The organism is Hoylesella pleuritidis (assembly GCF_963541955.1).
GTDB lineage: Bacteria > Bacteroidota > Bacteroidia > Bacteroidales > Bacteroidaceae > Prevotella > Prevotella pleuritidis.
This window is the reverse complement of the sequence record NZ_CAUTUT010000001.1, coordinates 115343-173013: the sequence shown is the minus strand read 5'-3', so window position 1 is coordinate 173013 and position 57671 is coordinate 115343. Positions and strand designations below refer to the sequence as shown.

The 57671-nt window shown below is 46.4% G+C and carries 44 protein-coding genes and 1 tRNA gene (2 of these 45 running past the window's edge); 21 read left to right on the top strand and 24 right to left on the bottom strand.

From position 1 onward, the window contains the following. Positions 1-690: the 5' end (the start) of an outer membrane beta-barrel protein gene (locus RWY97_RS00670; protein ID WP_315564975.1), read on the bottom strand. It extends 1812 nt beyond the left edge of the window; 690 of the gene's 2502 nt are visible here — the first part of the coding sequence; the start codon lies at positions 688-690; its stop codon lies beyond the left edge, outside the window. 129 nt (positions 691-819) lie between these two features. Here RWY97_RS00670 and RWY97_RS00665 point away from each other — a divergent pair, with 129 nt between their 5' ends. The 5 genes from RWY97_RS00665 to RWY97_RS00645 all read left to right on the top strand — a co-directional run bounded on the left by RWY97_RS00665 (position 820) and on the right by RWY97_RS00645 (position 14299). Next, the gene (locus RWY97_RS00665; RefSeq protein WP_315564974.1) at positions 820-5445 is read left to right on the top strand and encodes a translocation/assembly module TamB domain-containing protein; all 4626 of its coding nucleotides are present in this window, start codon (positions 820-822) and stop codon (positions 5443-5445) included. Further along, complete coding sequence (gene tamL, locus RWY97_RS00660) at positions 5429-7732, top strand: translocation and assembly module lipoprotein TamL (protein WP_315564973.1); 2304 nt, start codon at positions 5429-5431, stop codon at positions 7730-7732. The genes RWY97_RS00665 and tamL overlap by 17 nt, the downstream gene beginning before the upstream one ends. 449 nt (positions 7733-8181) lie before the next feature. Beyond that, on the top strand, positions 8182-10884 hold the full coding sequence (locus RWY97_RS00655; RefSeq protein ID WP_314077899.1) for a SusC/RagA family TonB-linked outer membrane protein: 2703 nt from the start codon (positions 8182-8184) through the stop codon (positions 10882-10884). A gap of 13 nt (positions 10885-10897) precedes the next feature. Continuing rightward, entirely contained in the window at positions 10898-12508 is a 1611-nt protein-coding gene (locus RWY97_RS00650; RefSeq protein ID WP_315564972.1) for a RagB/SusD family nutrient uptake outer membrane protein, read from the top strand. Positions 12509-13276: 768 nt separating this feature from the next. Continuing rightward, positions 13277-14299, top strand: coding sequence for a branched-chain amino acid aminotransferase (locus RWY97_RS00645; protein ID WP_315564989.1), 1023 nt, complete (start codon positions 13277-13279; stop codon positions 14297-14299). A gap of 92 nt (positions 14300-14391) precedes the next feature. On the opposite strand, the gene RWY97_RS00640 is transcribed toward RWY97_RS00645, so the two are convergent. From RWY97_RS00640 to RWY97_RS00580, 13 genes are all read right to left on the bottom strand, one after another. Next, the gene (locus RWY97_RS00640; protein WP_315564971.1) at positions 14392-15303 is read right to left on the bottom strand and encodes a discoidin domain-containing protein; all 912 of its coding nucleotides are present in this window, start codon (positions 15301-15303) and stop codon (positions 14392-14394) included. 23 nt (positions 15304-15326) lie between these two features. Further along, complete coding sequence (locus RWY97_RS00635; protein WP_315564970.1) at positions 15327-17261, bottom strand: RagB/SusD family nutrient uptake outer membrane protein; 1935 nt, start codon at positions 17259-17261, stop codon at positions 15327-15329. A gap of 19 nt (positions 17262-17280) precedes the next feature. Next, on the bottom strand, positions 17281-20511 hold the full coding sequence (locus tag RWY97_RS00630) for a SusC/RagA family TonB-linked outer membrane protein (RefSeq protein WP_315564969.1): 3231 nt from the start codon (positions 20509-20511) through the stop codon (positions 17281-17283). Positions 20512-21119: 608 nt separating this feature from the next. Continuing rightward, positions 21120-21611, bottom strand: a complete 492-nt coding sequence (locus RWY97_RS00625) for an Lrp/AsnC family transcriptional regulator (protein ID WP_021583236.1) — start codon at positions 21609-21611, stop codon at positions 21120-21122. Positions 21612-21708: 97 nt separating this feature from the next. Next, positions 21709-22170: an ExbD/TolR family protein gene (locus tag RWY97_RS00620; protein ID WP_315564968.1), complete on the bottom strand. Its 462-nt coding sequence runs from the start codon at positions 22168-22170 to the stop codon at positions 21709-21711. Then, positions 22167-22694, bottom strand: a complete 528-nt coding sequence (locus RWY97_RS00615) for an ExbD/TolR family protein (RefSeq protein ID WP_315564967.1) — start codon at positions 22692-22694, stop codon at positions 22167-22169. The genes RWY97_RS00620 and RWY97_RS00615 overlap by 4 nt, the downstream gene beginning before the upstream one ends. 3 nt (positions 22695-22697) lie before the next feature. After that, entirely contained in the window at positions 22698-23207 is a 510-nt protein-coding gene (locus tag RWY97_RS00610) for a hypothetical protein (protein WP_315564966.1), read from the bottom strand. Next, complete coding sequence (locus RWY97_RS00605) at positions 23204-24136, bottom strand: MotA/TolQ/ExbB proton channel family protein (protein ID WP_315564965.1); 933 nt, start codon at positions 24134-24136, stop codon at positions 23204-23206. Before RWY97_RS00605 ends, RWY97_RS00610 begins: the two co-directional genes overlap by 4 nt. 94 nt (positions 24137-24230) lie before the next feature. Next, positions 24231-24318: transfer RNA gene (locus RWY97_RS00600), tRNA-Ser, on the bottom strand. Positions 24319-24422: 104 nt separating this feature from the next. Beyond that, entirely contained in the window at positions 24423-25217 is a 795-nt protein-coding gene (locus RWY97_RS00595; RefSeq protein ID WP_315564964.1) for a TatD family hydrolase, read from the bottom strand. Continuing rightward, positions 25218-25916: a hypothetical protein gene (locus RWY97_RS00590; RefSeq protein WP_024991955.1), complete on the bottom strand. Its 699-nt coding sequence runs from the start codon at positions 25914-25916 to the stop codon at positions 25218-25220. A gap of 4 nt (positions 25917-25920) precedes the next feature. Beyond that, positions 25921-26895, bottom strand: coding sequence for a polyprenyl synthetase family protein (locus RWY97_RS00585; protein WP_315564963.1), 975 nt, complete (start codon positions 26893-26895; stop codon positions 25921-25923). A gap of 144 nt (positions 26896-27039) precedes the next feature. Further along, the gene (locus tag RWY97_RS00580; RefSeq protein WP_390883236.1) at positions 27040-27750 is read right to left on the bottom strand and encodes an energy transducer TonB; all 711 of its coding nucleotides are present in this window, start codon (positions 27748-27750) and stop codon (positions 27040-27042) included. Positions 27751-27921: 171 nt separating this feature from the next. Between RWY97_RS00580 and porQ the strand changes: the two genes are divergently transcribed. Together porQ and cmk are read left to right on the top strand one after the other, a co-directional pair. Next, the gene (porQ, locus tag RWY97_RS00575) at positions 27922-28866 is read left to right on the top strand and encodes a type IX secretion system protein PorQ (protein WP_315564961.1); all 945 of its coding nucleotides are present in this window, start codon (positions 27922-27924) and stop codon (positions 28864-28866) included. Between the two features lie 5 nt (positions 28867-28871). After that, positions 28872-29567 (top strand): (d)CMP kinase, encoded by a 696-nt coding sequence (gene cmk, locus RWY97_RS00570; protein ID WP_315564960.1) that lies wholly within the window; start codon positions 28872-28874, stop codon positions 29565-29567. Between the two features lie 44 nt (positions 29568-29611). Here the strand turns inward: cmk and nadB are convergent, their stop codons facing one another. Continuing rightward, complete coding sequence (gene nadB / locus RWY97_RS00565; RefSeq protein ID WP_314077933.1) at positions 29612-31222, bottom strand: L-aspartate oxidase; 1611 nt, start codon at positions 31220-31222, stop codon at positions 29612-29614. 89 nt (positions 31223-31311) lie between these two features. Here nadB and RWY97_RS00560 point away from each other — a divergent pair, with 89 nt between their 5' ends. From RWY97_RS00560 to mutY, 4 genes are read left to right on the top strand one after another with little or no spacing between them, the layout of a single operon-like run. Beyond that, a complete protein-coding gene (locus RWY97_RS00560; RefSeq protein WP_314739429.1) occupies positions 31312-31713 on the top strand; it encodes a PH domain-containing protein in 402 nt (133 codons plus the stop codon). Further along, positions 31710-32963 (top strand): D-alanyl-D-alanine carboxypeptidase/D-alanyl-D-alanine endopeptidase, encoded by a 1254-nt coding sequence (dacB, locus tag RWY97_RS00555; RefSeq protein WP_315564959.1) that lies wholly within the window; start codon positions 31710-31712, stop codon positions 32961-32963. Before RWY97_RS00560 ends, dacB begins: the two co-directional genes overlap by 4 nt. 48 nt (positions 32964-33011) lie before the next feature. Then, positions 33012-34178, top strand: a complete 1167-nt coding sequence (locus RWY97_RS00550) for a mechanosensitive ion channel family protein (RefSeq protein WP_021583390.1) — start codon at positions 33012-33014, stop codon at positions 34176-34178. A 6-nt stretch (positions 34179-34184) separates the two neighbouring features. After that, positions 34185-35255, top strand: a complete 1071-nt coding sequence (gene mutY / locus RWY97_RS00545; RefSeq protein ID WP_315564958.1) for an A/G-specific adenine glycosylase — start codon at positions 34185-34187, stop codon at positions 35253-35255. Here mutY and RWY97_RS00540 read toward each other — a convergent pair. The 5 genes from RWY97_RS00540 to RWY97_RS00520 form a co-directional block, all read right to left on the bottom strand. After that, positions 35252-35449: a hypothetical protein gene (locus tag RWY97_RS00540; RefSeq protein WP_315564957.1), complete on the bottom strand. Its 198-nt coding sequence runs from the start codon at positions 35447-35449 to the stop codon at positions 35252-35254. The genes mutY and RWY97_RS00540 overlap by 4 nt on opposite strands. Before the next feature lie 407 nt (positions 35450-35856). After that, complete coding sequence (locus RWY97_RS00535) at positions 35857-38307, bottom strand: S9 family peptidase (protein ID WP_315564956.1); 2451 nt, start codon at positions 38305-38307, stop codon at positions 35857-35859. A 9-nt stretch (positions 38308-38316) separates the two neighbouring features. Next, positions 38317-39723 (bottom strand): C1 family peptidase, encoded by a 1407-nt coding sequence (locus RWY97_RS00530; protein ID WP_314739438.1) that lies wholly within the window; start codon positions 39721-39723, stop codon positions 38317-38319. Between the two features lie 286 nt (positions 39724-40009). Continuing rightward, complete coding sequence (locus RWY97_RS00525; protein ID WP_315564955.1) at positions 40010-41638, bottom strand: hypothetical protein; 1629 nt, start codon at positions 41636-41638, stop codon at positions 40010-40012. Between the two features lie 58 nt (positions 41639-41696). Further along, a complete protein-coding gene (locus RWY97_RS00520) occupies positions 41697-41888 on the bottom strand; it encodes a hypothetical protein (RefSeq protein WP_024991941.1) in 192 nt (63 codons plus the stop codon). Between the two features lie 866 nt (positions 41889-42754). Between RWY97_RS00520 and dxs the strand changes: the two genes are divergently transcribed. From dxs to RWY97_RS00500, 4 genes are read left to right on the top strand one after another with little or no spacing between them, the layout of a single operon-like run. Beyond that, positions 42755-44656: a 1-deoxy-D-xylulose-5-phosphate synthase gene (gene dxs, locus RWY97_RS00515; protein ID WP_315564954.1), complete on the top strand. Its 1902-nt coding sequence runs from the start codon at positions 42755-42757 to the stop codon at positions 44654-44656. Further along, positions 44653-45996, top strand: a complete 1344-nt coding sequence (trkA, locus tag RWY97_RS00510) for a Trk system potassium transporter TrkA (RefSeq protein WP_024991939.1) — start codon at positions 44653-44655, stop codon at positions 45994-45996. The genes dxs and trkA overlap by 4 nt, the downstream gene beginning before the upstream one ends. 2 nt (positions 45997-45998) lie before the next feature. Continuing rightward, positions 45999-47456 (top strand): TrkH family potassium uptake protein, encoded by a 1458-nt coding sequence (locus RWY97_RS00505; RefSeq protein ID WP_021583168.1) that lies wholly within the window; start codon positions 45999-46001, stop codon positions 47454-47456. Between the two features lie 37 nt (positions 47457-47493). Further along, positions 47494-48456, top strand: a complete 963-nt coding sequence (locus RWY97_RS00500) for a type I phosphomannose isomerase catalytic subunit (protein ID WP_273175458.1) — start codon at positions 47494-47496, stop codon at positions 48454-48456. A gap of 816 nt (positions 48457-49272) precedes the next feature. On the opposite strand, the gene RWY97_RS00495 is transcribed toward RWY97_RS00500, so the two are convergent. The 3 genes from RWY97_RS00495 to RWY97_RS00485 all read right to left on the bottom strand — a co-directional run bounded on the left by RWY97_RS00495 (position 49273) and on the right by RWY97_RS00485 (position 52016). Beyond that, positions 49273-50271, bottom strand: coding sequence for a DUF4435 domain-containing protein (locus tag RWY97_RS00495; RefSeq protein WP_021583368.1), 999 nt, complete (start codon positions 50269-50271; stop codon positions 49273-49275). Positions 50272-50278: 7 nt separating this feature from the next. After that, on the bottom strand, positions 50279-51100 hold the full coding sequence (locus tag RWY97_RS00490) for an AAA family ATPase (RefSeq protein WP_315564953.1): 822 nt from the start codon (positions 51098-51100) through the stop codon (positions 50279-50281). A gap of 205 nt (positions 51101-51305) precedes the next feature. Next, positions 51306-52016, bottom strand: a complete 711-nt coding sequence (locus RWY97_RS00485; RefSeq protein ID WP_273175455.1) for a transporter — start codon at positions 52014-52016, stop codon at positions 51306-51308. Positions 52017-52180: 164 nt separating this feature from the next. On the opposite strand from RWY97_RS00485, the gene RWY97_RS00480 reads away from it, so the two are divergent. Together RWY97_RS00480 and RWY97_RS00475 are read left to right on the top strand one after the other, a co-directional pair. Then, positions 52181-52978, top strand: coding sequence for a tetratricopeptide repeat protein (locus tag RWY97_RS00480; protein ID WP_315564952.1), 798 nt, complete (start codon positions 52181-52183; stop codon positions 52976-52978). 3 nt (positions 52979-52981) lie between these two features. Further along, positions 52982-54046 carry a bifunctional 3-deoxy-7-phosphoheptulonate synthase/chorismate mutase type II gene (locus RWY97_RS00475; protein WP_273175449.1) on the top strand — a complete coding sequence of 355 codons (1065 nt, stop codon included), beginning with the start codon at positions 52982-52984 and terminating at the stop codon, positions 54044-54046. A gap of 306 nt (positions 54047-54352) precedes the next feature. Here the strand turns inward: RWY97_RS00475 and RWY97_RS00470 are convergent, their stop codons facing one another. Continuing rightward, the gene (locus RWY97_RS00470; RefSeq protein ID WP_315564951.1) at positions 54353-54694 is read right to left on the bottom strand and encodes a winged helix-turn-helix transcriptional regulator; all 342 of its coding nucleotides are present in this window, start codon (positions 54692-54694) and stop codon (positions 54353-54355) included. Positions 54695-54879: 185 nt separating this feature from the next. On the opposite strand from RWY97_RS00470, the gene RWY97_RS00465 reads away from it, so the two are divergent. The 4 genes from RWY97_RS00465 to RWY97_RS00450 form a co-directional block, all read left to right on the top strand. Then, positions 54880-55398: a nitroreductase gene (locus tag RWY97_RS00465; protein WP_315564950.1), complete on the top strand. Its 519-nt coding sequence runs from the start codon at positions 54880-54882 to the stop codon at positions 55396-55398. Positions 55399-55789: 391 nt separating this feature from the next. Next, the gene (locus RWY97_RS00460; protein WP_315564949.1) at positions 55790-56206 is read left to right on the top strand and encodes a hypothetical protein; all 417 of its coding nucleotides are present in this window, start codon (positions 55790-55792) and stop codon (positions 56204-56206) included. Between the two features lie 8 nt (positions 56207-56214). Beyond that, entirely contained in the window at positions 56215-56769 is a 555-nt protein-coding gene (locus tag RWY97_RS00455; RefSeq protein ID WP_315564948.1) for a hypothetical protein, read from the top strand. A gap of 413 nt (positions 56770-57182) precedes the next feature. Further along, on the top strand, positions 57183-57671 hold the 5' portion of the coding sequence (locus RWY97_RS00450; protein ID WP_315564947.1) for an HU family DNA-binding protein. The gene runs 75 nt beyond the window's last position; only the first 489 of its 564 coding nucleotides appear in the window; it begins with the start codon at positions 57183-57185; the stop codon falls past the right edge of the window.

Genomic DNA, 57671 nt, shown 5'->3' with positions numbered 1-57671 from the left:
AGACAGTTTTTGGGATATGTTTTTATTGAAATTGAAAGCTGCAAATGTTGCTATGTTTCCTTTGTAACGTACTGTTTGTTCGGCATTCGAGCGCTGGGCGTAAAGCGAGATATTGTCTCCGTTCTGCCGAAAATAGTTGGATGTGAGTGCCTGTTGCTGTTTGTTGACCGAACCCCAACCCACTTTGGCCGACGAAAAGAGCATTCCGTCGAACTCGTTCTTGGTCTGAATATCGAGCACATAATGTTTGCCGCCCGATCGAACGCGGGTGATTCGCTCCCGTTCGTCGCGTTTATCGTAAATCTTGATTTTACTGATCAGATCAACGGAAAGGTTTTTCAGTGCAATCTCTATATCGTTATTGAAAAACGTCTGACCGTTGACACATACTCCCTCGATGTTTTTTCCGTGATAGACGAGTGTCTTTTTCTGTCGGTCATAGATGAGACCAGGAATGCGACTCATCAATGTTTCGAGGTAAGAACCTGGTGGTGTCTTGAAGTTCTGGGCGTTGATGACGGTGGTGTCTCCTTTTAACAAAACGTCAGGTTGGCGTGCTGTGATGACCACTTCGCCGATCATCACCGTAGAATCCGTGCGGAACGATGATGTAGGAAGCTCCTTTTGCCCTTGCGAACGACTTGCAATGGCAGTCAGCAAAAGAATCGATAATAGAACGGTTCGTAGCATTCGGCGTGTTGATAACTGCCTGCAAAAGTAATAAAAATGTGCGGTATGATAGATAAAATCGGGCCGAAAGTGTCGTTTTCTCGTAAAAAATCGCTTACTTTGCACGGCATATCAACGAATGATATATCAATGAGGAAAATCCTGAAAGGGGTCGGAATAGCAATTGCTGTCCCCCTTCTGTTTTTTATTATACTTGCACTGCTACTCTATTTCCCGCCTTTTCAGCGCTGGACTGTGAACCAAGTGGCGGCTTATGCGGCTGAAAAGACAGGCTCTGAGATAGCTGTCGAGCGTGTGAGACTGGTCTTTCCGCTCGATCTTGGTATCGAAGGGTTACGCGTTATACAGCCCAACGACTCGTTGCCGCAGGTGAAAGATACCGTGGCCGATATCGGCCGATTGGTCGTTAATGTGCAGCTGTGGCCGCTGTTGCATAAAAAAGTGGAGGTAGATGCACTCGAATTTCATCATCTGAAACTCAATACAGCCCATCTGATACACGAAGTTCGCGTCTGCGGAACGGTCAATCGGCTATGCGTGAAGAGCCATGGTATCGACTTGGGAAAGGAGGTTCTGCGGGTGAACAGTGCCGAATTGGCTGGTGCCAAAGTGAATGTGGAGTTGAGCGATACGGTTCCACCCGATACCGCAGAAAGTAGAATATACTGGAAAATTTATGTCGACGACCTTGCCGTGAGTCGTACCGATGTTACCGTTCACTTGCCGGGAGATACGCTTCAAGTGCAAGCCTATTTGGGAAAGACAGTTGCTGGCGGCGGATTCTTCGATCTTGACAAGGGCATTTATCGTGTGCAGCATCTTGATTGGACCGAAGGTAGACTGCGGTATGATAATAATTTTAAGTCCCGCAGTAAAGGGTTGGACTTCAATCACGTCTCGCTCACGGGCGTTACATTGGGTGCTGACTCGTTGTATTATTGCAAACCGCAGCTCAGTTTGCGTCTCCGCGCCTGCTCGTTCAGGGAAAAAAGCGGGATAGAAGTGAGTCGGTTGACGGGCCCGATCGCTTTGGATTCTGCCCGTCTGTACCTTCCCGACATCCGATTCAGTACCCCCGAATCGAGTCTTACGGCAGCTTTCGATATGGATCTCGATGCTTTTGCCGACCGCAATCCGGGTAAAATGAATGCTGTTTTGCACGGATCGTTCGGTAAACAAGATTTAATGCGCTTTCTCGGCGATATGCCGTTGCAGTTTCGACGGCGGTGGCCCAATTATCCTTTGGCCGTCGATGGCGTTGTAAAAGGCAATCTGCGGCGTGTGAATTTTACCGGTCTGTCTGTCGTTTTACCCACAGCCTTCCGACTGAAAGCTACTGGTTATGTTGCTGATCCGTTGAATCTGCAACGGATGAAGGCCGATGCAGACCTCAAAATCAATACATTCGATCTCGGCTTTATTACAGCCCTTTTCGATCAACAGTTAAACGCATCGCTAAATGTGCCTAATCGCATAGCGATTAACGGCAGGTTGCACGTCGATCAACAGTTAATCGCAGCCCGATTAACGGCATCTGAGGGAGGAGGCAGCTTAAAGGCTGATGCTCAGATAGATACAAGGCGGATGGCATACCGTGCCAAACTCTCGGCCAATGCTTTGCCTTTGCAGCATTTTCTGCCCCGAATGGGCTTGCATCCGTTTACGGGCGATGTCTCGGTAACGGGTTCGGGAACCGATATCTTTTCACATCATACCCGCTTGCAAGTGCAGGCCCGTGTGTTGAAATTCCGTTATGGAACTTATGATTTAGACCATATCACGGGTAGTGCGAATATGAGAAACGGTGTCCTTCACGCTGATATTCACAGTGATAATACACTGCTGAAAGGTCTCATCAGCCTCGATGCCCTTACGGACAGTAAGCGTCTGCGAGCCACGGTGGGAATGGATATAGACAAGATTGACCTCTATCGTCTGCGCATTCTGCATCAACCGCTGACCGTCGGTTTGTGCGGACACGTGGATATGGCTACAAATCGGCGCGATTATTATATGATCAAGGGCTCGGTGAGCGACATCACAATTCACGATAATACCCGAATTTATCGTCCTGAAGCCGTGGATATGGATGTCTTTACACGTCGCGATACAACCCACGCCATTGTAGACTGCGGCGATTTCCACCTTAATATGGATGCACGCGGCGGTTATGAGCAGCTGATGAAACAGGGAAACAGACTGCTGGCTGAACTGCAACGACAGTTGAAAGATAAATATATCGATCAGGTGCGACTGCGCGAGCGCCTGCCGAATGCCCGCATTTATCTGGCCAGCGGCAAGCGTAATTTCTTCTGTCGGGTACTGAAGAAGTATGGTTATGAACTGAATAGTATTTCGATGGATATGCATTCGTCGCCCGTTGCAGGCTTAAACGGGCGGATGGAAATCGATTCGATGATTGTAGACAGCATTCAATTGGACACGGTCAGACTCCGTTTGTTGTCCAATGACAATGCAATGACCTATCAGGCACAGGTGCGCAATAATGCTGATAATCCCCATTACACGTTTAATGCGCTGATTGCGGGTGGCATCTACGAACGAGGCACGAAGTTGACAACGAAGATTTACGATGCCAAAAACAAACTCGGGCTAAGCATCGGCGTGTCGGGCTCGATGGAATCGAACGGAATCGCGTTGCATCTGATGGGTGATAACCCGATTTTGGGCTACAAACGGTTCAGTGTCAACGATAGTAATTATGTATTTTTAGGCGACGATAGGCGTGTGTCTGCCAACTTGCGGCTCTCTGCTTCAGATGGAACGGGTATTCAGGTTTATACGGACGACGGCAATCGTGAAGCCTTACAAGATGTCACTGTCAGCCTAAACAGGTTCGTGTTGGATAAAGTTCTGTCGGTGCTTCCTTATACACCGAGCATCTCGGGGACGATGGACGGCGACTTTCACGTCATTCAAACGAAAGATAAACTGTCTGTTTCGTCAGACATTTCGGTTGAAAAGTTAGTCTATGAAGGTACTCGAATGGGGGATATCAGCACCGAATTCGTTTATATGCCGAAGTCTGACGGTAGTCACTATGTCAACGGAACGCTAATGAGCAGTGGCAACAAGGTGGCTACTTTGGAAGGAAGTTACCAGTCGAAAGGTGAGGGTTATCTCGATGCCGACCTCCATCTCAATCGTCTTCCGCTCTCTTATATCAACGGATTCATTCCCCGTCAGCTCATCGGATTCAAAGGAGCAGGCGAAGGAAAGCTTACTGTGAAAGGTGCGCTGAGCAAACCGCAGGTGAACGGTGAGGTCTATTTAGACTCTGCTTATCTTGTGAGCGAACCCTATGGTGTGGAAATGCGCTTCGATAACGACCCCGTTCGGATCGTGGGGAGTCATCTGCTCTTCGAGAATTTCGAAATGTATGCCCATAACTCCAGCCCTCTGACAGTGTCGGGGTATTTCGATTTCGCGGACTTGGACAATATGATTCTCGATGTGAGAATGCGTACGGAAAACTTCCTTTTGATTGATGCCAAGGAGAATTACAGGTCAGAGGCTTATGGAAAAGCCTTTGTTAACTTTTTCGGAAGAATGGGCGGGCCCATTGATAACTTGAAAATGCGGGGCAAGTTGGATGTACTCGGTGCCACGGATTTGACTTATGTGTTGCGTGATTCGCCGTTGACCACCGATAATCAGATGGAAGGTTTGGTGAAGTTTACCGATTTCAAAGACAGCACGCAGGAAGTAATCGATCGTCCGCCATTGACAGGTTTGGATATGGATATGAGCATCGGAATAGATGAGAACGCCCATATCCTTTGTGCACTGAATGCAGATAAGTCTAATTATGTAGACCTGATCGGCGGCGGAAACTTACGGATGCAATACAATACGGTGGATCAACTCAGACTGACCGGACGTTATACGCTCAACAACGGAGAGATGAAATACTCGCTTCCGGTAATTCCTTTGAAGACGTTTACTATCCGCGATGGCAGTTATGTAGAGTTTCTCGGCGATGCAATGAACCCGAAGCTCAATATCACAGCTACTGAAACGACTAAGGCTTCGGTTGCGTCGGGCGAGAAAGACAGTCGTGTAGTAGACTTTGAATGCGGTGTGGTAATTACCAAGACACTCAAAGATATGGGGCTGGAATTCATCATCAATGCACCACAGGATATGGCAATGGCCAACCAACTCAATACGATGAGCAAGGAAGACCGCGGTAAATTGGCTGTGACGATGCTCACAACGGGAATGTATTTGGCCGATGGCAATACGCAAGGATTCTCTATGAATAATGCTCTTAGTGCTTTCTTGCAGAGTCAAATCAATAATATCACAGGCAGTGCATTGCGTACACTTGACCTGAGTTTCGGTCTCGACAACGTTACCGATGCAAGTGGCAATATGCATACAGACTATTCTTTCAAATTCTCTAAGCGTTTTTGGAACAACCGTCTGCGCATAATTATCGGCGGCAAGGTGTCGACGGGCAATGACGTAACGGCTCGGGATAATACGTTCTTGAATAATGTGTCGTTTGAATACCGCCTGAACCAAGGTTCGACGAGGTATCTTCAAGTTTTCTATAACCGCGACAGCTACGACTGGTTGGAAGGAGATATCGGCAAATATGGCGTCGGTTTCATCTGGCGTCGTAAGCTCAGCCATTTCAAAGACTTGTTCCGCTTCAAGGATCAAGCCGATATTGTGCTTCCTCTTCCTGATGACACGTTAAAAGTTAAGACTAATGCGACACAGAAATAAATACATAACGCTATGCTGGTTGGCGGCAATGGCCATTGTCGTTCAGTCTTGTTCGACTACGAAAGTGGTACCCGACGGCGATCAGCTCTATACGGGACTCTCTAAAATTCAGTATCAGAATTATGAAAAGAGCAAGCATTTCGACGATACGAAAAATGAATTGGAGGCAGCACTTGCTTGTGCTCCCAACGGCGCTTTATTCGGAAGCAGCTATGTGCGAACGCCGTTTCCTGTCCGACTGTGGGTTTGGAATGCTTTCTCGGGTGCCGAATCAGGAGTCGGTCATTGGATAGCAAAGACATTCGGAAAGGCTCCCGTGCTGATGAGTTGGGTCAACCCGGTGCTGAGAGCATCGGTGGCACAGTCGGTAATGCGGTCGCACGGTTATTTCCGCGGTACTGTTGGCTATGAAACTGTAACGATGCGTAATCCCAAGAAAGCTAAAATCGCCTATACTGTAACGATGAATCATCTTTTTACGCTTGATTCGATTACACGCGAAAACTTTCCCGTGGCCACTGATAGTCTGCTTGAAGCCACATCCAAAGATGCTAAGATTCATTCCGGCGATCCGTTTGATGCAAGTCTATTAGATGCCGAACGTACTCGTATCAGCACGCTTTTTCGTAATAACGGTTACTTCTATTATAAGCCTGACTATGCCTCTTATCTGGCCGATACATTGGCTCGGCGCGGTCGTGTGCAGTTGCGAATGCTGATGGCAGATAATGTTCCTGATCGGGCTCGTCGCAAATGGTATATCGGGAAAGTAGATCTCAATTTACGTCGGCAGTTTATGGAGTCGCTTGAAGACTCTGTTACACGTCGTGCTCTTACCGTTCATTTCAACGGAAAGAGGTCGCCTATCCGTCCAAATGTGATTCTTGGGCGCGTCAAACTGCGCCCCGGACAGCTCTATCGGTATGATGACTATCTTCAATCTTATAACAATGTTACGGGAACAGGTCTTTACAGTATGGTAGATTTCAGCTTTACGCCTCGTGACAGTTCGGCAACGTGTGATACGCTCGATCTCAATCTCAGTTGTGTTTTTGATAAACGCTATGATTTCTATGTTGAAACAAACTATACAGGAAAGACCAATGGCAGGATGGGACCAGGTATTATAGTGGGTTTTGCCAAGCGAAACGCATTGCGAGGAGGCGAAAAGCTGGATGTTAGTCTTAACGGATCGTATGAATGGCAGACCGGACACACCGACGAAGGAACCTCTTCTCGGCTACATTCGTATGAATACGGTGGGGCAGCTTCATTAGAATTCCCTCGTCTTTTACTGCCGTTTTGGCATCGGTACAGATTTTTCAGTGCCCCCTCGACATTACTCAAAGCCTCGACTGACGTGATCAATCGTGCAGGATACTTCAAACGTCATATCGTTTCGGGCGAACTTACCTATAATTTTCAGACTTCGGCCACGTCATTACATCAGTTTAGCCCGCTCTCTTTACAGTATAACTATATGACAAGTCATACGGACGAGTTCCAAAAAATAATGGATGAGAATCCGTATTTGAAGGTAGCGATGCGTGATGTGATGATTCCGAAGATGCGGTATAGCTATATTTATACCAGTCCTGCTCATTATCGGAGTCCTGTTTGGTGGCAGATGACGGTGAGCGAAGCGGCCAATGTTTTATCATTAGGCTACCTTGCAGCGGGCCGGAAATGGAACGAGCGCGATAAACAGATGTTCAAGAACCCGTATGCACAGTTCTTCAAGGTCGAAACAGAGTTCCGAAAGACATGGCGGATGAGTGAACATACCCAGCTGGTGGGCCACATTGCTGCGGGAATTATTTGGTCTTACGGCAATTCTAATGGTGCGCCGTACAGTGAGCAGTTCTATGTGGGCGGGGCCAACAGCATTCGAGCTTTCAATGTGCGCAGTATTGGCCCTGGCGCTTTCAGCCCTACGGCCTCGTCAAATTCTTATTTGGATCAGACGGGCGACATCAAATTGCAATTCAATCTGGAATATCGTTCCCGATTGTTTGGCAATCTTTACGGTGCCGTATTCCTTGATGCGGGCAATGTTTGGACGTTGCGCGACTATGCCGAACGGCCTGCCGGCAGTTTCCAATTAAAGAATTTACCGCGTGAGATGGCGCTCGGTACCGGAATAGGTCTACGTTATGACCTTGAATATTTCGTTATTCGCATAGACTGGGGTATAGGTCTTCACGTGCCTAATAAGGTCGGTTTCTATAACATTTCTAATTTTAAAGACGGTCAAAGTCTCCATTTTGCTATCGGATATCCATTCTGATGCTGCGTGCAGAGCAAACTGTTGGATAAGATTCAGTAAATGTTGATGCTAAAATATGGGGATATTTCAGTATGTGATGACTGTATTCCGATGACGGTTATACTACCTATTCAATTATTCTTTTCTAAAAAATAGGACCTTCCGGAATCAAATGAAAGTGGTTTTCCTTATGAGGAGTAATGCTTTTTATTGTTAAGAGCATTGCTCCTTATATTAAATTATACTGTGTGTAACCGTTATTTGCGACGAATTTTCTATATAATTGATATTCAATAGTATAGAGACTTGGTATAGGGAGTTGTGTTTCAGGATTTCCTTTATGATGAATTTTTTGGGAAATAAGGATGTATGGTGTAGTGATTAATAATAATAAACGTTTGCAATTTATTATTTTTTGTTTATCTTTGTCAGCAAATATAATATTCGTTATTCTCAAATACTGCGACGAAATGAAAAGATGGTTATTGGTTTCAGCCTTATTCTTTGTTGCCTTTTGTGTTCAGGCGAGGGGCCAGAAAAAGCCGATTAAATTGCATAAGGACTCTATCCCGTGGACCGTTGGCTTGGGATCGGTAGACAAGGTGACCGAAATCAGGATGAATAAAGGCCTCATTATCAATCCGCTGAATGCACTGAACGGACAGGCGGCAGGTGTGAATATAAGTGCCAATGGTGCCGACCGGATGGCCGCTCTCAGTAGTGTGCGTGTGAGGGGAACCACTTCCGTTACTGGCGGTAATGATCCGCTGGTACTCATTGATGGCGTTTCAGCCGACCTCTCCACGTTGAGCACCATCTATCCGGCCGATATCGAGAGTTTCACTATTTTGAAAAATGCTGCCGAAACGGCCCAATTCGGGTCTCGCGGGGCGTCGGGCGTTATTGTAGTGACGACGAAAAAGGGAGGCGTCGGGCAATTCCATATCGCTTACGACGGCAATATCGGGGTCGAGTCAGTGTATAAACGTATCCAGATGTTGCGTGCATCGGAATATGTTTCTACGTCGAAAGCCTTAGGATTAGCCTATAACGACGGCGGTTTCGATACTGATTTCCTGCGCGCTGTCACGCAAACGGGCCTGGTTCAGACTCATCACGTGGCGTTCGGAGGTGGTTCTGACAATTCGGGTTATCGTGCTTCGCTCGGCTTTTTGGGGCATCGTACGGTTATCAAGACATTCCGTTACAACAATTTTGTAGCCAAATTAGACCTCACACAACGGGCATTCGACAACCGACTGCTGATAGAACTCGGGGTGTTCGGCTCTTCCCGACAAGATAAAGACATCTTCGATATACAGAAACTCTTTTATTCTGCCGCCACGCAAAACCCCACTTTCAGTACTGCGATGAATGCATCAGGAGGATGGGATAGAAATACCGAAGCCTCGCAAACGGCTCCGCCGATGGCGCTTTTGCGTGATAAGGACGACACACGGAACCTTAATTTCAATACACATCTGCGTCTTACATTCGACGTTTTACCTGATCTGAAAGCGTTGCTCTTTGCTTCTTATTCGTTCAACTCGACCGAACGGGCGCTGTTTCACCCCACTTGGGTGGCTGCGCAGGGCGAAGCCTACCGTGGAGAACATAAAAGTGAGGATTGGCTTACGAATCTCACGCTTACCTATAACCGCATTTGGGGCAGTCATAGACTTGAAGCAACGCTTCTCGGAGAGTATCAGAAGGCGCGCCGAACGGGCTTTTGGACGTTAGTCAAAGGTTTTACCACCAACGAATTGGGGTATAACAATCTGGCGGCAGGGGCTCTTCGGCCCTACGGAGGCACTGGGAGCGATTATGAAGACCCGTCGCTCGGCTCTGTGATGGGCTCATTGGATTACACCTTATGCGGTAGATACAAGCTCACGGTTACCGGTCGAGCTGACGGGAGTTCGTTGGTGGGTAAACATCATACGTGGGGACTTTTCCCATCTGTATCTTTCGAGTGGGACGCAAAAGCCGAACCTTGGTTGCGAAAGGCCAGTTGGCTCAGCCTGTTGAAGCTGCGTTCGGGTTATGGTTTATCAGGAAACATCGGCGGTATAGATGCCTATTACTCGATGCGGGCATTACTACCTAACGGCGTTGTACCCTTGAACGGTGCGCCGACAGTAACGATGGGTATAACGCGTAACGCCAATCCCGACCTGAAATGGGAAACCCGAGGAACTTTCAACATAGGTCTCGACTTTGGATTGATGAACAACCGCATCGTGATGAAGGCCGAATACTACACATCTAAGACCTGGGATATGATCTATCAGTATGATGTGCCGGTGCCACCGTATACTTACGACAAACTGCTGGCCAATATCGGATCGATGCGTAACAGTGGGTTCGAGTTAGGAATAGGGCTGACACCGCTGTCGAAGAAAGATATGGAGCTGACGATCAACGTCAATCTGTCGTGGCAAAAGAACCGACTCATCTCGCTGAGCGGCTCTCATAACGGGACGAAGCTGACTGCTTCGGCTATCACCGGCATCGGAACGCTTACCGGGGCGGGCTTTCACGGCGGCAATAACAACATTGTTTACCAGATCGTAGGCCAACCCTTGGGTGTCTTTTACTTGCCGCATTGCACGGGACTCGTGCGCAATGCTGACGGCAGTTACCGTTATGCCATTGCCGATCTCGACGGAAATGGGCGCATCAATATCGAGGATGGGGGCGACCGTTACATCGCCGGGCAAGCCACTCCGAAGTTTACGTTGGGCTCGAACATTGCTTTTCGCTATCGGGCTTTCGACGTTTCGTTGCAAATAAACGGTGCTTTCGGGCATAAAATTTATAACGGAACGGCTCTCTCGTATATGAATATGACCAGCTTTCCGTCCTATAACGTGATGCGCGAGGCCCCCGGGCAAAATATCAAAGACCAAACAGCTACCGACTATTGGCTTGAAAGTGGCGACTATCTCAATTTCGATTACCTCACTATCGGTTGGAATGTGCCGCTCAAATCCAAGTATATCAGTTCGCTGCGCGTGTCTTGCAGCGTCAACAATCTTGCTACAATAAGCGCTTACAGCGGCTTAACGCCGATGATAAACAGTTATATTTTCGGTCCTACTTTGGGTATCGACGACAAACGTTCGTATCCCGTTTACCGTTCATATACGGTGGGACTGAACATTCAATTCTAAAAATCGCATGGCAATGAACAAGTTCTTCGCTTTCGTTTGGGTCGTACTGACCCTTACTTCCTGTCTCGACGAGCATCCCAAGAATCTGCTTACGGAAGATGAGGCCTACTCTTCTGCTCGGAATCTTTATGTGAATGCTGTGGCCACACTCTATAATCATATCGGCGGGAAAGCCGACAGCCAGAGTCTACAAGGTACTTATCGGGGTGTGTACGACTACAATACGTTCTGCACAGACGAAGCAATGATCCCCATCCGAGGCGGCGATTGGTACGACGGAGGCTTTTGGGAGAATCTTTACAAACATCAATGGACACCTCGAGATGTGCCTCTTTACAACACGTGGCTGTATCTTTACAAGGTCGTTATGCTTTGCAACCAGTCTCTGCAACAGTTGGATAAGCACGCCAATCTGCTTACTCACACGCAGCACGAGGCTTATCGGGCCGAGGTAAGGGCCGTCAGGGCGATGTATTACTATTATCTGATGGATATGTTTGGGCGTATTCCTATCGTAACCGACTGCAACACGCCTATCAAAGAATTGCAACAGAGCAGCAGGAGTGCGGCCTTTCGTTTCATTGTAAGCGAATTGCAAACCGTCGCTCCACTGTTAGCCGGTGCCCGTAGCAATGTCGAAGGACCTTATTACGGGCGTATTACTCGTCCCGTTGTCCATTTTCTGCTGGCCAAACTGGCACTCAATGCTGCCATTTATACCGATGATGACTGGACCGATAACAGTCTGCCCGACGGCCGAAATATTCTGTTCACCGTCGACGGACACAAGTTCAACGCCTGGCAAACCGTCATTGCCTATTGCGATAAGATTACTGCGGCAGGTTATCGGCTTGAAACTGATTACCGAAAAAACTTTGCTGTGGTAAACGAAAACTCCCAAGAGAACATCTTTACCATACCGATGGACAAGACACTCTATGCCAATCTGTTCAAGAATCTGTTTCGTTCGCGCCATTACAATCACGGCTCGGCCCTCGGTTTCGGGGCCGAAAACGGTGCGAGTGCTACGCTCGCGGCTGTTCGTACATACGCTTACGATACCGATTCTACCGATACTCGCTATGCAATGAACTGTTACAGCGACACCGTTCGAGTCGACGGGCGTATCGTTCGGCTTGACAACGGCGATGCGTTGGTTTATCATCCGCTTGCCATTCAGCTCAATCTCACGGGCTCTCAGTATGAACGCACGGCGGGGGCAAGAATGAGTAAGTATGCCATCGACCGTAGCGCATACAGCGACGGACAGCTTCAGAACAACGATATCGTGCTGTTTCGCTATGCCGATGTGCTGTTGATGAAGAGCGAAGCCAAGCTGCGCAACGGCGAAGACGGCTCTGCCGAACTCAATCGGGTACGTAGCAGGGTAGGGATGAAGCCTCGCCGAGCCACGCTCAGCACGCTACTTGCAGAACGCTTGATGGAATTAATGTGGGAAGGTTGGCGTCGTCAAGACCTCATTCGATACGGACTCTTTGCCTCAGCTTACGACCAACGCACACCGTTAGACAATGAGTCGACGGGTTACACCACCGTTTTCCCAATTCCTGCCACCGTTATCGCTCTCAATGGGAATATGAAGCAGAATCCGGGATACAAGTAAGATAAATCGGCATTCATTCTCAGCCTTCTCAAAAGAGGGAGTGGAATCATATCCGTTTACTACCCAAGAGTAAGTTATTGGGTTTTACTCATTTCCCGTTTCGTATTTCGTTGAAAATCAATCATCTGCAAGTCGTATTGCGATTAGCCGTTAAACGCTGCGCGGTTAATTGTTTATTGCAGTGCAAGTAAATGTTAATCGCACGCTGATTAATGGTTAGTCATTGTGTAATTAACAACAACTTGGCAGGCTGTTCGTATTTTACAGAGAATCAAATACTTACAAATTAAGATTCCGCAAATAATTAATCAATCAAAATTTCGCTGATGGTTCTAATTCCATTTCACATCAATTCTCGGTGATTGCCCCGCAAATCAAAATGTAACCGGTTATTATCGGCATAGCGGATGAGGACAGCGTTCAGAACGATTCGCACCGCTGTAAATACAGTCAACATCGTATCCACTACGTGGATGAGCACAGAAGAGCTCTACACCACAGAGTATCGATGCAATAACTAATGCTTAAACATATGCTTTTTAATGATTTTTTGTAATTCATTTGGCGATAATTTGTAATGCGATAGATATATTGCTGATTTTCAATTATATACATCGCTGATATAAAATCATTTTCAACCGGGAGCTACGAATCGGTCAATGACGGTATTCGTATGTTCATTTTATGGATTAACCCTTTCATACTCGCACTTTTTTTTGTACTTTTGCAGAAGATTATAAGATTTGAAGTTTTAAGAAAGAGATAATGATGAAGGATTTAGATTGGTCTAATTTGTCATTCGGTTACCTGCCGACTGATTATAACGTACGCTGTTACTACCGCAACGGAAAGTGGGGTGAGATAGAGATTTGCTCTGATGCGTACCTCAAATTGCATATGGCTGCCATCTGTCTTCATTACGGACAGGCTGCATTTGAGGGTTTGAAGGCCTATCGTTGTCCTGACGGCAGAATCCGAGTGTTCCGTATGGATGAGAATGCTGCACGTTTGCAGGCTACCGGTCGGGGAATACTGATGCCGGAAGTACCTACTGAACTGTTTGAGGAAATGGTGACAAAGGCGGTCCGTTTGAATCAAGACTATGTGCCGACCTACGAGAGTGGCGCTACGCTTTACATCCGTCCGTTGCTCATTGGCACTACTGCGCACGTGGGAATACGATCTTCCGAGGATTTCGTTTTCATCGTTTTCGTTACTCCTGTGGGGCCATACTTTAAGGGAGGATTCGCTGCCAATCCTTACGTTATCATTCGCGACTATGACCGTTCGGCACCGCTCGGCACGGGAATGTATAAAGTCGGCGGTAATTATGCTGCCAGTTTGCGGGCCAATTCCATTGCACACGAGAAGGGATATGTCAGCGAATTCTACCTGGATGCTAAGGAAAAGAAGTATATAGATGAGTGCGGTGCGGCTAATTTCTTCGGTATCAAGGACAATACTTATATCACGCCGAAGTCTACGAGCATCCTTCCGAGCATCACCAATAAGAGTTTGATGCAAATAGCAACGGACATCGGGATGAATGTTGAGTGTAGACCCGTTCCCGAAGAGGAGTTGAGTACCTTTGAAGAAGCCGGTGCCTGCGGAACGGCTGCCGTTATTTCGCCTATCTCTTATATCGATGATCTCGACACAGGAGTGCGTTATACGTTCAGCAAAGACGGCAAGCCGGGTCCTATCTCAACCAAACTTTATAATCATCTCTGCGCCATTCAATATGGTATTGAGGAAGACCGTCACGGCTGGACGAAAATTGTTGTGGGATGATTAACTGCTAATTCGACCCAAAAAAGGCGTGCAGATAACATTTCTGCACGCCTTTTCCGATTGCAATTTACTGCCGGATGGATCGAGTTTTGTCAATACTCGACAACCGTTGTCTCATTGATTTCCGGGTCGTAGAGTTTTTCCCTGATTTTGAATATCTGCCATTCGGCTAATGCCACCCAGTTTTTGCCGCTTGTCGAAGACTTGATTTTAAACCAAACATATCTGAAAGGCTTTTCGCTTTTGATGGTTTGGGCAGTTTCATAGACGGCTTTCTTGTCACGAGGAAGTCCTGAGAAAGATTTCAAGAGCGTGGTTCCGGTCTCATTGGTATAATAATCGGCAGTGTTTTCAAAAGTATTGCTGACCAAGACATCAAGCTCTTTGGGATTGTCCTTGTTATTGTTATCGCGACATACATAGCGAAATCGCAGGGCCGTTCGCTCTTGTCCGAGATCGAAAACGATGTAATGAGGAAAGGGTTTAGGGTTACTCCAACTCATATGGAAGAAGTTATTCTCGTTCCCGTCGATTAAAGCGGAGAGCGGTCCTTCTGATGTTTCGGGGTTATCTGACCACACGTGGTTGATATCGAACGTGAGTAAGTCTTTGTAAGTCTCATAAATGGTTTTCGTTGCAGCGCCTGCCTGTGCCGTGATTTTTACGATTTCGCCTCCGGTTCCTTGTGCATTGTGAGGTTGCAGACTGTATTCTATCTCTCCATAGCGTGCTAACAGGTTGTCGATTTTGATGGAGTCGCTATACATACTGGCCAAACGAGTTCTTACCGAAGCTTCACCCGGCACCTGATAGGTCACTTTTATATACTTGTAAGTCGGATTCTCGGGAATCGTCCATTTGATAACGACGGCTCCGGGAGCTTTCTTATAAGTGAGTGTTTTCGCATCGATAGATGTCGGTACAGGTCCTTTGTCGTCATCGTTGCACGAAATGAACCCTGTGATTATGCACAGGCATATCATTGAAAATATAGTTTTTTTCATCTTATTCAACGTTTAAGTGTATGTTATCTGTGGTCGCCCGTGTAGCCGGGATTGTTGACCAGGTGCGGATTTTTATTAATATCGCCGAGGGGTATAGGCAATAGATACTGTGTGGGAGCCTCGAACTTACGCTCGAAATTGATTTCTTTAATATTTGCAAGCTCTTCTACCGTCGTTGCATCGATGTTCAACCCTTTGACTTTCACGTTAAAATATTTCTCACCGAGCATCCAGCGACGCATATCCCAGAAGTTCTGACATTCGAGATAGAGTTCTGCCATCCGCTCCTGTCGTACTATTTGCCGCAGCTTAGCTTGGTCTAACGTTACGCCGACAGCACTCCACGAAGTTTCAACGGTGGGTATTCCCGCACGCACTCTCACCTTATTTATATAAGTTTTGGCAGTCTCCAAGTCTCCCGTTTCAATGCAGGCTTCGGCATATCCGAGGTAAAGGTCTGCCAAACGGATAACCGGGAATGGACTCTCTTCGCGTGATCCGCCTCCACTGGAAGCCACAACGGTATTCGGACTGACGAATTTCTTGTTGAGATAACCGCCCGGTGAGTAGTTGCCCGGCCGCTTTTGAGTGACAGTTCCGCGGCTGCAATTACCACCGAGAAGGAAGTTACAGACCACACGAGAGTCGGAAGTATTCTTCTGTCCGTTGCTCATCGTATAGGCAGGATTAACCGGATCGTTCTGCAATTCATAGTACCCGCCTTGGAAAGCCACCCAAGCGTAATAGCGAGGTTCACGGTCTAAGTTGAAGGCTAATGTCTTTTGGCCTACTTGTCCTTCGTCTGCGTGGGCATCATCGATCATAACCACCTTCATCTTGTCAGTGTTTTTAAACTCCGGATCTTCGTCCCAAGGAAGGCCGTTCTTCGTGTAGAAGCGGTTGAGCATAGCCCAAGTGGGGCAGATTCCATTCCAAGCCGATCCCGAATCGTTGTAAGGCATAGACTTGTTTTGTATTCCGTACCATCCGCCGCTGCGTGTTTCGGCTAGCAAAACTTCTGGATTCACGTCCTGATAGTCGAGATTCAGCAGGCGCATACAACGGTTATAGCCAGCTGCGGGATACTGATTCTTGTTATTATCGCCGATGTATCGGTCTTGTTTTGTGTACAAGTGATAGCCGTTTTGTTCTGCAAGCTCGATAGCTTCTTTCATTGCATCGCGCGCCTTTACCCATTTATTGGGATCGTAAGAAGATGGCATCAGCAATGTTCCGTCGTCCGGATCTTTCATATTCTTATACAAAACAGGAGCCTGTTCATTGAAAAGCGGAGATGCAGCATAAAGAAGCATCTTGGCTTTTACAGCTTTTGCCGCTACGTTTGTGGCCAAGCCATACTGTATCTGCGGCCGAATGGCGGGCAAATCTTTGGCTGCTTCGTCTAATTTATCACATATCCACTGCACGCATTCATCATAAGGCGAGCGGTGAGCATAGTCTTTGATGGGTGTCTCTATATTGGGTTCTTCTCGTACTAAGATGATAGGGCCATAGCAACGAGCCAACATATAGTGATAGTATGCAATGAGAAAGTGGGTCTGGGCTTTGTAATCCGTCTTCAAAGCGTCATCTAATCCAGGTGTCTTGTCAATGACATTGAGGAACATATAACACTGTCTGATACCCTGAAAGAATGAATCCCAGTAAGAGATTACAGGACTATAGGCTGTGTAATTACCCTTAGGAAAGGAGGCGAATGTCTCGTGTTCGAATGAGGTTACGATTTCGTCGCCGGTCAATAAGTCGAGAGAAGCCGATGCAACGTTGCATTGCGGCAGGTAGCCATAGCAGGAATAGAGATACTTCTCGGCCTTATCCTTATCGGAATAAGTGTCTTTGGTCGTGGCATTCTCATCGGGAACGATGTCTAAGAAATCGCACGAGGAGAAACAGAGAGCTGTTACCGCGACAATGATAAATTGATATATAGCTTTCATTTTGTTTTCTGTTAAGCGTTTATTTGAATGTTAGTTGAAGACCGATGTTGAACGTTCGTTGCAGAGGATATGACATTCCGGCTCCTCCTCCCATTTCGGGATCCCAAAGTTTAAAGCCAGAGAAAGTCACGATGTTGGTCGCACTGGCATAGATTCGACCGAATTTGAACTTGTAACCTACCTCTAAATTCTTCAAACGAAGGAATGCAGCATTGCGCAACCAATAGGTAGATGCTTGCATATTGTTATGATTGTTATACTTGGTCAGACGCGGATAGCGAGCGTTCGGGTTCTGATTATCTTTGCTCCAATAATCATCTGCAATCCATTGCAAGACATTCCGCTTGCTTTGTGTACCGAATGGCTCGAAATCACTCATCATCAGGCTCACGTTTGCTTGTCCTTGGAAGAAGAAAGAAAGGTCCCATTTCTTATAAGAGATGGATGGTCCGAAGCCGTAAACGATTTCCGGAATATATGGACGGCCGATTGGTACACGATCGTTGGCATCGATTTTACCGTCATATTCTCCGTTTTGGTCGGGCTGATCCTTATATTTCACGTCGCCGGGAGCTATTGCAATGTTGCCGAGTGTTGATTTCGGACTGTGAGCAATATCTGCTTCGTCGATGTATAAACCATCTGCCACATAGCCGAGATAGGTGTTCAGGCTTCTTCCTACCTGTCTCAATGCGGGGCGAGTGTCTGCTGCTTCATCATATTCTAACACCTTGTTACGTGCAAAGGTGAATGTTCCTCGGAATTCAACAGACCAGTCGTCATTGATTTTCTTGCCGTAATTCGTAGCTAAATCAATACCCCAGTTCTTGACTTTTGCAAGGTTTCCGTAGATTGTTGTAGCTGCTGTTCCAAAATAATTCGGTATCGAACCTTTGGCCTGGAAGATGTGATCGCGAATTTCTTGAAATGCATCCACGGTGATATTTAATGCATCAAAGAGGCGAAGATCTATTCCGACGTTCAGCTTATGACCTACTTCCCACGTGAGATTAGGATTCTCGAATCTATTAAAAGCTGGTCCGCTGAGTGTGCGTCCTTGCCCTCCGTAACCCGTAGTATACGATGGACTGCCGGTCAGATTTACAATAGCTTGGTACGCAAAACGGGCTTTTTCCACTTGATCATTACCAACCAAGCCGTAGGAACCGCGTAACTTCAATTGCTGAACGAATTTCTTGATCGGTTCGAAAAACGCTTCTTCGCCGACATTCCATCCCAAAGAAACCGACGGGAAGAATCCCCAGCGGTGGCCTTTTGCGAAACTTTCAGACCCGTTGTAGCCCGCATTGAGTTCCAATAAATAGCGAGATTTATAGTCGTAAGAGGCTCGTGCGGCAAAGCCCATCCTGCGTTTGGGGAGCGATGAGAGGAAATCGAAATTGACATTAGAGTTATATTCATCTATATTGAACAGTATCATTCCGCCCACATTGTGATCTCCGAACCTCCGGTTATAATCAAGAAACGCCTGAAAATAATACCGGCGGTCGCCCGATGTGCCGAAATAATTATTCAATAAATACTTTTGTGGTACGCCGATCGGCTTAATGGTCATATCATATCCGCCCTCGGCGGCTCCGTTAGCGGCGTAATCCGTTAGCTGGTATCTGTTGTAATTCTGAACCCTGTATTTATGATTTTTAGTCCAGTTTTTAAAAGAGAACAAGGCTTTGAATGATAATCCCTTGGTGATAAAGTCTAATTTCTGGTCATAGTTGAGGTTAGCCACCACCGTACTTTCAAAAACATCTCTGTAACCGGTGGTTGCAAGCGCCATTGGATTATCCGGATTGTAGTTTCCTGCCTGCAAAGAGCCCCAATGATACCATTCATCATTGCCCTTGGGATACATAATCGGGAAGTCTACCGGATTAGTTCCCATAATGCCATCGAACACTTTTTTAAGTCCATCACCTTTATCATTAACCAGCATTCCGTGCATATTGTTCATCTGAACATTGAGGTGCAACGCCAGCGTTGCAGTCTTGGAGAGGTGGAAGTCTACGTTGTTCTGGAAGGCATATTTCATATAACTCGTACCGTTGTGATAGGAAAAATACTTTCCTGAGACGTCTCTCAGCATACTGGTTTCGTGACTTGCGTTGATGTTCATAAAGTAAGTGATCTTTGCCGTACCGCCGCGCACGTTGAAATTAGCACGTTGGTTCCAAGTCACTTCTTTGAAAATCTCCTTATACCAATCGACATTGGGATAAACATAAGGATTCAGTTTTTTGATTGTTCCATTGATTTTGTCTTCCGAATAGAGCACGTCGCCCGACTGTTGGTTAGTAACGGCCTCGTTATACATACGCATAAAGGTGACGCCGTCTACTGTTCTGGGACGCTTGGTGGGTGTATTAATCCAGTTTTCCACGCGCAGTCCGATTATAGGATGATCGAGATCGGCCCCCGATTTGGTCTTGATGATGAGCACGCCATTAGCTCCGCGCGTACCATACATTGCTGTTGCCGTTGCATCTTTCAGTACAGAGAAGCTTTCGATAATCTCAGGGTCGATGGCATTAAGGTCTGCGTGTGAGATCTCTACGCCGTCCATCACGATTAACGGAGATGTAGCACCGCTCATTGTGGATATGCCGCGTACGAAGAAATTGGCTCCGTTGTTGCCCGGTTCGCCGCTGCGCTGATAGGCAATAACACCCGAAAGGCGGCCGGCAAACGCTGTTGACAAGTTGGTTGCTGGTACTTTCAAGTCTGCCGGACGAACAGTCTGAATAGATCCGGTTACCGTTTCTTTCTTCTGAGTTGTTCCGAAAGCTGTGATAACGGCTCCTTCCAATGTCTGAACATCATCGGAAAGGGTGATGGAAAGTACCTTGACGTCACTTACTTTGATTTTTTTGGTGGTGTAACCGAGATACGACACTTCTAAAGTTGATCCTTTGGCGGCTTGGATTTTAAACCGACCGTCGACATCGGTAACGGCTCCTACAGAAGTTCCTAAAAGTTTAATGGTTGCTCCGACTAATGGATCGCCGGTCTTAGAGTCTGTTACAACGCCCACGATTTTGAATGTTTTCTGAACGGGTGCGGGGCTCCCCGGAGTCTTTGAAGCGTTTGATCCGCTTGCAATACGATTGACATTCGCGCTTGTGGGAATGCCGCCGGCAGTTGCCGTTTGCTGTAATGCGGGTGCGAACAGTGATAAGACCGCCCCGTATACAGCACAATGCAAAGAGGTTGCTAAGGCTTTTGATAGTTGCATAATACTTTGGGTTGTAGTTATAAATTTGTTTGTTTCGATAAATCTCGGTATAACCTGATTTACGAGACAAAAATAATTAAAAATCCAATAATACTCGCATAAAAACCTTTCGATTTGTTTTTTTTGTATTAAAGACAGTTAAAGCAAAAGGAAATGAATAATAAATGTTGCTGTTTTCAATCTCTGCTTTGCAAAATATAAGTATTTTAAAGATTTTGTTTATAATAGCATCGTGGAATTATTGCAGAAAAAACAGAAAGGAATTACGTTCTTATCTTTTTTCGTTGTATCGTCGACCGTTTTGCAAAAGACCGTTAAACGCCTTGCAAAAAGCCGTTAAACGCACGCCGTTTAACGGTTATTTGTGCCGCGATTGACCGTTAATTATAACACCATTTGTATCTATTTGATTAACAGGTAGATACAAGCGGATCTCTAAGCTATGAATTGGGATGAAAGAAAATACTTCTCCTGTAATCGGTATCCGTACTCAGATGTTGATTTGTCTGTCGTGAAAAATTTTGCCGATGACAACAAAAATATAAACATTGCCAAACAAAGTCAGCTTGGCAATGCCTTGTTTCGATATTTATAAAAGATGTGGCGACTTAGCCTTCTTCCTCTTCCGACTCTACGGGAATCTTCGCGATGGGTAGTTGTCGGTGAATCATCGTATTAAAAGAGATGATAGTATCGCTGCCCGAAAGGCCCAAAGGCTGTATCTTATCGTGAATAATATCAGCCAAGTGATGGTTGTTGAAAGCGTAAATCTTGACGAACAGATCGAAGTCTCCTGTCGGACAGTAGCACTCTACGACCTCGGGTATTTTGCGCAATTCATTTGCTACGCGGTCGAATGTGTTTGGATCTTTGAGGTGGAGACCGACAAATGCACACGTTTCATAACCTACTTTCTCTGGATCGATGATAAACTGAGATCCCTTTAAGATACCGAGGTTAATGAGTTTTTGAATGCGCTGATGAATGGCAGCGCCACTTACGTTACACGCACGAGCCACTTCGAGGAATGGAATGCGTGCATCTTCTCCGATAAGAGTAAGGATCTTCTTATCCAATAAGTCTAAACCGTGATGTCCCATTTGATGTTAATTTGTTTGCAAAGATAAAACAAAGTAACGATATTCGCAATAAATCAATCGTATTTTGTAACATAATGAGTAAAGATTCGCTTGATTTTCACTTCCGAGAAACGGCCGAATAGCTTATGCGCAGGGCTTTAGCCTGTCTCAATGCTTGTTTGACGTCGGTCATTACGTGCATTTTCGTATGCTTGTCGGCCTTGATCGAAACCGTCATTTGCTGCCGGTCTTCGGGCGACATACGGTTTTGTTCGGTCTCCATATAATCAGTTATGTCTTCGGCCGACGCGAATTTGTCGTTCAATTGGATGCGGGGTTCGGTACCGGAAATAGCTTGCATATCCCTCGAAGGTTTTCCGATGTAGATGTAAGAGACAGCCGACTTCTTGGTTAATCGCGTCAGTTCGGTGCCCTGCGGTACTTGAAAATGCACCTTTAAGACCGTTTTACGCATATGAGTAACGATCATAAAGAAGAAAAGAACGGTGAAAATGAGATCCGGAAGCGACGAAGTATTGAGTCCGGGCACGCTGTGCGTACGACGACGAAATCTGCTCATCGGTCTCCTCCTTCCCTTTTTGCATCGTAATTCTCAGCTATTCGCTGCGGGCAAAGCGCCTTCACGGCTTCGCGTTGCTGCTGAGAGCAAAGGCTGTAACGGCGTCCGAACTTGCGCAAAGCCCATTCGTTGCGGGCAATGTTGTAAGCAGCCACCAGTTCGTTTTGCATCTGAAAGTAAGTATCGTATCCCGAATTGGGATCTATGGAGATAGAAAAGAGATGATGCTTGCCGCGACTCTGGATGAAATGCAGCGCCGTTTGTCGTAAGTCAGCTATCCGAGCGGGATGCCGGTCAATGTATAATCGATTGTCGGCTGTGATTTCTAACGTCATCAGATTGTGCTTTTCTACATTCGTTTCCTCCGTTTGGGGGCGCAGATCGGGCGGCGGAAGCTGCCGCGAAAGCCCTTTATCCACATCCATCGACGTGGTAACGAGGAAGAAAATCAACAACATAAACGAGATGTCGGCCGTTGATGTGGTGTTGAGTCTGGGCACTCGGCGTGGGCGATGACGAAACATTGGCTATCGTTTCTCCTTTCTGTAATAGCGTGTTGCACCGTAAACAACGGCCGCAACAGCTGCAATGAGTAGCAGTCCGCCCGTATAAATGAACATATCAGCGGTTTTCAGCCACAGTGTGTCAGCATATTTCCGACTGTTGATCAGCATCTCCGATGAAGAGCCGAGTCCGAAAGTGACCGCCGCCAGCACAACGGTGCCGATAGAAATAGCGTAAGAAATCTGTTTGACAGGGATATTATTGTCGAGCCGGCCGCTCTTTCCGCGTTTGCGAAGACCGGTCCAAACGGCCCAGAAAGTAAGTCCGACGGCTCCTAAGACGAGGACAAACATCAGCCAGATTATCGCATCTGTGAACAGCGGTGCATTGAAGTTGGGATTGATGGCATACGGATGGTCATAGCCGATGACGTAAAACAGTGAGAAAATCACTGTTGCCATCCCGATCAATACGTAGAGTATAAGTTGCGACAGGCGTTCGGCGGGCCATCGGTGAATGTTGCTGAGCTTCATTTCTTCAACTGATACTTCATCACCGAATCGAGTAACGTGATGGCAGATTCTTCCATCTGCGACGTGAGATGCTCGATTTTGGAGAGGATATAGTTATAGAATATCTGTAAAATCAGGGCTACGATGATACCAAAAATCGTTGTGATGAGGGCCACTTTCATTCCCGAAGCCACAATGGTAGGGCTGATGTCGCCGGCTGACTGAATCTGATCGAAAGCCATTACCATACCAATCACGGTACCGAGGAATCCTAATGACGGTGCCATCGCGATGAAAAGCGTAATCCACGAGCAGCCTTTTTCTAAGTTGGCAGCCTGCACCGAACCGTAAGCAGCTACCGAACGCTCGATATTGTCTATCGACTCGTCGATGCGTACGAGACCTTGGTAACAGATGGAAGCCACGGGCCCGCGTGTGTCTCGGCACAGATCCTTTGCCGCTTCGATGTCGCCGGTATTGATCTTGGCTTCAAGATCGCGCATAAACTGCTTGGCATTGATCTCGGACAGACTGAGGTAGATGATTCGCTCGATGCAAAACGCCAGTCCAATAACCAAAGCCAGGGCCACGAGCGACATAAATCCGGCGTTGCCTTCAATGAATTTGGTCTTTAAAGCCTGGTGAAATCCTGCACTTTCAATCGGTTCGATATCCGTATCCGGTGTCGACGTGATGGTGCTTTCTAACATACTGTCGGCCAGGTTGTTATCAACAGCCGAATCATTAACGGCTTTTTGCCCTGCATTTAATGGTTTTTCGGCTTGCGATTTACCGTTAGTTGTCTTGCGATTAACGGCATCTGGTTTTCCGTTCTGTATCTCTTGCTGCGCCGTCTGTTCTTCACCACCCTGTTTTTGGGCTGTAATCGTCATTGAGAAACAGAGTAAAAGGAGGAGTGATATGGCAAATCTCACAATCAGATTCTTCATTATTCTTATGTCGTTTTTATAATTGTTTTAATCGGGATACGTCTCTTTTCACAAAGAGCGAAACAGACATTGTGTGTCCACTTCGCTCTCATTGCGGAAAGAGGGGGATTCGAACCCCCGAATCGGTTTCGCCGATTACACGCTTTCCAGGCGTGCCTCTTCAGCCACTCGAGCACCTTTCCTTGTTTCAAATGCGTTGCAAAATTAAGGCTTTTATCTTGATTTCCCGCACAAAATAGCGGAAAAATCATTATCAATGACGAATTTCTGCAAATTCAACGGATGGTTATACGCCGAAAACGCGTTGTACATTGGCTGTTGTCCGACGGGCAATCTCTTCGTCGGAAATACCGTAACACGCCGCCAATTTCTGCAAGACGTATTGTACATAAGAGCTTTCGTTGCGCTGACCGCGCATCGGAACAGGAGCCATATAGGGAGAGTCAGTTTCTAATACGAGCCGAGACAACGGCAAGTGAGGCAAAACCTCGGGCAGATGACTGCTTTTGAAAGTCAGAACTCCGCCTATTCCGAGCACGAATCGATCGAAAGCCAGTAACTCGGTAGCTTCTTTTTCGTTTCCCGTAAAGCAATGGAACACGCCGCCGGGCAGAGCTTCGGCATAGCGTTTGAGGATGTGAACCATCTCGTTTTGCCCCTTTCGGCAATGAATGGAGAGTGGAAGCCGAGTTTCGACAGACCATTTCACTTGCTCTTCGAAGGCCTCTAACTGTTCCTGTTTGAACTCTCTGCTCCAATAAAAGTCCAATCCTATCTCACCGATAGCAATGTAACGGGCGTCCTGTCCGGGTTCAGCGAGATTGCGTTCGAGGATTGCCCGCATCTTGCCCAGTACTTCGCGGAAGTCGGCTTTCACTTCTTCGGGATGCAGACCGATCATCGGATAGGCATAATCGGGATATGTTCGGCAGACATTCTGAATGGATTCGACCGAGGATAGGTTGATGGCGGGCAGGAAAACTTTGCTCACTCCTACGGCTTTTGCACGTGCAATGACCTGCGGAAGATCGTCTCTGAACTCCTCGCCATCTAAATGTGTGTGAGTATCTACGTAATTCATTCAATACAAATGTTTCTCGTTTCGTCTGTAATAGTATATTACCCCGAACTTACGACACGCTTCAAATCTCATCTCAGGAGGCTCTTTTTCGAAGTGTTTTTCAATCTGATTCCATAAATCCAACAGTATTTCGTCTATCTCCGGACGCAATTTCTGGATGTCGTCCAAAGCTTTCTGCGTACGATTTTGCAGTGATTTCTGTTGCTCGTAGATGTTTTTGAAGATATCCCAATGGGTGGAAACCATCCCGATTGTGGGATTATAGATAGGACGTCCGCCTTTTTTGATCCGTGCTTTTTCGCCTTCCAACACTCTCTTACCCCATTCTACGAGACCATCGGCAGTCTTGAAGTTGGGCAACGACGTGGCATTGTGAGATAATCCGTAAAGAGTGAGGTACTGGCGTTTGATTTCCCCACGTTCGACAGCCATCAACAGTACCTGTAAGAAGTGACTTACATAGACCGAAGCCTTGTGTTGTAGCTTGTCGAAACGGCCTGATGAGCGAGTTTGTGCCTGCAAACATACGCGGTATTGTTCGTAAGCGGTGAGCAAACGGTCGTAAGCGGGTTGGGCTCGGTTGAGCGTTTGCCAATCGATAAACCGATTGCGAACCGTGTAAATATCGTTATTGTTAAGCAATGTTTTCAAAGCTTTCAATCTCGCAGCATCTGTTTTAGGCAATCGTCTGTACGGCATAGGCTCAATATTGGCGGTTCATCATCCGTGAAGTATAGTCAATCAGTTCGCATTTGCGCGTTTCGGGTATGTTGAGTGCAGCCAAATACTTACGGCTTTGGTCATAAAAATAAGAGATTTTAGCCGTTGCCAGCAGGTCGACTCCAATCTCATTATATAATAAGGTGACGGCAGCGATCTTCTCTTTGGCATCGAAACGGGGGGCTGAGAGCCATTGTTCCAATTCGGCACGCTGTTTTTCGGTGGCCCGATTCAACGCATTGATGAGCATATATGTCTTCTTGTTCGATACGATGTCACCGCCGATGGCCTTTCCGAAAACCTGCGTATCGCCGTAGACATCTAAGAAGTCGTCTTGCAACTGAAAGGCAAGTCCAATCTGTTCGCCGAACTTGTACAATGTGTCCGCATCTTTTTGGGGAGCTCCGGCAAGGATTGCGCCCGTTTTTAAAGCGCACGCTAGCAACACGCTTGTCTTCAAACGAATCATCTCGATGTACTCATCCTCGGTGACATCATTGCGATTTTCAAAGTCCATATCGTACTGTTGGCCTTCTCCTATCTCTAAAGCCGTCTCGGTGAAAAGGTCGAGCACGAGTTTGAGTTTGGTCGGATTGCATTGTGCAATGCGCTGATACGCCAGCACTAACATCGTATCTCCGCTCAGAATGGCTGTGTTATCGTTCCACCGTTTGTGCACAGTCTGATGGCCGCGACGCAATTCTGCACGATCCATCAGGTCGTCGTGCAGCAGCGTATAGTTGTGATAGGTCTCCAATCCGCAAGCTGTCGGGAGTATTGTTTCTGCATCATCGCGATACAAATTGTATGCAAGCAGCATCAATACGGGTCTGATTCGCTTGCCGCCCATTGATAATACGTATTTGATCGGGGCGTAAAGCGAGTCGGGCTGACGGTCATACGACAGGTTGTCAATATATTCGTTTACCTTTGTCAGTATTTCATCGGCTGTCAACATTTCATCTTTATATCTGTTTAGTTGACGAGTTGACAAGTTAACGAGTTGATAAGAAAGCAGCCCTGTTCACTTATCTGCTTGCTCACTCATCCACTTTTTCACTTCCACTTGTCTACTCGTCCACTCGTTTTCTCACTTTTGTGTCTATAATTTAAATACTACCGGTACGGCAAACATCGTCCGACAAGGTCGGTTGTTTTGGATTCCCGGTTTCCATTTGGGCATCATCCGAATTACGCGGAGCGCCTCGCGGTCAAGTAACGGATCGACAGATCGGGCCAGTTTTACCTCTGCAATGCTACCGTCTGTATTGACAATGAACGACACCACCACCTTTCCCTCAATACGTTGTTGATGTGCATAGGTGGGATAACGCAGATTCTTGGTGAGCCATTTCATAAATTCCACCATCCCGCCGGGGAACTCCGGCAAGGCTTCCACTATGCGGACGTCGTTCAGGCCGTGGTCTTCCACAGGCGTCTGGGGCAATGCCTGTGTGACGTTTGCATCCGAAACCTGCCCGTCTCCGTCGCCAATCATCAGCGGATTACTGTTGGGCGACACTTTATCGGGCTTGTTTTCAACCTTGTCCACGGCCTTGATTTTCTCTGTAATAGCTCGTGATGCAGGGCTTGGAGACATTGCAGTGATCATATCCTGACGATTCATCGCAGGTCGCATCACGATATCCTGTGCCATATCATCGAGTTCGCGACTGTCTGATTCGGCATCTCCGCTACGGCTGTTGAACTCGAAACCGACGAACAGCAACGCCAATACAAAAATCAATCCCAGCAGAAATCCCGTGCTGCGACTGTTCTCCGGATTGGCTGTTTCAGACTTCTTGATCTCCAATTCAATTCCTTTCAGAATCTCGCCTTGCATCAATTACACGGCATTCGGCCACGCTTAGACACATTGGCAATATTCAACTTGTCCATCCGTTGTATGAAAACGAATTCAATGCAAATATAGTACAGATATTTGAAAAAAGCTGTATCTTTGCCGAGAAAATAGAAAAAACAGATGAAAAAAGTTGTTTTCACCCTCCTTTTGTTGGTCATTTTGATACCGATGCAGGCTCAGACGAGTCAGGAGATCTATCAATTTCTGCGACTGCCGGTGAGCGCGCACGCCGCAGCTTTGGGTGGAGATAACATTACTTTGATTGAAGATGATGCACCGTTGATGTTCAACAATCCGGCGCTTCTCGGTTCGGTGAGTGATAAAACACTCAATTTCAACTATATGAATTATATGAGCGGCGTGAACTATGGCAGTGCTTCGTTCACCCGAATTATCCGAGAGGCAACCACGATTGCCGCCGGTGTACAGTTCATTAACTACGGAAGAATGCGCCAGACTGATGAAAATGGTGTGCAGATAGGCGAGTTCTCGGCCAATGAGATTGCTTTTTCGGGCGTGTTTTCTTACGAATTGTCCGAGCGTTTCATCGGAGGCATCACTGCAAAGCTCATTACTTCTTATTTCGGTAGCTACAATTCATTGGCGATGGGGGTCGATTTGGGAGTCAACTATTACGATCCCGACCGACAAATCTCTGTTTCGGCTGTGGCCAAAAACCTCGGCGGACAGCTGAAAGCCTATAACGACAACTATGAAAAAATGCCACTCGACTTGCAATTCGGTATCAGTAAGCGTTTTGAACGTATGCCGTTGCGCTTCTCCGCTACGTTTGTAGACCTCAATCATTGGCATTACGCTTTCGTCAATCACGTTACGGCGGGCGTGGATGTGTTGCTTTCAGACCGCATTTATGTGGCAGCTGGCTATAACTTTCGGCGAGCCCACGAGATGAAAATTGCTGTTAGTGATGGCAGCAGCAGTCACGGGGCCGGTCTCTCGCTCGGAGCAGGCTTGCAATTAGAGCGTTTCAAGCTCCATTTGGCATACGGAAAATATCACGTTTCGTCGTCATCACTCATAATGAATGTATCATACAGCCTTTAAATAGAATGAAAAAAATAACCATAGCAATCGATGGTTACTCATCGTGCGGCAAGAGTACGATGGCCAAAAACTTAGCGCGTGAGATAGGATATATTTACATCGACACAGGCGCAATGTATCGGGCCGTAACTCTCTATGCACTAAAGCGTCGACAACTTACCGTTAATCGCACGGTGAAAAGCATCGAATTGGAGCGCGAAATGCCGTTAATCACCGTCTCATTTGCCGTTAATCACGAGACGGGTCATCCCGACACATTTCTCAACGGGGAAAATGTGGAGCAAGAGATACGTACAATGGAGGTTTCCAACAATGTCAGCCAAATAGCTGCCTTGCCTTTTGTACGTTCGGCGTTGGTGGCCCAACAGCAACGAATGGGGGCTGATAAGGGAGTTGTTATGGACGGACGCGACATCGGAACCGTGGTGTTTCCCGATGCTGAACTTAAAATTTTTGTCACTGCCAGTGCCGAAGTGCGTGCCCGACGCCGCTTTGATGAACTCAAAGCTAAGGGCATTTCGGCCGACTATTCCGATATTTTGAAAAACGTGCAAGAGCGCGATTACATTGACAGTCATCGTGAAGTGAGTCCTCTCCGTAAAGCACCCGATGCCATAGAGCTTGACAACAGTAACCTGACTATTGCCCAACAGCAGGAATGGTTGATGCAACAGTACCTACGAGTTGCAGCCGATGAGTGAAAGTCGGAAGCAGAATCATTGACTCGAAAATCGATAAACGCTTTTTATGAATTGAAAGTTGACGGAGCCACTCCGTCGTAGGCGTGGTGCGGATAGTCGATGGTAAAATGCAGACCGCGGCACTCTTTGCGTTCGATAGCCATTCGAGTGATGAGATAACCCACGTTGATCATATTGCGAAGCTCGCAGATTTCGCGGCTCGCTTTGACGTGTTTGAAAAGCGTTTCGGTCTCTTCGTAAAGGAGATCAAGACGATTCCATGCGCGTTTCAGGCGTAAATCGCTGCGCACGATACCCACATAATTGCTCATAATCTCGCCTACTTCCTTCACGCTTTGCGTAATCAGGATGCGCTCTTCGTTGCTCATCGTGCCGGCATCGTCCCACTCCGGTACGGCAGTATTCAGTGAATAGTCGTCGATATGAGCTAAAGCGTGCCGAGCGGCGACGTCTGCATAGACCACGGCTTCGATGAGTGAGTTGCTGGCCAGACGGTTGCCGCCGTGCAATCCGGTGCAGGCGCACTCGCCGATGGCATAGAGTCGGCGGATGGACGAGCATCCGTTGAGATCTACTTTGATGCCGCCGCACATATAATGGGCCGCCGGTCGTACGGGAATATAATCTTTTGTGATGTCGATTCCTATGCTCAAACATTTCTGGTAGATGTTAGGGAAATGTCGGCGAGTTTCTTCCGCATCCTTATGGGTGATGTCTAAGCAGACGTGATCGAGTCCGTGAATTTTCATTTCCTTGTCGATGGCGCGAGCAACGATATCTCGAGGGGCCAGCGAAAGGCGCTCGTCGTACTTCTCCATAAACGATTCGCCCGACGGGAGACGCAAAATGCCGCCATAACCGCGCATCGCCTCGGTAATAAGATAGGCCGGATGAGTCTCGCCTTGGTGATAAAGGGCGGTGGGATGAAACTGCACGAACTCCATATCGTGCACCGTTCCTTTGGCCCGATAGACCATAGCCTCGCCATCGCCGGTAGCTATCACGGGGTTGGTTGTGGTCTGATAAACAGCTCCGCAGCCGCCGGTGCATATCAGCGTGACCTTACTTAAATATGTATCTACCTTTTTCGTATCAGGATTTAACACATAGGCGCCATAACACTCGATATCGGGTGTGCGGCGAGTAACCTCCACTCCGAGATGATGTTGCGTGATCAGCTCTACGGCAAAGTGATTTTCGCGTACTTCGATACTGTTATTGGTTCGTACGGCAGCCATCAGTCCGCGTTGGATTTCGGCTCCGGTGTCGTCTGCGTGATGCAGAATGCGGAACTCGGAATGCCCTCCTTCACGGTGCAAATCGAACGAACCGTCGCCAGTTCGGTCGAAGTTGACGCCCCAATTTACCAGTTCCCGAATCTGTTCGGGCGCGTTCCGCACGACCAATTCCACTGCTTTTCGGTCACTGATGAAGTCTCCTGCAATGATGGTGTCATTGATATGTTTGTCGAAATCATCTGTTGCCAGACGGGTAACAGCGGCCACTCCGCCCTGCGCAAACGCCGTATTGGCCTCTTCGAGCGATGTTTTACAGATAAGACACACCGTTCCTTTGTGCGCCTTAGCAATTTTCAGGGCATAACTCATACCGGCAACCCCGGCGCCGATAATTAAAAAGTCGTATTTAAAAACCATAAAGGGTCATTATTGTCTGCCGCAAAAGTAATAATAAATGTTGATAAATAGACGATTTGTTGATAAAAAAGCGTACTTTTGCAAGCGTTATGGAGAGAACCTTTCATCAGCAGTTCACGATGGCAAATAAGTGCGGCATAACGGTATTTTCATTGCTTGCGTTTTATCTTTTGTGGCAAAAAGCAGCGCTCACGGGGCTGTTTGTAGCGGTGATTGTGGTGCTGATGATCGAGCGGATGATTCATACCACATACACGTTTACCGTTTCCGAGCGCAGCGAAGTGCTGCGAATCGATCGCGGCCGATTCTCTCGTCCGACGGTGATTGCTGTCAACGAAATCGTCAGATGCACGTTGATGAAGACCGCTTTCGGCCTGTCGCATTATCTGTTGATTGAATACGGAGAGCGACGAATGGTGAGTGTCACGCCCGATAACAGCGAAGCGTTTATTGCTGAGCTGAAAAAGAGACAAGAACAAAACGAGGAATGAAAAGATATTTGTGGTTGCTCTTCTTGGTTTTCACGTTGCCAGCAGCGGCGCAAATCGAAGAAGAGACAACGGAAGATGATAAATCGGAAAGTATTGCAGACTCAACGGCCATCGACTCGCTGGCCCGCGACAGTCTGCTTCTGCCTTGGCCACAGTCGGTGCAGCACTATATAGACCGACTGTTGCAGGCAGATATGTTCGAGACTTCACAGGTGGGACTGATGGTTTACGACCTCGATGCCGATTCGGCCATCATTCGTTTCAACGAGCGTCAGCTGATGCGGCCCGCTTCTACGATGAAAGTCATCACGGCCATTGCCGCCATTGATAAGTTAGGCGGTTCTTATCAGTTCAAGACCGAATTGTGCTATACGGGACGAGTGGAAAACAATGTGCTCACGGGCGATATCTATTGTGTGGGCGGTTTCGACCCGCGCTTCAATTCAGACGACCTCAAAGCCTTTGTCGAGAGCTTTCATAAGATGGGTGTAGACACTATTCGCGGCAACATTTATGCCGATAAAACGATGAAAGATAACGATACTTTGGGTGAAGGTTGGTGCTGGGATGATGACAATCCCGCGCTTTCGCCGCTACTCATCGGTCGTAAAGATGTTTTTATCGAGCGGTTTGTCAGCGAACTGCGAGCGGCCGGTGTGGTTGTCGAAGCAGCTACGGGCGAGGCTCGTAAGCCCCAAGACGCGTTCTGTATTGTTTCCCGTTTCCACACGATCGACCAAATATTGATGCGTATGTTGAAAGAAAGCGATAACCTTTATGCTGAATCTATGTTCTATCAAATCGCTTCTTCTACTGGTAATCGCCCCGCAACAGCCGAGAGTGCACGTGCAGTCATTGGCCGACTCATCTCCAAAGTGGGGCTGAATCCGTCGAGATATCGGCTTGCCGACGGCTCCGGACTCTCTCTTTACAACTATGTCAGTCCTGAGTTAGAAGTAATGCTCCTTCGATATGCTTATCGCAATGGTAATATTTACCTGCATCTGCTTCCTGCTTTGCCCGTTGCCGGTTTTGACGGAACGCTGAAAAACAGGATGCGTAACCCCTTTACCAGTGGCAATGTGAAAGCAAAGACCGGCACGGTAATGGGTGTCAGTAGTCTGGCCGGCTATTGTACGGCTGCCAACGGACACCGACTATGCTTCTCAATCATTAATCAAGGCGTGATGCACGGCCGCAACGGTCGCCGTTTCCAAGACCGAATCTGCGAGGCATTGTGCAGCCCGTAGTAAGTAAATATATATAAATCTCATTGCTCTTAAAACTTTTCGAAAACAATGGAAATCATAAAAGAATATGTGGAAAACCTGATACAGCTATGTGGTGTATCAGGATCGGCTGTGCCGGTGGTACGTCACGTCGCGCTGGTTCTTGTCACTTTGTTGTTGGCTTGGTTGAGCGGTGTGCTCTGTAAGCGCATTATTATGCCGTTGATTCACAAACTTACGGCGCGGACTACAGCCGACTGGGACGATATTTTGTTTAATGCCCGTGTGTTGCTCACGGCTTGTCGTATCGTGCCCGCACTCGTTATATGGCAGTTTTTGCCGATGGTATTCTATCAGTTCCACTTCGTTCGTGAGGTATTGGAGCGTCTTACGGCTGTCTATATCACAATAATGACAGTGCGACTGATTACGGTTTTAATCACTTCTTTTGCCCAATTGGAAACCTCGCACAGCTCGTCCGTCCGGCAATATATCAAGACTTTCTGTGGTGTTTTGAAGATAGTGGTTATCTTTATTGCTGTTATCGTGACCGTGGCGATTATCTTCGGTAAGAGTCCTCTATCTCTTTTGGCAGGTTTGGGAGCTACTTCGGCTGTGCTGATGTTGGTGTTCAAGGATACGATTGAGGGGCTGGTGGCCGGTATCCGACTCACAAGCAACGAGATGGTAAAGAAAGGTGATTGGATAACCGTGCCCTCGACGACTGCCGATGGTATTGTAGAGGAAATCAGTCTGACCACGGTTAAGGTGCGCAATTATGACAACACGATTGTCACGGTGTCGCCGATCACACTGGTGAATGGTTCTTTCCAAAATTGGAAAGGTATGCAACAGAGTAGTGGTCGACGTGTAAAGCGGGTTGTCTATTTTGATTTCCGAAGTGTGAAAGCGGTCGATGACGATTTGCGGAATCGCCTTGTGCAAGCCGGTTATCTGTCGGCCGAGGATATGGAAGGCGAAGATGCCAACATCGGATTGTTCCGGAAATACTTTGAAAAGCATCTTGCCGCACGTAAAGAAGTAAACGAGAACCTGACAATAATGGTGCGAGAGATGGAAGCAACACAGTGTGGCCTGCCCTTGGAATTCTATTTTTTCCTGCGAGATCGCGTGTGGCTCAATTACGAACATCAGTTGGCTACGATCATAGAGCGCGTTTATGTCACGGCCGCTCTGTTCGGATTGAAGATTTATGAGCAATATCCCGAGCAGTAAAACGTGATGAATTTCTCTGCCGTTTTACTCGACTGGTTTGCCCGAAATGGTCGCGATTTGCCGTGGCGAGATACTTCCGACCCCTATGCTATTTGGTTAAGCGAGGTGATTTTACAGCAAACGCGCATCGCGCAAGGTCGTGATTATTGGGTACGTTTTATGAAACAGTTCCCCGGTGTAAATGATTTGGCAGCGGCATCAGAGGATGAAGTGCTACGACTTTGGCAGGGATTGGGCTATTATAGTCGTGCACGCAACTTACATACGGCTGCCAAACAGATTGTCGCTTGGGGTCGATTTCCCGATACTTTTGAAGAGATTAAACAACTGAAAGGCGTAGGCGATTATACGGCTGCAGCCATTGCGTCGATTGCTTTCGGTCTGCCCGTAGCAGTGGTCGACGGCAATGTCTATCGCGTTTTGTCTAGATACTTCGGCATCGAGACGCCTATTAATTCCACGGAAGGTAAAAAGGAGTTTGCCGCATTGGCTCAATCGCTGCTTCCGAAAGATGCTCCGTCGGCTTTCAATCAAGCTATGATGGATTTCGGAGCATTGCAATGCGTGGTTACTCCGAGTGCTACCAAAGGAGAAGATCAACTCTCTTTCAAAATATGTGTGGATTGTCCACTCATCGAGTCGTGTGCAGCCTATCGCACAGGGCGGGTGAATGAGTTGCCCGTTAAATTGAAAACGACCAAAATCAAGACTCGACACCTCACCTATATATATATAAGGTGTAACGGCGAAACAGCTATTCGACGCCGTGCCTCGGGTGATATTTGGCAAGGATTGTGGGAGCCTTATCTCGCGGCTGATGTCGAGTTGACAGGCGATAAGTCGTTCGACGCTGGTTTTCCTTCCATTGCAGGGGCCGAGAGAGACTTCTTACCGGTCTTGCTCCGCCGTAATTTCAAACATGTTTTGACGCATCGCATCCTCTTGGCTGACTTTTATCTCCTCGAAACTGATTCGAAACCAACGCTGCCCGATGGCTATGTCTGGATTCGCGAGCACGACATCGAACGTTATGCTGTGCCACGACTCATCGAGATTCTGTTGGAATCGCTGCCTTAATGACCGATTTCGGTACTGTCGTTTATCGCTGTCGAGTCTGTTTTTGGCTCTGTTTTGTTCACCGTAACATCGTGCGGCGCAAAGATGCTGGCAGCTACTGTGTCACCTGGTTCGTCTTTCGGGGCAAACCGGCAGGCTATGGTAATACAGGCAGAAATCGCCATCCCAATAATAAATAACAATATTTTTCTCATACGGTCGGTAAAGTTAACGAAAAAACAAGAGGTCAACGACGATGTGACGAGATAATTAAACTAATTTAAGGTGGGGAGAAATATGGGGTCGTCGGTCGTGAACCAATTTGTCTCTGAAACAGAATCGATTTTCGTCGGGTTATAAATGAGATTGCAACATACAGTTAATTGCAGTGTAAAAAGCCGTTAGATACGGTGTGTTAAACCGTTGGTTACGAGGTGTCTGATCGTTAATTGAAGTGCGTATCGTATCATATTGATTTCTAATGAGATACAAGCCAGTAAACGATACAGCTTTATCTCCGGAATGGATGTCATAAACATAAGTCCCGATTGTCTTTTTTACGGACAATCGGGACTATGTATTTGGACCAGTTTTTGATGTCAATGAAGAGTTTCTTCATCGTTTAGAGAGGCTTTTCATTGTACATTGCATTCCACCAAGTGGGATCGTTTTTAAGCCATTTGGCAAACCACGCAAAAATGGTATTCTGCCATTTGATACGCTTGTCATAATTCATTACCCAATGGTTTTCGCCTTCTATTGCAACGAAAGCGGTAGGGCGCCCCAGCAACTTCAATGCGGTGAACATCTGAATGCTCTCTCCGACAGGCACGTTGGTATCGGCCGTGCCGTGAAGAAACAGCAAAGGCGTATGGATTTTGTCGGCATTGAAGAGTGGACTATGGTCTACATAGAGATCTTTGCGCGTCCAGGGATAACTCCCGGCCATACTTATCTCGCTGTAAGAGTAACCCCAATAGCCCTCGCCCCAATAACTGGTGTGGTCGCTGATGCCTGCGTGAGAGATGGCGGCAGCGAAGATGTCGGTCTTGGTTTGTAGATATTGAGTCATAAATCCGCCGTAAGAGGCGCCGATACAACCTATCTTTCTACCGTCGACATAGGGATGGTCAGCAATGAATCGTTTGGTTCCTTCGATGATGTCATCAGCTACTCCGTCGCCGGCCGTATTGACGTGGCGTGATGAAAACTCCTGACCGAAACCCACGGCACCGCTCGGTTGCAAGACATAAACGATGTAGCCGAGTGCGGCATAGGCGTGATGTGGATAGCGAGTCTCGAAAAATCGACTCGTGGGCGAGCATCCGCCGTAGTAGTTGACGACGAGCGGATATTTCTTGTTCGCATCGAAATGGGGGGGCAGATAATATCGGCCGCAGATTGTGTCACCGCGACTGTTGACGAAATCCCAAGCCTTGCACTCGCCCATATCAACACCTTTAAGAATCGCCCGGTTCATATCTTCGACGAGGGTGACTCGTTTGTTGGCAGTGTTCACCGTGTAAACGCGGTCGGCATTGGATGCTCCCTCGGTGTTGAGCACCAACATCGGTGCGCCGTCGGCTGCTGAGAGATGAGTGACAAGATCTTCGGGTTGGATGATTTTATCGATTCTGCCGGTCTTGGCATCAGCTCGGAAGAGGTGAACGAAGTCGCGGTCGTCGGCCGTGAAATAAATCTTGCCGTCGTTTTTGCTCCACAATACCTGATTGACAGACGGCTTGAAAAACTTCGTAATTGGCTTTACCTGTCGGTCGGCGATAGTCAATATATAAAGTTGATGGTCGTAAGCATTGGGAATACGACCCTGGGGCAGATTCTTTCCGATGCCTCCGAAACTCTCGGGAGAACCCATTACAAGGATCTGTCGACCGTCGGGCGAGAATTTGGCTTCGTTGATGAAGCCGTCGTCTTTGACCAATGTATCGGCCCGCATCGTGTTCAGATCGAGCCGATAAATGGTTCGCAGCGTTGTAGGGCGTTGCGTATAGCGTTCCCGCGAAGTCATAAACAGGATATAACGGCCGTCATTCGAAATGTCTTGAAACCCTACGTTATGATATCCGAAGGTGAGAGGTTGCACTAATCCCGTGCGTAAATCGAAACGCTCTAAGCTGGTGCGGTCGCGCCATCCGGGCTGCCGGTCTTCGGGAGAAAGTATTTGATAGACTTCCTTATCTGCTTTCGGACCTTCGTTATTTTTCTGTATCACCAGATAATCGGCCGTTGGCGATACTGTAAAATCACCTTTGGGCAGATGTTCGGCAATGACGGTTTCGCGGCATGACGGTACATCTACGGTAACGAGTTGTCGCCCGTTGTTGCCCTGACGCGTGTAATAATAAGCGTCGGTCTTGGGCATCCAATAGACATAATCATAGGTTTCGGCAATCGTCCTACCTGTTTTCACTTCTGATATACGTGTCTTCCACTGCATCTTTCCGCCTTTCAACACCGTGCTATAAAGCGTTTTCAGATAGCGTCCGCTATGTGAAAGAGCTACGCCGCGAACGTATTTCCCCTCTGAAACGCAGTCTAATGAGAACATACGTTGCGTATTGTTCACTGTCATTAATGCCGAATGGTCTGACGAAACTGTTACATCAATGGAGTCACGTTGCCCTTTCTGCGCCAGGTATTTTATCACGATGTTGTGTGTTCGGGGCAATAATGTGAGGTCGGTACCGGCCGACTTCACGCCGTCTACATACAATTCAAAGTGTTTCAGCTTTCTGATGATGATAGAAGCCTTGGCATATTCCGTATTACTGAGCGTGAAGCCCAGGAGATTTAAGTCGTATCTGTTTTTTCCGCCGGGTGCAGCCGTATCGCTGAACGGTGTTCCCGATGCAGCCAAGTCGAGATTGATGGGGGTATCTAACAGCGATTCCGGGGTAAATTTCTTATCAGACAGATTCACGCTATCCACCATCAGCGGCCGTTGCAGGGCGAACGGACCGGCGTATTTGAATGATTTTACGTGAATGTCGGCAGCCAATACCATCTCCGTAGCTAACAAAGCTACGGATAAAGTAAGGATGGTCTTTCTCATATCGATAGATTATTTGTCGTCGCAGAACAAGGGGTCCTCAGGTATCACCATTACAGGTTTCTGGTCATACTGTTTCAATTGTTCGGGCGAAGCGTATTGCTTGCGTACTACTAAACGGAACATAAACTCGTTAAACCAGCGGTTACTCATTATCAGATAGCCGTTTTGCGCGTCGTTGGTGCCCCAACTGTTTTCCACTTTCCACCGCAACGGGGTGCCGGTAGCATCCAAGTCAACAGCTGTGAGTGTCATTGCGTGAGTCGAACCGCTGTCGAATGTAGCGATACGTTGTGCTTTATTCATTCCGAAAGTGATGCCGAACAGCGTACCATAATCGTAATTTTCAGTGTCGGCATAACCGCGTTTGCGATCCAACTGCTTGCCCACGTCATACGAACTGTATAGTTTCCGCCCATCCTTGATGCTGGCAATGGCCAAGCTTGCGATGTCTTTCATTGGGAGATTGAGATATTTCCAGTTATGCCCATCATATGTATGGCGATCCCATTCTACCTCATAGGTTTTATAATAAGGGCGTCGCGGGTCGTTCATCACCATAATGAATGTACCGTTGAGCGGTCCGCCGACAGTTTCACGATAAAATTCGAGCGGTGTATAAGTCTTTACCGGCGATGCGACGCGCCCTTTCTTGTTTTTGAAAGCATATTGAAACGACTTGACTGGTTCGCCCAATGTCAGCGTAAGTATGTGATAAACGGTGCTGAGCATCTCTGTCTTGCGTGCCTTAACAGCTGCGGTACTTTTCCCGCTATTGACCATTCCGCGCAATTCGAGGCCGAATTCGCGTAACTTCGACGACAGAATCTTGCCCATTCTATTTGTATTATCAGCCGAATAAGTCTCCGGCATTATGCTCTTGGGCACCAAACCGTATTTCTCGGCAAGGTCAGCTACACCGCAAAATGTACCCCCGTCGTTGATGGGATGCTTGAAAAAGAACTGTACGCGCGTGTCGTCCATTGGCTTTTTAGCACAGTCGATGACGCCTTGCAGCATCAGATTAGCTTTCTCCAATTGGTCGTAAAAGAAGAGATAATCTTGTGAATACTCTACATTCAGCGTGTCATTGTGCGCTTTGGCAAAGTTAGCACGCAACACATTGAGACCCGAGAACATCCAGCAGCGCCCACTGCTGCGTTGGTTCATAATGCTCTGCTTGGGCGTTTCATTACTGAAATACGCATCGACAGGACCTTGGTTGGCAAAGTTCTTAGCCAAATCGTCGATCGGGTTAGACGCAATTGCATTGGAAAGCGCTTTATCCATCGCACTTGCCCGTGATGCTCCCTGCATCTGTTTAAGCATCTGTGCAGAGATGCCTCCGTCTTTTGTCTGAGCCGTCAGCATCGTTGCGACAGCTACCGAGACACACAATGAAATGATTCTTTTAGTCATTAGGGTTCTATTTTATAATATGTATTTTCAATTAATGTTGCAAATTTAGGCAAAAAAACTGAAAATCAAAGTTTACTCCGGTTTATTTTGGAAAAAAACGATGAAGTTATCAAAACCCCAAATAACTTCATTGATATACAGATTGTTTTTCTTTACACCGCAAAACAAAATAGTGTTTTTAATTAAAGAAAAACGCCACAGGTGATTTCAGTACCTGCGACGTTTTTCTGTGTTGAGCATTATCTTCGTTTATTTATTTTCAGAATGAGAAAATAAATCGGATAAATCATTTTACCGTCCACAAGGGGAGGCCTTTGTAACGGTTAGTACCGCCATATAAAGATGCATTACCTAACCGAGCTCCACTATTGGCTCTGGAATAGAAATAAAGGTAATATGCGCCTTTGGTCTTGACGCCAGGTTGGCCATTTTGCGGAGTGGGAGTGGACGTCCAATAGTTACCGACTTCTCCGACACCGTTAAGATATCCTGTATCATAGTCACCTAAAGCCGGGAGGAAGAAATAATCTTCACTATGTTCGGGACGACCGAAAGGAACATCAGTCTTGTCATAATAAGCAGATGTGGCCTCCTGGGTGTAATTATGATGATTAGGAGCTTTGTCTCGGTTAAATTGCCAACCGATAGTAGTTTTCTTTTTAAACCACATTCCGCCTGTATACAAGTGTCCCATTGCCGTCCAAAGTTCTTCTTCATCCCAATGAGGATCACCTCTTTGGATATACCAAAGACACTCGTTAGCATTCGGGCAGTTTTGGCAACTACGAGAAGCACTTTCAGGGAAGGCCACCTCATTATACCAACGATCGCCAATACCAGCCGGATAAAGGTTACCGCGCCTACCATTTTTCTTAGGTTGATCTTGTTCTTGACCTTCCCAATAATGCTTTTTGGCATCCCACATATAATAATTGGAAGTATAATCCTTAGGATCCAAATTAGCTGTAACGTCGTAAATCTTACCAGCCTCGCAGGTGATAGTTAAAGTTTTAGTTATAGTTCCCTCAATCGGTTCTTTAAATGGAGGCTGTTTAAGTGGATTATCTTTGTCATTGCGAAACCAATAACGTATCGTGAGTTTGTGTGTTCCGGGAGCAATGACGATATAAGATCCGTTTTCTTCGATTTTGGTTTTCGGATTAGTCACCGTAAATCCCCCGGGTGCTGTGATATTAAGGGTAATCTTTTTCGAACCGTTTTTCTTCGGTCTGTCCGAGAGCTCATCAGTAGAAAAATCATAGTCTCCGGCTATTTCGTCTTCGGAAGTAACCTCAATCTTAAAGAGTTTGCTTCTCTTGATAAACGCATTTAATGTATGCGGTAAGAAACAGATGTAAGATGCTTTGTGAGTGAGCCTGAATTTGAAATTATTCCCGTGAGCTGAAGCTTCCGCTGTTCCGCAGTCGCCTGATACTCCGGCGTGAGTAAAATCATTGGCTTTCGATTGTGTCTGACTGGCAGCAATAGTCACTATATTACCCGATGTCCCGTTGGCTCCGGTGTAATGTACGGTGCAACCGTCTTTGAAAGAACCTGAAACGAAAAAAACGCCATTCTTCATATTGTCAGTAAATTCGCCGGAATTGCTCTTTTGAAATTTACCGTAAACGTCTTTCACCCAAATCTTATCACCCGTAGACCAAAAGGCCTTAGCACCATTTCCCACCGTATGGGTAATCCAAGTGCGGGTAGTAGGATCTTGGGATTGGGTCTTTGTAGCAGAAATACGTGTCGGGAGAATATTTTCGCCCGTGAATGTCACGGTTTTGGCAAGAGAATTGCCATTGTTACCATTCTGCTTCTCATTTTGTGCCACTTCATCACCGGAACAACCGATCAGTACCGCTGTTGTTAGCAGAAATGCAGTTTTAAAAAACACATTGCTTTTTTTCATTATTACTTTTGCTTTTACGTTCATAAATAAAAAAGAGGTTTGGTTTTCTCCAATTTTCTTATGGATGGAAGAATTCATCTTCTTCTACTTCATCATCAAAATATCCTGGTTTGGCTGTTTCTATAATTCCTCCTTGTCCGATATCTTCGTGGTCTCCACTGACTATTGCGAGTAGATGTTCTACTTCTACATTGATGACTTTCATCATCGGGCGAATGTATGCCCGCCTCTCTAATTCTGTTTGTTTCATATTGAATCTATTTTAATGAATAAATAATTTATGTGTATTGTGTTGCCGGAAAAGCACAAGTCACTCTGCAAAGGAATCACTTGGGAATCTCTTTGCAATCTATGGTTACGACACGCTTCGCGCGCGCGTATACGCGAAAACAAATAAATGAAGTTAGCTTGTAGCGCCTGTGTGTGTGTGTGTGTGTGTGTTACACTTTTTTCTGAAACAACCAAATATAAAACGTTAAAAATCGTGAGGAGATTAAGGTCTCTTCGTATGATATTGCCGTTATGTGTTGTTTCTTTTATCATCAAACTCTCTATCCTATTCTTCATCCGTTTTTCTCAGAAATGATGAGAATGGTTATATTAGATATAAATTCGCTGACAAAGGTAGACAAATATTTTTAAATTTGCAAGCATTTTAAAGAAAAGTACATTCCTTATCTCTTTCTTTTCTATTTTTTACCCCAAAAAGAGTTGAAAATTGAAAGAAATAAGACTCTAATTTTAATCATAAACGTGGCGTTTTGTGTAGTACGCTTTTATTTCATCACTTTTGAGTGTCCGTTTATAACAAAGGAGAAGTATAGGAGTAGACGATGAGTAGTATACGACTTCTGTTCGTTTCCTCCTATACCTCTTATTGTCAGCTATAAGAAGATTTCCGTATTTTTTTACTTCAAAATAAATCTTTATGGTATCATTTTACTTGCATTCGAGCTTAGATCGAACGCGAGCACAACCTTGCAATGCAAAGGTCAGAACGGAAAAGCTACGGTCGGGAAAAACAGGACGAGCGGCAATAATTCGTAAAATCTACGATGCTTTGTATATAAAGGTAAGAAAAACTTCGTATCTTTGCAAGGCGATTCATTACTGATAATGGAAGAAAAAGAAAATTTCGAACTCCTTGATCACGTCAAATTTCCCGTTGACTTGCGGGAGTTGAGCATCGAACAGCTGTCTCGGCTGTGTGAGGAGTTGCGCCTGGATATTATAAATAAGGTGTCAGTCAATCCGGGACATTTGGCTTCAAGTTTAGGAGCCATCGAGATCACGGTAGCGTTGCATTATGTCTTCGATACGCCGGCCGATCGCATTGTCTGGGACGTGGGGCATCAGGCTTACGGACATAAAATGCTCACGGGACGGCGCGATGTGTTTTGTACGAATCGTAAGCTGCACGGTGTGCGTCCGTTTCCTACACCGTTGGAAAGCGAATATGATACATTCACGTGTGGGCACGCTTCTAACTCGATTTCGGCTGCATTGGGTATGGCTGTTGCGGCCAAAAAGACGGGGTTGACAAACCGGCACGTGGTGGCCGTAATCGGCGACGGCGCGATGAGTGGAGGACTGGCTTTCGAGGGGCTGAACAATGTTTCGTCTACGCCCAACGACTTGCTTATCGTGCTCAACGATAACGATATGAGCATCGATCGATCGGTGGGCGGAATGGAGAAGTATCTGCTTTATCTGGATACGAACGAAACTTACAATCGTTTACGCTTTAAGGCTTCGCAGTGGTTACACAGCAGGGGCTATCTGAGCGAGAGTCGGAAGAAAGGAATCTTGCGGCTGAATAACGCCATCAAGTCGGCCATCAGTCATCAGCAGAATATCTTTGAGGGAATGAATATCCGCTATTTCGGACCGTTCGACGGGCACGATGTGCGTGAGATTGTACGCGTGCTTCGGCAGTTGAAAGATATGCGCGGGCCGAAACTGCTGCATTTGCACACGACAAAGGGCAAGGGCTTCGGACCTGCGGAGAAAGAAGCGACAATTTGGCACGCTCCGGGCAAGTTTGATCCGACCACCGGCGAGCGGCTCACACGCGACGACAGTGAGGGGGCGTTGCGGTTTCAGGATGTTTTCGGACATACGCTTTTGGAGTTGGCCCGCCACAATCCGAAGATTGTCGGCGTGACGCCCGCGATGCCGACGGGATGCTCAATGAGTATTATGATGAAAGAGATGCCCGACCGCGTTTTTGATGTCGGTATCGCCGAGGGGCATGCCGTAACGTTCTCGGGTGGTATGGCGAAAGACGGGCTGGCGCCTTTCTGCAACATATACAGTTCGTTCTCGCAGCGTGCTTACGACAACGTTATTCACGACGTTGCACTGCTCGATTTGCCGGTTGTGCTCTGTCTCGATCGTGCCGGTCTGGTGGGCGAAGACGGTCCGACACATCACGGTGTGTTCGATATTGCTGCGCTGAGGTCTGTTCCGCATCTTACGATTGCAAGTCCGATGGATGAGCACGAGCTTCGCCGGCTAATGTACACGGCTCAACTGCCCGATAAGGGGGCTTTCGTGATTCGTTATCCCCGAGGGCGGGGCGTGCTCAAAGACTGGGAATGCCCGTTCGAGGAAGCACCGGTAGGCACGGGTCGCCGGCTTCGTGAGGGGAATGACGTGGCCGTGCTCAGTATCGGCCCGATAGGCAACCGAGTAGAGCAGGCCATCAACGAACTGAACGGCGCGCGCAGCGTAGCCCATTATGATATGAGATACATCAAACCGCTCGACGAAACGTTGTTGTTTGAAATTGCAGGAAAATTCAATCGTATCATTACCATCGAAGACGGTGTACGCAATGGCGGATTCGGCTCGGCCGTTTTAGAATGGATGAGCGACCGCGGTTATCATCCGCAGATTGTGCGGATGGGAATAGACGATTGTTTTGTAGAACACGGCAGTGTAGAGCAACTGTACGAAATCGTTGGGCTTGACATTGAAAGCATCAAGAAGAATATTATGGGAGAGGATTTGATATGAAAATCATCATTGTGGGAGCTTATGCCATCGGAACGCATTTGGCTAAACTCCTGTCACGCAATAACCAAGAGATTACGTTGATCGATGAGAACGAAGAGAATCTTGAAAAGCTCCGCAGCGATTTCGATCTGCTTACGATTCACGCTTCGCCCACTTGTATTCGTACGCTGAAAGAGGCGCGGGTGTCGAGTATCGACCTATTTATCGCCGTGACACCTAATGAGTATCAAAACATCACGGCTTGTTCGCTGGCCCACGCTTTCGGTGCCAAGAAAACCGTGGCGCGTATAGACAACTGCGAATATCTGCAACCTGAAAACGCGGATGTATTCAGGCAGATGGGTATCAGTTCGCTGATTTATCCGGAAGAGCTGGCTGCCAAAGATATTGCCAACGGTTTGAAGATGAGTTGGGTGCGGCAAAGATGGGATGTACATAACGGCGTGCTCGTGATGTTGGGTATCAAACTGCGCGAGAGTTGCGAGATACTTAATCAGCCGCTCAAAGATCTTTGCGGTCCAGACGATCCTTATCACGTGGTGGCTATCAAGCGCGGACACGACACGATTATACCGGGTGGTAACGATGAACTGAAACTTTACGACCTTGCTTACTTTATGACTACCCGAAACTATATTCCTTATGTACGCAAAATCGTGGGGAAGGAGCATTATGTGGATGTGAAGAACGTAATGATTATGGGCGGCGGAAACACAACCGTGCGGGCAATCCAAAGTATACCGGACTATATGGAAGTGAAGATCATTGAAAAAGACGAGCACCGATGCGAGCAACTCAACGAGATTCTTGATGACAGTCGCACATTGGTCATCAACGGCGACGGCCGCGATGTGTCGTTGCTCATAGACGAGGGAATCAGGAATACGCAGGCTTTCGTTGCGATGACGGGTAATGCTGAGACCAATATCCTTGCCTGTCTCACGGCCAAACGGATGGGCGTGAGGAAAACCGTGGCAATGGTCGATAACATCGACTATATCGATATGGCCGAAAGTTTTGATATCGGAACCATTATCAACAGGAAAGCCATTGCTGCCGGGCATATTTATCAGATGATGCTCGATGCCAATGTGCATAACGTCCGGTTCCTCACGGCTACCAATGCCGATGTCGCCGAGTTTATCCCTGTGCCGGGATCGAAAATCACCCGCAAGCCTGTCAAGGACTTAGGACTGCCCGCCGGAATGACAATCGGCGGATTGGTGCGTAATGGCGACGGTCGACTTGTATCGGGTAACACGCAGATTGAGGCCGGCGACACTGTGATGGTATTCTGCAACAACCTCGGAATGACTAAAATTGAGAAATTCTTCATATAGTAATGATCAACGGGAAAATAGTCTATAAAATCCTCGGTTCGCTGCTTTTTATCGAAGCTGCACTGTTGTTGTTGTGTTTGGGAATGGCCTTTTATTATAATGAAGACGACATAATTGCCTTTCTTATATCTGCCATCACTACGGCACTGTTCGGCTTCATTCTTAAACATAAAGGTAATGGAGCCGATAACACGATGGGGCGGCGCGACGCTTACCTTGTGGTGACGCTCTCGTGGGTGATATTCAGCCTGTTCGGAACATTGCCGTTTCTTATCAGTGGGTATATCACGAGCTTCACGGATGCCTATTTTGAGACGATGTCGGGCTTCACTACAACCGGTGCAACGATTTTAGACGATGTGGAAGCGCTCCCTCACGGACTGTTGTTCTGGCGTTCGCTGACTCAGTGGATCGGCGGGTTGGGTATCGTCTTTTTCACTATCGCTCTGTTGCCTTCGTTAGTCGGTGGGTCGGTCAGGGTATTTGCAGCCGAAGCTACGGGGCCTATTAAAAGTAAGCTGCATCCACGATTGAGTACGAGTGCCAAATGGTTATGGACCGTTTATCTCGTCTTGACCATCGCCTGCATCGGTACTTACTTTTTATTCGGGATGGGATGGTTCGACAGTTTGAATTATGCAATGACCACGACAGCCACCGGTGGCTTCTCTACGCACAATACCAGCACGGAGTTTTTTCGTTCGCCTGCATTGGAGTATGCCAGTACGCTCTTTTGTTTCCTATCGGGTGTCAACTTCACTTTGCTTTATGCAACTGTCGTAAAATTCAAACCCGGTTCTCTGTTTAAGAACACCGAATTTAAGTTTTATCTGACATTGGTACTCGGGTTCACTGCATTTATTATGTTAGAACTCATCACCCGCCGAGGCTATGATGTAGAACACGCTTTCCGGTGTGGCATTTTCCAAGTGGTATCCTTTATTACTACGACCGGACTTTTCAACGATGATGCAGGCCAGTGGCCGCACGTTACGTGGGTGGTGTTGGCTCTTTGTATGTTTTTTGGTGCTAGTTCGGGCAGTACGAGCGGTGGACTGAAATGTATTCGAGGGGTAATGTTAATCAAGATTATCAAGAACGAGTTCCGTCAAATTCTGCACCCGAATGCTGTTTTGCCGCTGAAAATAGACGGTGTGAATATCGAGCAGTCCAAGCGCGTCACGTTGTTGGCCTTTCTCGCGGTCTATCTCATCCTTTGCTTGATATGCTCTTTCACGATGATTGCATTCGGAATCGACAACACCAATGCCGTGACGATTACCCTAAGTGCGCTCGGTAATGTTGGGCCGACATTAGGTATTGAAATCGGACCTACGATGTCGTGGAGTATGTTGCCCGACTTTGCCAAGTGGATGTGTTCGCTGCTGATGCTCGTCGGCCGTTTAGAGATATTTAGCGTGCTGGTGATCTTCACGCCCGGATTCTGGAATCAGAACTGAAACAACAACAAAATAACGACTTAAAAATAAAGAAACGATGAAACCATTCAAATTCAATCCACTGCTGAAACAGACCATCTGGGGCGGTGATAAAATCATACCTTTCAAGCATCTCGTGGACAAGGCTGAAAATGTGGGCGAGAGTTGGGAAATCTCCGGAGTGAAAGATAACGAGTCGATTGTGGCCGATGGCGAATATAAGGGCCGCAAATTGAACGACGTCGTGGCCGAATTGAAAGATCGTCTCATCGGAGCGGAGAACTATAAGCGCTTCGGCTCCGACTTCCCGCTGCTTATTAAGTTCATCGATGCGCGTCAGGATCTCTCCATACAAGTGCATCCTACCGACGAGATGGCGCATAAACAAGGTAAGCTGCGCGGTAAAACCGAGATGTGGTATGTGATGGCTTCGGAGCCGGATGCACATCTTCGCTCGGGGTTGAAGCAGCAGATCACGCCCGAACAATATAAAGCGATGGTGGCTAACGACACCATTTGCGACGCCATTGCCGACTATGCCGTGAAAGAAGGCGACTGTTTCTTCCTGCCCGCAGGTCGCATTCATAGCATCGGTGCCGGCTGTTTCCTTGCCGAGATACAGCAGACCAGTGATGTGACGTATCGCATTTACGACTTCAAACGTAAGGATAAAGACGGCAATTATCGCCAACTCCACACCAAGGAGGCGGCCGAATGTATCAATTATAATGTCGAGAAGAACTACCGAACAGCGTATGTACCGCAGCGCAATCAAGGCGTTTCGCTCGTGCGTTGTCCCTATTTCTGTACCGCCGTTTATGATCTCGACGAGCCGATGACGCTCGATTATACCGAGCTCGACAGTTTTGTGATTCTCATCGGTGTCAAAGGGGCCGGCACAATTATCGATAACGAAGGCAATGCTTTCACGCTGCAAGCCGGCGAATCGGTCTTGATTCCCGCCACGACACGCACTTTAAAGGTTGAGGGAACCATCAAATTCCTTGAAACTTACGTGTAACATACATTGCCTAAGACTCCTGTTATTTGGAATCTTTTGGCTCGTATCACAGGGGAACTCGGAAAGATAGCAGGCTTCTCTTTATACCGGGAAAACGCCTTATATATACGTATTATAGGGTAAGATAAAGGATATGACGTCATATTTTATTGAATATGACGTCATTTTTGTCTAAATATGATGTCATTTTTGTCTGGATATGACGTCACTTTTGTCTGAATATGATGTCATTTTTGTCTGAATATGACGTCACTTTTGTCTGAATATGATGTCTTTTTTTTGTCTGAATATGACGTCACTTTTGTCTGAATATGACGTCATATTTGTCTGAATATGACGTCACTTTTGTCTGAATATGACGTCATTTTTGTCTGAATATGATGTCATATTTGTCTGAATATGACGTCACTTTTGTCTGAATATGATGTCATATTTGTCTGAATATGACATCACTTTTATCTGAATATGATCTCATATTTATTCGTAAGGATTGAGCCAAACACCTTACAATGCGTTTTCCCTGTTTCTTTGTATGTGACCAATATGTTTTTCTATGAGTTCTTTTTACGCGGCAATCTGACAGAAATGCTTTCGACAACTATATCCAGACTGATGATCACTTCGATTCGCGTGCGTTTGGGGTGTCTGTCGGCCTTTTTAATTAAAACCCTTGCCGTTGGGAGAAACACGAATAGATACGTTCTCGTATCTCGTTGTGTGTTAGCAGATTCTAAAAATTGTCTCGGGTGTGCGATTAATCGTTAGTGGTCAATCGCCTGTCGTTTAACGATCTTTCGTATCGTAATCGACGGTTGGTTACGATACGTCTAAATATTTTTCGAGATCCGACCGAATACTCTTCACTTGCGAAGAGTTCAGAAATCCCATTCCTCTCTTTAACATCGAGGCAATGTCTTCAAGGCTATGCTTGTAAGAAGACAGCTCATTGTGAAGCTGAACGGTATGTTTTGCTTGGCTGTAAATCTCGTGTTCACGTTCGCGGATAAGTCTGTCGCACACGCGACCGAGCAATGGTGTGCTGAGCGAATCGAACAAGTGGTGCCCTTGAATGTATAGATACGTGGTTTGTGGAGTTACTCCTAAGCGTTTGATATCATCCTTCACTTGTTGATACCCGGCTTTGGCTGTGGGATTGAGTGCTTGCAACTGTTTGATTTTTTGCCCCACCCGGTGCCGCAAGTGGTCGATGGCCGCCTCGGGATTTTGCAGATTGACGTGTCCGATAGAAATTGTTCGGTTGAAGTCTGTTATCGTGAAGTCGCCGTAATGTGTGCTTCTGTAATACCAAATGTTCCAAACGAAGAGCGGGAAAATGGCTTCGGAATACTGTCGGAAGAATGCTTCGAAGTCGAAAATAGCGTGATCATTCAGTGTCACTGCTACCGTGATATCGTGCAAACCGGGTGCAAAGCATTGCAGATTCTCTATTGCATAGCTGTAAGTATGGAATATGTATGGATTCGTACACACTTCTTTCGACATCTGTGTAGCGCCTTGCAGCAGGTAGTCGTAGTCTGCATCGACGCACGCAATCATATCCTTGCCCACGTTATGACTTAACAATCGCATCAGCACAGCTTTCTTGCCACGCTCCAACTGATGAACTTTCGAGGGGAGCATCACTTGAAAATAGCGTGTGCTGTTTTCAAAACTGCTCAGAATCGTGCGCCAAAAGAAAATATCGTCATAGCTTTCTACATAGGCGACGATGCGCCGACGAGCTGTTCTTGACGTCATACGGTTGCCCGCCTCGAAGTATTTGGATGACAGATTGTCTCTCAAACGCTTTACCATTGCAGCTTTATTCGTTGTCTGTTATATCCGAAACCTCGGTTACGCGGTCCATCCAACCGTTCATAATCACGGCCGGCGAATGGGTGGTAAGGATGATTTGAACATTAGGATTGAGTTGGAGAATGAGATCGATGAGCTGCTGTTGCCATTCTACGTGCAGACTAACCTCGGGCTCATCCATAAAAAGCACGTAGTTTTGATTGTCTTCCACCAAAACGGTCAATAGTATAGCGAGCATCTGTTTCTCGCCGCTCGACAGCTGGTAGGGCACCAATGTCTCACCGATTTGCGAAAAGCGAATCTCGTTTTCGGTGCGGATGATGGTCTTGCCCGTATCTTTGAAGAGTCGGTCTACGATGTCTTGAAACAGACGTTTGGGTTCTGCCAGCGCTTGGGCACGTTGGGCTGCGTCAGGAGTTCCGCTTTGCAACATCTCGATCATCCGATTCCCCACGTTCACCTGATAGTCAAGATACTTGCGTTGCAGTTGAAACAGCTGCCAGTCTAACTCTGTAATAAGTTCGATGTCGACTTTGGTGATGACGTCTGACGACAGCAACGGTCGGTCGAAACTGCGTATAATGTCGTACCGAATCCATTTGGCGTCGGCGGGATTCACCGTAAGATGTACGCCTTTTAATAGATGACTGGAAAATTCTCCGCCGTCTTTCAGACTTCGTACCACCTTATTTAATATGGTACTTTTGCCTACTCCGTTGACGCCGCTCAACACATTGACATGTCTGTCGAGGTTCCACATCACGTGTCTGCGACCGCTCCACAGCGAGTCTATCTCTATTTGCTCTATGTAATCTGCGTATTTTGCCAATTGAGAATTGATGGTTTAAATTGAAATTCGGTTATTAGTACCTGGCAAATATACGAATTTAAATTCAATCTGCAAGGTTTTTTGTTGTAAATTATCACATTGTTGGGAGAGGTAGCTTTAATAAGCAATTGCAAAGTTATGCAATCTTGTGCCCTTTCTCCAATTAGAAGTGTAAAGAAATGACTTTTTATTGTCAGTATGGTTACTATTTTTCTGGTATGGGATAATTATATTTGTCGAAATATTGACCGTCTCGGCGGGGCATCCAACCTTGCTCTACGGAGAGCTGAATACTGAAATTAGGATTGAAATTGTATTTGACGGCAGCACCGATACGATCACCGAGTGATTGCATATCATACAATGGGTAAGGGATTCGTTGGTTGTCGACCAATGATTTCTGTCCATACAGATAGGCTTCCCAATGCTCATTGAGGCGATAACCGAGTACGGCTGAAAGGCCGGTATCGCGGAAACTGTCGTGTGCCCAATAGATATTGTTGAAGTAGCCGCCGACGGCAAACGAGAGTTTCGAAGTAATTGGCATTGCATACATCGCCGAAATGCTTTGTGTGAAACCGGCACCGTGATGTGCATTCTTGCCAAATTGGGCAAAGACGGAGGCTCCGAGATTGATGTTCAAACCTCGATGGAGATTCCAGTTATACCATCCACCCCAATAGAGTGGTGATAAATGGAACGGTTGCACTTGTCCGTTAGTATTGAGTGCAGGAAGATGCAGTGAGTCGATTGAAACTTTATTGATTGCGGGAGCTATAATGTCGTGTGCCGGAGTAACAGCAGATGAAATCGGTTTCTGGGCAGAAGTCACCGATGAAATGCCGCTTCTCACCTCTTGTGCACGAACTAAGAGGCAATAAAACAGAATTGTTATGATGAGTGTATAACGTTTCATTGTAAGGCAAAGATAGGTTAAACGGCTCGAAGGACCAAACAAATAGAATGATTTTTAGGGAATTTATCGTTTATAAGAGACGCTTTATAAATTATTCAGAATTTGTTTTGCACTTCATCGAATTTATCGTATTTTTGTACTGTTATTCTAATCGTACAAGTGAAATGAATTTTTTCAAAGCTTTGTTTGGAAGTAAGGAGGAGACTCCGGAAGAGAAAACCAAAGGAGAGGTTGCACGCAATTTCGACACATTGAAATATGATGGTGTGCGGGCTTTGCGTGCAGGCGAAGTGCGGTTTGCTACCGATTGTTTTCAGCACGCACTCGAATTGCAGGATGACCTTGAAGTGCGAGACTATCTGTCTCAGGCGCTTATCGGTGTGGGTGATTTGCTACTGGCTTATGAGCAATTGCAGAAATTGGCTGAAGCACAGCCCGATAATGTGCAGATATGGATTCGGATGGCCAACGTGGCATATATGATGGAGGATTACGGAGCGATGGCCAATGCTTGTGAAAAGGCGCTGTTGCTTGATGGGGATAATCCGCAGGTACATTATTTATATGCACGTGCTTGTCTTGGACAGGGTGATACCGTAAACGCCATTGCGATGCTTACGAAGTCGATTGTCTTGAAAGCTGATTATTATGATGCCTATTTGCTGCGAGGTGAAACGCTGTTGCAGGTTGATGAAGTAGCCGAAGCTGATGAGGATGTGCATTACTTGCTCGAACATATTACCGGCAATGAAGATGTGTTGCTGCTCGAAGCCCGCGTGGAACGTCGTCGGGGGGAGATAGAGACCGCCATTGAAACTTACGGTAAAGTTCTTGATATCAACCCGTTCTGTATCGCTGCTTTCAAAGAACGGGGAGCATTGCTTATCCAAAATGGTGATGAAGAGCACGGCAATGCCGATTTGCAGCAAGCCGAAGCATTGATGCAAGAGACGGCCGGATAAATTATGGAATTAGATTTACTGCCGCTCAACTTGCCGAGTGACCACAATCGCCCTATTGTAATGGCAGGGCCCTGCTCGGCAGAGACCGAACAACAAGTCGTCGCTACTGCGAACGAGTTGGCCCGTAAGGGTTGCCACATCTTTCGTGCCGGCGTGTGGAAACCGCGTACTAAGCCCGGTGGTTTCGAAGGCAACGGAGAGAAGGCCTTACCTTGGATGAAACGTGTGAAAGATGAAACGGGAATGCAGATTACTACTGAAGTGGCCACGCCTGAGCATGTAGAATTGTGTCTTGAATACGGCTTCGACATTCTCTGGATCGGCGCCCGTACCTGCGCCAATCCGTTCGCAATGCAAGCTCTGGCTGACAGTCTGCAAGGTGTCGACATACCGATTCTCGTCAAGAATCCTGTCAATCCTGATCTTGAACTGTGGATCGGCGGAATGGAGCGTGTCAATCAGGCTGGTATCAAGCGTATCGCTGCCATCCACCGCGGCTTTTCGAGTTATGAAAAAAAGATTTATCGCAATGCACCGATGTGGCAAATTCCTATCGAACTGCGCCGCCGCATTCCTAATCTGCCCATTATTTGCGACCCCAGTCACATCGGTGGTCGCCGCGAGTTGATTGCACCGCTCTGCCAACAGGCGATGGATTTGGGCTTCGATGGACTGATCGTGGAGAGTCATTGTGCACCCGACGAGGCGTGGAGCGATGCCAAGCAACAAATTACTCCCGAAGTTTTAGACTACATCCTCTCGCTTCTCGTGGTGCGCGATGAGCACGTTATCACTGAGGGTATTGCTCAACTGCGCCGGCAGATAGACGACCTCGACAATCAACTGATGGACTTGCTGTCGCGAAGGATGCGTATCAGTCGCGAGATCGGGCAGTATAAGAAAGAGCACAATATGACCGTTTTGCAGCCCGCACGTTACAACGAGATTCTCGACAAGCGCGGTGCACAGGGGACGCTCTGCGGAATGTCTGCTGAATTTACCGCCCGCATCTTTGAAAACATCCACGAAGAGAGTGTCAGACAGCAGATGGAGATGATCAATAAGTAGGGGGTAAGTACGTTATTTCGTATATGAATAAAGCCCGGTATTTGAAGTTCTTAACGTGGGTTCACGGGCTTTAAGTGAAGATCCGGATGACGTGTAGCTCCATTTCGTTCAAGGCATCCGAATAGAAAACTGACAAAAGATTTGACTTTGTAAGAAGAAGTGCTAGAAATGGAGGTACGGGTGTGTTTGGTGAGAAGTCGTATACTTGTGGGGCACTCCTATACAAGTAGTAGGGCAGAGGTCGTATACTTGTCAGGATATTTCGAGCTGGTTGTTGTGAGTAGGCTCTTTGGGACAAAAAACTTATCAAAAGTTTTTCTTTGTCACAATCTCGTCAAAATGTTGGTCAGCCCATTCAATGATGGCCATTATCACAGGCATCAACGAATGTCCCGTAGTGGTGAGAGAATATTCCACTTTCGGTGGAACGACAGGGTAGATTTCACGATGGATGAGGTGGCTCTGCTCAAGGCTTTTCAGTGTTGCAGAAAGCATTTTGGGAGAACAATCGGGTATCAATAGTCTAAGTTCATTAAAACGAAGAATTCCTCTCTCACTGGTATGCAATGAGTAAAGAATAAGTATTGACCATTTATTACCGAATTTACTGATAACCTGTCTGACGGGGCAAGTTGAATATTCTGCCATATTTCTTGATTTTTCGTACAAAAGTAACAAAAAGAAACTGCAAGAAATACTGATAATGGTTAAATGATGTTGATACGCATTTAAGAGAGTCCCTATTTATCCGGATATTGTCCAAAAGTTTTATGTTGATATGGCTGAGTTTTCATAATTTATCCGTACTTTTGCAATAGAATAAAACAAGTAATATGGAAACGATTGAAGCATTGCTCACACGGCGTAGCGTGAGGAATTTTGTTTCGGAAAAGATGCCGGAGCAGGAATTGATAGACAAAGTGGTCAAGGCAGGGACTTATGCACCGAGTGGAAAGGGTAAACAGCCGGCCGTTATTGTGGAGATAACCGATAAGGTTGTGCGCGATCGCCTTTCTGAATTAAATGCCCAAGTGATGGGTAGTAAAGGCGATCCGTTTTATGGGGCACCGGTGGTGCTCGCAGTGTTGGCTGATAGGGAACGTCCTACTTATATCTACGATGGCTCGTTAGTAATGGGTAATCTGTTGATTGCTGCCCACTCGTTAGGTTTGGGTAGTTGTTGGATACACCGTGCGAAGGAGATTTTCGCAAGTGAGGAAGGGCTGCAGATGTTGCACAACTGGGGTATAACTGGCGATTATGAGGGTATTGGCTTCTGTGTGTTGGGTTATGCGTCTTCCCCGTCAGGTAAGGCTACACAGCGTAAATCCGATTATGTGTATCACGTTTAGTGAATGAGAATAGATTAATTATTATCATTTTTTTTTCTTTGCGTGATCTTTCTGTGTTATAGAATGTGAATGGATGTCGAATTTGGACGGAATATATAGTACGGTTCATAATTTATTACTATCTTTGCAACAAAGAATAAAAACAATGGTAACTTTGGTAGAACAATTAAGGGACTATTTCCGGTCTACGTCCAAAGAGAAATTAAGGGAGGAGTGGAAGCGAATTCATTCGGAATTCAACTACGGTCCAAATGCAATACGGTTTATACGGGAGACGAATAAATTTATAGAGCCGATTTATAGACATGAGATCGTTGAGACTGAAATTCAGCCGAAAATAGAGAATTCTTTTGATGGGAATAATTCTGATTATTATTTAGCAGCATAAATAATGGAAAAAGCTATTTTTTCTTTTGAGAGATATGTTTTTTCAGAAGCTCATTTGATGATGAGCGAAATTCCTGATGAATGTGCTTTGGGGATTCATTTCCATCCAAGGGGACAATTTGATCCTCAGACTAAGATTTTTTCTTTGGTATTGGAATTTAAAGCTTCTTATGACAAAGAAAAACAGTCTGTTGAAGTCATCAAAGTTGTATTAGAGGCTGATTTTGTATTTAATGATATAGCGGATATAAATGATATTCCTGATTATTTCTATCCCAATAGTTTAGCTATCATCTATCCTTATATCAGATCTTTTATTAGTACGCTTACACTTCAAGCAAATGTTCATCCGATTGTTCTTCCAACGATGAATTTGTCTTCGCTCAAAGATGAGTTTAAAGCTCATACTCAAGAGAAATAATTGTCGGTATGCCTAAAAAACTATATCAGACAGTCGAAAACAGAGATAATGCCGATGAGGTAGAACAGCAAGGGCCTTACCGTTGTGATAGTAAATTAGCCTGGTTGGGACCAGGCTATTATTTTTGGGATTCCGATATTAAATTAGGACATTGGTGGGGGAAGAAACATTACCCAAATTCAAGTTATATTATATGTAGATCAACAATTCCGAATGATAATGAAGTTTTTGATTTGTATAATAGATTTGATGATAGGAAAGTTTTTAGTGATTGTGCTGAGATTATCAGAAAAGAATGCCGAGCGAATGATGTAAAGGTTCAGGAAGTTATCGAATATCTGAAATGTCATACGAGTTTCCAAAAGAGGTATAAAGGTATAAGAGCTTACGGAAATGGGAGTGCCTCATACTATGACTTCGCTTCTTACAGATTTAAGTTTGTAGATAATAATAAAGCATTTCTTGATAATTGTCCAGCTATTCAATATTGTATTATAGACAAGACGTTGCTTACAGGATACGAAATTGTTTATCCGGATTTTATTGTACGATCTGATATGTAAAAGTCACTATTTTTTTCTTCATACTTTATTGTATTTTTATTTCAAAGCTGATCATCTTATGGGTTTAGTATTGATGTTATGTATCACAATAGTTAAGGAAATAACAAGGTAATAGGAATAGGGTGAAAAGTAACTAATAATTAGGAAATATAATTGAACAATGCTGTACGGTAAAGCTCCATTATTTGGTTCTTTTACGGCTTGTGAAATGTAATTACTGTAAAAGTTAAGATACATCGTGGGATAATCGGAGGAAAAAGCTTGCAATCCGTTTCAAAATTTTGTATCTTTGCAAGTGAAGATAAAAGGAGGTGTCGAGTAGACATCTATTAATCAAGATTTAATCTCTTAATTGACTAAACCAAGAAAACACGGAGAAAGTCTCCGATGTATTTTATCAATAATCCGCTGGAATGAAAGTGCGGAGAGGAACGCTGGTAGGCAAATACTTATCAGTCGGGGCTCGAAACGCAGATTTCCGGCATAAATACCAGTTAAACAATATGGCATTTTACAAGAAAATGTTGAAGAAAGTCAACAACAAATGGTACCCTCAGTCGGTACTTGTAGGTAATCCTGTGGCGACAGATCAGATCGCTAAACGGCTGTCGGCTGAATCGACCGTAACCCCCGCCGATGTCTATGCCGTCCTGATTGCTTTGGGCGGTGTGATGGGCGAGTATATGGCACAAGGTCGCTCGGTGAAACTCACGGGTATCGGTACGTTCTATTTCACTTCGTCTGCTTCTAAGAACGGTGTGAATACTGAAAAAGAGGTAACGGCTAAACAGATTAATGGCGTGCGCATACGTTTCATTCCTGAAACTCGTTTCCGTGCTGGTGCTGGTTCTATGAATAGTCGGGTTACCGTGCGCGGTCTTTCCGATGTGAAGATCGACTGG

Bases quoted from the DNA above. Each gene is read 5' to 3' on its own strand.
- RWY97_RS00665 (WP_315564974.1), top strand. From the start codon at position 820: ATGAGGAAAATCCTGAAAGGGGTCGGAATAGCAATTGCTGTCCCCCTT.
- tamL (WP_315564973.1), top strand. From the start codon at position 5,429: ATGCGACACAGAAATAAATACATAACGCTATGCTGGTTGGCGGCAATG.
- RWY97_RS00655 (WP_314077899.1), top strand. From the start codon at position 8,182: ATGAAAAGATGGTTATTGGTTTCAGCCTTATTCTTTGTTGCCTTTTGT.
- RWY97_RS00650 (WP_315564972.1), top strand. From the start codon at position 10,898: ATGAACAAGTTCTTCGCTTTCGTTTGGGTCGTACTGACCCTTACTTCC.
- RWY97_RS00645 (WP_315564989.1), top strand. From the start codon at position 13,277: ATGAAGGATTTAGATTGGTCTAATTTGTCATTCGGTTACCTGCCGACT.
- RWY97_RS00640 (WP_315564971.1), bottom strand. From the start codon at position 15,303: ATGAAAAAAACTATATTTTCAATGATATGCCTGTGCATAATCACAGGG.
- RWY97_RS00635 (WP_315564970.1), bottom strand. From the start codon at position 17,261: ATGAAAGCTATATATCAATTTATCATTGTCGCGGTAACAGCTCTCTGT.
- RWY97_RS00630 (WP_315564969.1), bottom strand. From the start codon at position 20,511: ATGCAACTATCAAAAGCCTTAGCAACCTCTTTGCATTGTGCTGTATAC.
- RWY97_RS00625 (WP_021583236.1), bottom strand. From the start codon at position 21,611: ATGGGACATCACGGTTTAGACTTATTGGATAAGAAGATCCTTACTCTT.
- RWY97_RS00620 (WP_315564968.1), bottom strand. From the start codon at position 22,170: ATGAGCAGATTTCGTCGTCGTACGCACAGCGTGCCCGGACTCAATACT.
- RWY97_RS00615 (WP_315564967.1), bottom strand. From the start codon at position 22,694: ATGTTTCGTCATCGCCCACGCCGAGTGCCCAGACTCAACACCACATCA.
- RWY97_RS00610 (WP_315564966.1), bottom strand. From the start codon at position 23,207: ATGAAGCTCAGCAACATTCACCGATGGCCCGCCGAACGCCTGTCGCAA.
- RWY97_RS00605 (WP_315564965.1), bottom strand. From the start codon at position 24,136: ATGAAGAATCTGATTGTGAGATTTGCCATATCACTCCTCCTTTTACTC.
- RWY97_RS00595 (WP_315564964.1), bottom strand. From the start codon at position 25,217: ATGAATTACGTAGATACTCACACACATTTAGATGGCGAGGAGTTCAGA.
- RWY97_RS00590 (WP_024991955.1), bottom strand. From the start codon at position 25,916: ATGCCGTACAGACGATTGCCTAAAACAGATGCTGCGAGATTGAAAGCT.
- RWY97_RS00585 (WP_315564963.1), bottom strand. From the start codon at position 26,895: ATGTTGACAGCCGATGAAATACTGACAAAGGTAAACGAATATATTGAC.
- porQ (WP_315564961.1), top strand. From the start codon at position 27,922: ATGAAAAAAGTTGTTTTCACCCTCCTTTTGTTGGTCATTTTGATACCG.
- cmk (WP_315564960.1), top strand. From the start codon at position 28,872: ATGAAAAAAATAACCATAGCAATCGATGGTTACTCATCGTGCGGCAAG.
- nadB (WP_314077933.1), bottom strand. From the start codon at position 31,222: ATGGTTTTTAAATACGACTTTTTAATTATCGGCGCCGGGGTTGCCGGT.
- RWY97_RS00560 (WP_314739429.1), top strand. From the start codon at position 31,312: ATGGAGAGAACCTTTCATCAGCAGTTCACGATGGCAAATAAGTGCGGC.
- dacB (WP_315564959.1), top strand. From the start codon at position 31,710: ATGAAAAGATATTTGTGGTTGCTCTTCTTGGTTTTCACGTTGCCAGCA.
- RWY97_RS00550 (WP_021583390.1), top strand. From the start codon at position 33,012: ATGGAAATCATAAAAGAATATGTGGAAAACCTGATACAGCTATGTGGT.
- mutY (WP_315564958.1), top strand. From the start codon at position 34,185: ATGAATTTCTCTGCCGTTTTACTCGACTGGTTTGCCCGAAATGGTCGC.
- RWY97_RS00540 (WP_315564957.1), bottom strand. From the start codon at position 35,449: ATGAGAAAAATATTGTTATTTATTATTGGGATGGCGATTTCTGCCTGT.
- RWY97_RS00535 (WP_315564956.1), bottom strand. From the start codon at position 38,307: ATGAGAAAGACCATCCTTACTTTATCCGTAGCTTTGTTAGCTACGGAG.
- RWY97_RS00530 (WP_314739438.1), bottom strand. From the start codon at position 39,723: ATGACTAAAAGAATCATTTCATTGTGTGTCTCGGTAGCTGTCGCAACG.
- RWY97_RS00525 (WP_315564955.1), bottom strand. From the start codon at position 41,638: ATGAAAAAAAGCAATGTGTTTTTTAAAACTGCATTTCTGCTAACAACA.
- RWY97_RS00520 (WP_024991941.1), bottom strand. From the start codon at position 41,888: ATGAAACAAACAGAATTAGAGAGGCGGGCATACATTCGCCCGATGATG.
- dxs (WP_315564954.1), top strand. From the start codon at position 42,755: ATGGAAGAAAAAGAAAATTTCGAACTCCTTGATCACGTCAAATTTCCC.
- trkA (WP_024991939.1), top strand. From the start codon at position 44,653: ATGAAAATCATCATTGTGGGAGCTTATGCCATCGGAACGCATTTGGCT.
- RWY97_RS00505 (WP_021583168.1), top strand. From the start codon at position 45,999: ATGATCAACGGGAAAATAGTCTATAAAATCCTCGGTTCGCTGCTTTTT.
- RWY97_RS00500 (WP_273175458.1), top strand. From the start codon at position 47,494: ATGAAACCATTCAAATTCAATCCACTGCTGAAACAGACCATCTGGGGC.
- RWY97_RS00495 (WP_021583368.1), bottom strand. From the start codon at position 50,271: ATGGTAAAGCGTTTGAGAGACAATCTGTCATCCAAATACTTCGAGGCG.
- RWY97_RS00485 (WP_273175455.1), bottom strand. From the start codon at position 52,016: ATGAAACGTTATACACTCATCATAACAATTCTGTTTTATTGCCTCTTA.
- RWY97_RS00480 (WP_315564952.1), top strand. From the start codon at position 52,181: ATGAATTTTTTCAAAGCTTTGTTTGGAAGTAAGGAGGAGACTCCGGAA.
- RWY97_RS00475 (WP_273175449.1), top strand. From the start codon at position 52,982: ATGGAATTAGATTTACTGCCGCTCAACTTGCCGAGTGACCACAATCGC.
- RWY97_RS00470 (WP_315564951.1), bottom strand. From the start codon at position 54,694: ATGGCAGAATATTCAACTTGCCCCGTCAGACAGGTTATCAGTAAATTC.
- RWY97_RS00465 (WP_315564950.1), top strand. From the start codon at position 54,880: ATGGAAACGATTGAAGCATTGCTCACACGGCGTAGCGTGAGGAATTTT.
- RWY97_RS00460 (WP_315564949.1), top strand. From the start codon at position 55,790: ATGGAAAAAGCTATTTTTTCTTTTGAGAGATATGTTTTTTCAGAAGCT.
- RWY97_RS00455 (WP_315564948.1), top strand. From the start codon at position 56,215: ATGCCTAAAAAACTATATCAGACAGTCGAAAACAGAGATAATGCCGAT.